Here is a 55,450-nt window from a genome sequence, read left to right on the forward strand (position 1 = left end):
GTTCGATCGAGCAGACCCCCCGACCCCGCGGCGCGTCCCCTACACCTCGGGTAGGGACAACCCCCACCCCCGCAGCACGATCAAGGAGTCACTGCACGCCTCAAGGAGATCCGCTCGACGCACGGCGGCTCCCTCGGCCGCGAGACCCGCCGGCCCCCGGCCCGGCCCCGACTCACCCGGCCACCCCGGCGCACCCCAGCCGCCCGCAGCACGATCACGGAGTCACTACACGCCGGGAGAAGATCCGCTCGACGCGCAGCGACTCCCTCGGCCACGCGGAAACCAAGTCAGCCCCCGCGCAGCTCCCGCGAGAACCACCGCATCGACGCACGGGCCGGCGCCAGGTGCTGGCTCGCCCGGAAGCCGCTGCGCTCGGCCACCCGTAACGACGCCGGGTTGTCCCGCTCGATGCGCAGCACGGCGTACGACACCCCCGTCTCCGCCGCGAGGAACCCGCACACCAGCTCGACCGCGCGGGCCGCGAACCCCCGCCCCCGCCACGACGGGAAGACGCCGTAGGACACGTTCGCCGCCCCGGGCTCCAGCTCGGGGACGCGCAGCCCCACCTCGACGGTCCCCGCGAGCGCACCCCCGGCGGCGTCCCGGATCGCCCACGACAGCGTCGGCCCGCGCCGGCGCCAGTCCGCCGCGCAGGCCTCGATGTATCGCTCCGACGTCGCGACCGTCGAGTGGCCACCGACGAGCCGGCGGGCCAGCTCGTCGTCCTCCCCCGCCACCAGCGCCGGGGCGTCCTCGAGGGCCAGCGCCGACAGCACGATCACGCCGTCGGTCAGCTCGGGGGCCACCGCACGAGTCTGCCGTCCCCGCCTGGTTCGCGGTCGGGCCCTCCGGCGCCGCCCGGCTGCCAAGCTCCGGGCATGACCGAGGGCCCGAACGCAGGGCAGTGGCAGGTGTGGGACGGCGCGGCCGGCGCGTTCTGGACCGAGCACGCCGACCGGTTCGACCGCGCGGTCGCCGGCTACGACCCGCACCTGGAGGCGGCCGCGGCCGTCGTCGCCGGGGAGCGCGTGCTCGACGTCGGGTGCGGGACCGGAGCCACGACACGGGCGGCCGCCCGCCGCGCCGGGCCGGACGGTCACGCCCTCGGCCTCGACCTGTCGGCCCGGATGCTCGAGCTCGCCCGGGCCCGCGCGGCCGCCGAGCGCCTGGACACCGTCACGTTCACGCGCGCCGACGCGCAGGTCCACCCGTTCCCGCCCGGTGGGGTCGACGTCGTGCTCAGCCGGCACGGGGTGATGTTCTTCGACGACCCACCGGCAGCCTTCGCCAACCTCGCGCGGGCGCTGCGTCCCGGCGGCCGCCTCGCCGTGCTGGTGTGGCAGGGCCTCGAGGGCAACCACTTCATCCACCGGGTGCTGAACGCGATGACCCCCGACCGCGACACCCCGTACCCACCCGCCGACGGCCGGCCGAGCCCGCTCTCGCTCGCCGACCCCGCCCGCGTGCACGCCCTCCTCGACGCCGCCGGCTTCGTCGACGTCCACCTCGAGGGCGTCGAGGAGCCCATGGTGTTCGGTGACGATCCCGAGGAGGCGTTCGCCTACCAGATCGGGCACCAGGCCTGGCTGCTCGCGGAGCTCGACCCCGCCACCCGCGAGCGCGCCCACGCGCGGCTCCGGGACGACCTCGCCGCCCACCACGAGCCGGGCGCCGGCGTCCGCTACCCCTCGGCCGCCTGGCTCGTCACCGCCCGAACGCCGGAGTGATCCCCTCGTCCCGGGCCCTTCCCGGCAGGGACCGCCGCACTACTGTGGACGGCGAAGGGGGTCGCCGTGCGGGACGAGGAGCTGATCGTCGAGTTCGCCCTGACCCGGCTCGACCACCCCGGGCTCGACCTCGAGGAGGTCGCGGCGCTGCTGGTCCGGCGGGTCGGCCCGGAGCGGATGCTCGAGTTCGCCGCGCAGAACCTGGCCGACCGGGGTGAGCTGCGCGGCGCGCTGTTCGAGGCGGCCGTCGAACGGGTCATGCGGGTCGTGCTGGCCCTGCGCGACGCGCCGGACTGACCCTCACGGAGCGGACCCGCCCAGGAACCGCACGACGGTCGTGGCGACCTGGTCGGCGACGACGTCGGGCGGGTGCAGCGGCAGCACGAGGTGGCTGATCGTCAGGCGCGCGGCGACCTCGGCCGCCGACGCCGCGGCCGCGGGGTCGAGCCCCGGGCGGCGCCGGAGCAGGAACGAGGCGCCCCGGTCGCGGGCCGCGGCCACCAGCGGCTCCGCCCCGCTGGTCAGCAGGGGCAGCTCCTCGGCGCCCTGGCCGGTCAGCAGCGCGCGCAGGATCGGGTCCCGCGCGACGGTGTCCACCGTGGTGCGCACCGCCGAGGTCCACGCCCGGTACACGTCGTCCTCGCCGTCGAGCGCCGCCTCGAGCCCGGTGAGGAACTCGTCGGTGCGCCGCAGGACGAGCGCCGCGGCCAGGCCCTGCTTGCTGGCGAACTCGTTGTAGAGCGTCTGGCGGCTCACCCCGACGCCGTCGGCGACGTCCTGGAGGCGCAGCCCGCGCCAGCCCCGGGCGACGAGCAGGTCCGCGGCGAGGTCGAGCGCCTCGTCGCGGACGAGGCCCCGGGTGCGTTCGGCGAACGACCGGGGCGCAGAGGCGGGCACATCGTGAGCTTAGCTGGACGCATCGACGATCCGCGTCCAGGTCGTGGACGCAGCGACGATTTGTGTCTAACGTCCCCGACACCGAGATGTCCGTGGAGGTGGCCGTGTCCGTGGTCCGCACCGCGACGGGTGAGCGCCTGTCGTCCGTCGTGCTCACGCCGATGGCGCGGGAGGTCGACCGGCGGCTCTTCGCGCGGGTCCGGCCGCCGCGGGTCGAGCCCCTGGTCGCACCGCCCGCCGGGTCCGGCCTCGCCGCGGTCCCGGGCAACGCGGGGCCGCCCGTCCTGGGGCACACGCTGTCCTACATCCGCTACGGGAGCGCCTTCACCCGCGCCCGGCACGCGGCGCTCGGACCGGTGTCGTGGTGCGGCTTCGTCGGCGAGCACGTCGTCATCGCCGCCGGCCCCGACGCCACCCACGCGGTGCTGACGAACCCGGACAAGGCCTACTCGCAGGACGGGTGGCGCTTCCTGGTCGACGACTTCTTCCACCGCGGTCTCATGCTGCTCGACGGCGAGGACCACCGCGTCCACCGCCGCGTCATGCAGGAGGCCTTCACCGCCCCGCGGGTCCGCGGCTACGTCGACCGGACGGTCCCGGTGCTCCGCGAGCAGATCCCGACGTGGCCCCGCGGCCGGGAGCTGCGCCTCTACCCGATGCTCAAGGCGCTCACCCTCGACGTCGCCACCCACGTGTTCATGGACGGCCGCTCCGGGCCGGAGGCCGAGCAGGTCAACCGGGCCTTCATGGCCTGCGTGCAGGCGGCGAGCTCGATCGTGCGCCGCGACCTGCCGGGCACCCGCTACCGCGCCGGGCTGCGGGGCCGGGCGCTGCTCGAGCGGTACTTCACCGCCGCGCTGCCCGCCAAGCGCGCCGGTGACGGCGACGACCTCTTCTCCGCGCTCTGCCGGGCGCGCACGCCGGAGGGCGAGGCGTTCTCCGACGCCGACGTCGTCAACCACATGATCTTCCTGATGATGGCCGCCCACGACACCTCGACCATCACCAGCGCCGCGGCCGCCTACTACCTGGCCGCCAACCCCGAGTGGCAGGAGCGGGCCCGCGCCGAGTCGCTGGCGCTCGGCGACGCACCGCCCGACGCCGAGGCGCTGCAGTCCCTGCGCGCGCTCGAGCTGGTGATGAAGGAGTCGCTGCGCCTCGCGGCACCCGTGCCGGTGGTGATGCGCCGGACGGTGCGGGACACCGCGCTGCTCGGGCACCACCTGCCCGCCGGCCAGCTCGTGATGGTGGCCGGCGCCGTCAACCACTTCGACCCGGCGATCTGGACCGACCCCGACACGTTCGACCCCGACCGCTTCGCCGCACCGCGCGCCGAGGACCGTGCCCACCGCGACGCGTGGATCCCGTTCGGCGGGGGCGTGCACAAGTGCCTGGGCATGCTGTTCGGGTCGCTCGAGGTGACCGCGATCCTCCACGAGCTCCTGCGCCACCACCGGATCACCGTCCGGCCCGGCTACGAGCCCCGCTGGGACAACACCTCGCTACCGGTGCCCGCCGACGGCCTGCCGCTGCGCCTCGAGCCGCTCGAGCGACACTGACCCGGCCGGACGGGGCAGCGTCCCCGCCGGGCGGTCGCCACGTCGGTCGACCGTTCGGCGGAGGCGCCCCGGAAGAAGAGGCCATCGGCGCGACCGACCGCGTCGAATGGCGGATGTCCCCGGGGCCGGGTGCGGCCACCGTGGCTTCCATGACCACCGCATTGACCGTCGACCAGCTCGACCACCGGGGCACGACCTCCCACGAGGTCTACACCGCGGGCTTCTACGAGGGCAGCTGGGACTTCGTCGTCCGCACCCTGCTCGGCAAGGCCACCCGGGGCGGCGCCGACATCGGCGAGGTGCTCGCCGCGATCGCCCCGATCCGTCCGAAGGACGACGAGGGCTGGTTCGCCGCGTGGGTGGCGCTGGGCCGGCGGATCGCCGCCGTCGCGGACGACTGCGCCCGCCGCGGCCACCGGTCCAGCGCGTCCCGCGCCTACCTGCGCGCCGCGAACTACTACGCGGTCGCCGTGAACGCGGTGAACGGGCTGGACGGCGACGACCAGCTGCTGCCGACCTTCCGGGCCCATCGCGCCGCCTGGGAGGGCTTCCTCGCGACGACCCGCTGGCCGGTGGAGGCCTTCGACATCCCCTACGAGGGCTCGACGCTGCCCGGCTGGATCTTCCGGCCCGACACCGGCGGCGCGGTGCGCCCGACGCTGGTGATGAACCTCGGCAGCGACGAGGCCGTCACCGGGATCTGGAGCGAGGGCGCCGAGGGAGCGCTCGAGCGCGGCTACGACGTCGTCGTCTTCGAGGGCCCCGGGCAGCAGTCGCTGCTCTTCGAGCGCGGCGTCCCGTTCCGGCCCGACTGGGAGGCGGTGCTCACCCCGGTCGTGGACGCCGTGCTGGCCTTCCCCGACGTCGACGCCGGCAGGCTCGCGGTCTACGGGGTGAGCCAGGCCGGCTACTGGGTGCCCCGCGCGCTCGCCTTCGAGCACCGGTTCGCCGCCGCGATCGCCGACGGCGGCGTCGTCGACGTCTCCCGCTCCTGGACCGCTCACCTCCCCCACCACCTGATCGACCTGTACGACAAGGGCGAGAAGGAGGCGTTCGACAAGGAGCTCGCGCTGGGGATGCACCTGCCGGGCTCGAAGGCTGTCCGCACGGAGTGGCGGTTCCGGTCGCGGCCGTACGGGGTGTCCGGCTACTCGGCCGTGCTCGACGAGGTGCGCCGCTACGACCTCACCGACGTCGCCGGCCGGATCACCACCCCGCTGTACGTGATCGACGCCGACGGCGACCAGTTCTTCGGCGGCCAGCCCGCCGAGCTCGCCGGCCTCGTACCCACCGCGACCCGGCAGCGCTTCACCCAGGCCGAGGGCGCGAGCTCCCACTGCCAGCCGCTGGCCCGCGAGCTCACCGAGCAGCGCATGCTCGACTGGCTCGACGAACAGCTCGGCCACGTCGAGGCCTGACCACCACGCCGCGGGTCGCCCGGGCGGCCTCGGTAGCCTCACCCGCGCCCGCCGTCGGCGCGGGCCGCGGCCCCGCGCCGCGCCGGCTCCGACGGAGAGGGTGACCCCCGGTCGACGCGCTGCTCGCGGGCCTGTCCGGCTGGCCGTTCTACGTCCTCATCGGCCTGCTGGCCTTCGGGGAGTCCGCCGCGTTCATCGGGCTGATCGTGCCCGGGGAGACCGCGATGGCCCTGGGCGGCGCCCTGGCCGGGACGGGACGGGTCGACCTCGGGGTGATGCTCGCGGTCGCCGTCGGGGGCTCGATCGTCGGCGACGCCGCCGGCTACGCCATGGGCCGCGCCGGGGGATCCCGGCTGCGGGCCAGCCGTGCCGGGCGCTGGCTCGGCGAGGGCCGCTGGCAGCGCAGCGAGCAGCTGGTGGTCGACCGGGGGCCGCTCGCGGTGTTCTGCGGCCGCTGGGTCGGCATCCTGCGGGCCGTGGTGCCGCTGGTCGCCGGGATGAGCCGCATGCCGGTCGGCCGCTTCCTGGTGTGGAACGTCGCCGGGGCCGGCACCTGGGCGACCGCCGTGGTGCTCGTCGGCTACTTCGCCGGCAACTCCTTCCAGCGCGCCGAGTCCTGGATCGGCAGCTGCGCGGGCGCGCTCGTCGTCATCGCGCTCGTCGTCCTCGCAGCGGTGGCCTGCCACCGGCTGTACGAGCGCCGCCGCGCCGGGCAGACCAAGCGCGCGGTGCTCGTCGGCCGGCGCTGAGTGCCGGGCGCGACCGCTCAGACCGGCGCCGCGAGCTGCCAGGGCACCCCGCACCGGTCCTCGACCCACCCGGAAGGTCAGGAAGGGCATCGCCCGTGCCGTCGTGGGCGTTCTCTGCCTCACCTCGTGCGCGCGGCGATCCGCGCGATGGTGCGGTCGTGGTCCGCTGCCACGGCAGCCGCGCGGTCTCCGTCGGGTCGGCACCGGCGCCAGAGAGGTAGCAGAAGGTGTAGTCCCCGACCCGGGCCGCCGTCGCCGCGGCGAAGGCGAGGGTGAAGTCGTGGGTGATCCGCGTGTAGAGGGCGGGGTCGGCGACGTCGGAGTCCTTCCCGCCGAGGGTCCAGATGCAGCCGGCGTGGCCGGCGAGGCGCGCGAGGAGCTCGTCGGGGTAGGCGGTGAGGTCGTCGAGGACGATCGACTCGGTCTCTGGGGAGCCCGTCGCGGCGTGCCGTCGCCCCAGGGCGCTCACGTGCGTGACGGCGGGGTCGGCCTCGAGTCGCGCGAGCACCGCGGACCCGACGAAGCCGGTGGCGCCGGTCAGGACGATCTCCATCCGGAGACGGTAGATCAGCCGAGCCCGACCGCGGCCAGCACGACGAGCCAGGCAGCGCCGCCGAGCAGCCACAGCGCCCACGCGGCGATGGGCCAGAGGTGCGCGCGACCCGCTCCCCCGACGACGACACCGACCAGTGCGGCGACGAGGGCGAGCCCGGTGGCCAGGGCCGGTTCGAGCATCAGGGTCCACGCGGCGAGCGGCGAGGTGCAGATCGGTGGCGAGTCGGCGAACCCGCAGCCGTCGCCGGCGAACGCCACGAGGAAGAACGCGATGACGCTGCCGACCGATCCGAACGCGGCGATGACGCCGAGCGCGACGGCGGCGTGCACCCGCACCGCGGACGACGGCCGGGGACGTCCGGGGGCGGGCAGGACGGGGACGGTCATGATGGGCTCCTCGGCAGCGTCCGACGTGACCCGCCCACGATCGCGGCGACCGGCGGCCGGGACCGCCCCGTGGCGCACGCCCGCTGTGTCACCGCGGCGACACAGGCGTCAGCGGGGCTCGGAGAGCTGCGGGAGCTCGGAGTCGACCACCTGCGCAGCGCGTCCAGCGCTGCTCGCCCACCCGAGTCGCTCGGGACCGACGACGCCGAGGAGGTCGCCGACGAGGTGACGCGAGGGGAATGCGGCCCGACGGGGCCCGGTTGCTGCTGCCATGAGGATCGGCATCATCGGTGCGGGCATGATCGGCGGGACCCTGACGCGGCGGCTCACCGCCCTCGGGCACGAGGTGCGCGTGGCCAACTCGCGGGACCCGGAGACGTTGGCGGATCTCGCGGCGGAGACCGGCGCGACGGCGGTGTGGGCCAAGGACGCGGCCCAGGACGCGGACGTCGTCATCGTGAGCATCCCGCAGAAGAACACCCCGGACCTGGCGCCGGGCATCGTCTCCTCGGCCCGGCCGGGCGCGCCCGTCGTCGAGACGAACAACTACTACCCGCAGCAGCGCGACGGCCGGATCGAGGCGCTGGAGGACGGGACCCCGGAGAGCGTCTGGGTGTCGGAGTACCTCGGCACCCGGGTCTACAAGGTCTTCAACGGCATCTGGTGGAAGCACCTGCTGGAGAAGGGCGCGCCGAGCGGGACGGACGGGCGGATCGCGCTCCCCGTCGCGGGTGCGGACGGCCCGGCCAAGGAGACCGTGTTCGCGCTGGTCGACGAGCTCGGGTTCGACCCGGTCGACACCGGTGACCTCGAGGAGTCGTGGCGCCAGCAGCCCGGCACCCCGGTCTACGGCAAGGACTACGACGCCGAGCACGCCCGCACGGCGCTGGCCGAGGCCTCCCCCGAGCGACCGGCGGAGTTCCGGGCGGCCTGACGCGTGCGGGACGCCGCGGGGCCGCCCCGCGGCGTCCCGGCGGCCCCGGGCTCACGTGGTGCCGTCGACGGGCTCGCCGCCGAGCCGCAGCGGCGGCAGCGACCGCTCGATCTGCTCGCGGGTCGGCTCCAGCCAGGGCGGCAGCTTCAGGTGGCGGCCGAGCTCGAGCAGCGGCTCGTCGACGTCGAACCCCGGCTGGTCGGTGGCGATCTCGAAGAGCACCCCGCCGGGCTCGCGGAAGTAGATCGAGGTGAAGTACTGCCGGTCGAGGATCGGGGTGACCTCCAGCCCGGCCTCGACCAGCTGGTCCCGCCACCGCTCCTGGGTCGCCCCGTCGGGGGCGCGGAAGGCGACGTGGTGGACCGTGCCGCCGGCCTGCAGACCCTCGGGCGCGTCGGTGGCCGCCGCGACGTCGAGGACCGCCCCGGACTCGCGCGCCATGGCGAAGCGGGAGCGGTCCGCGCCGCCCTCGGCGTCCATCCCGAGCAGACCGGTGAGCATCGACGCGGTCGGATCGAGGTCCCGCTCGGTCAGCGTGACCGAGTGCAGGCCCCGCACCGCGTGCTCGGTGGGCACGTCGGCGACGCCGTCCCAGCCCGAGCGGGTGTCGCCGGGCGAGGCGACGAGGTCGATCACCAGCCCGTCGGGGTCGCGGAAGGTCAGCACCTCCTCGTCGTCGCCGCCTGCGGCGCGGTCCCGGGGCGGGTCGACGACCTCGACGTCGAGCCCGGAGAGGCGGCTCTGCCACCAGCCGAGCGACTCCGGCGGGATGCTGAAGGCGGTCGCGGTGGTCAGGCCGGTGCCCTGCCGTCCGCGAGGCACGTCGCGCCACGGGAAGAAGGTCAGGATCGTCGACGGTCGCCCGGCCTCGTCGCCGTAGTAGAGGTGGTAGGTCGTCGGGTCGTCGAAGTTGACCGTGGTCTTGACCAGGCGGAGCCCGAGCACGGTCGTGTAGAAGTCCACGTTGCGCTGCGGGTCGGTCGCGATGGCGGTGACGTGGTGCAGGCCGTGGGGGGCCGTGCGGGTCTCGTCGGTCATGGTCGGTGGCTACCCGCTCCGCCGTCGGGGGACGTTCAGCCCTGGTCCGGCCCGCTCGACGGCCCTGTGATGAGGGCCGATCAGAGGAGGCCCCGTGACGATCCCGACCACCTACGACGACCTCACCGCGCTGTTCGTCAACACCACCCTGAAACGCTCGCCGGAGCTCAGCCACACCCAGGGCCTGGTGGACCGGGCCGCAGGCCTCATGGAGAAGCAGGGCGTGCAGGTCGACCACCTGCGGGCCGTCGACCACGACATCGCGACCGGGGTCTGGCCGGACATGACCAAGCGCGGCGCGGCGACCGACGAGTGGCCGGCGCTCTACCCGCGGGTGCTCGCCGCGGACATCCTCGTCATCGCGGGCCCGATCTGGCTCGGTGACAACAGCTCGGTGACCAAGCGCGTCATCGAGCGGCTGTACTCCTGCTCGCACCTGCTCAACGACGAGGGGCAGTACGCCTACTACGGGCGCGTCGGCGGCTGCCTCGTCACCGGCAACGAGGACGGCGTCAAGCACTGCGCCATGAACATCCTCTACAGCCTCCAGCACCTCGGGTACACCATCCCGCCCCAGGCGGACGCCGGCTGGATCGGCGAGGCGGGCCCCGGGCCGTCCTACCTCGACCCCGGATCGGGCGGCCCGCAGAACGACTTCACGAACCGGAACACGACCTTCATGGCGTGGAACCTGCTGCACCTCGCCCGGCTCCTCAAGGACGCGGGTGGCGTCCCGGCGCACGGCAACCAGCGCTCGGAGTGGGACGCGGGCTGCCGGTTCGACTACCCCAACCCCGAGTACCGCTGAGCCGGGGTCGTCTCGGGGTCGACCACGGAGTCGTCCCGCACCCGCGCGCCCGAGCATGGTCCGATGACGACGGACGCCCCGATCGGGGACCTCCTCATCGCCCTCGCCGCGGCGTGGGACGCCGGTGACGCCGACGCCTACGGCGCGCTGTTCACCGAGGACGCCACCTACGTGACCTTCTTCGGCCACGTCTCCCACGGCCGGACGGAGATCGTCGACGGCCACCGGTGGCTGTTCGAGCGCACGCCCGGCTCGGTGATGACGCCGTTCGCCGAGACCGACTGCGGGATCCGGTTCCTCGCACCCGACGTCGCCCTCGTCGTCGCCCGGGGCCCGGGGACGACGGCGCCCGACCAGGACGCGGCCGACCGCGCCTCGACGGTCAGCCTCGTCGTGGTCCGGACCGACGCGGGCTGGCGGTTCGCGCACTTCCAGAACACCCGGGTCCGGTCCCCCGGTGGTTGACGCCGGAGCTCAGGTCCGGGCGCATCGCGGCCGGCAACGGCAGCCGCAGTCCCGGCGGGACGTGCCCGTGCCCGGCCCGCATGCGCGCGACGAACAGGACCGCCGTCACCGCGCCCAGGGCCGCGAGCACGAGCGCGGCGGCGAGCACGACGAGCCCGATCGTCGTCGCCGCGCCCGGGGGCACGGGCAGCACGACGACGACGGGGCCGGCCACCGCGGCGAGGGCCAGCACCGCGGAGAGCAGGGCGTCGGTCCAGATGACCACGCGCAGGCTCGTGTCGTAGCGGACGGGGGGCACGCGGGCGCCGGTCATGGGGCCAGCACACCGCGGCGAGGTCATCGCGTCGATGACCTCGCAGGTCATGCCCGGGACCGGGCGACGGCGGCGCCCACCGCGACGAGCAGGCACAGTCCGCCGACGAGGAGAAGGTAGGCCGCGAGCCACACGTGCTTGAACACCTCGAACCAGCCGTCGCCCAGCACCGCGACGACGACGAGGCCCACGGCGGCGACCGCGGTGAGGCCCGCGGCCACGCACCAGCGCGCCGCCGCGGGCGCCCGCCGTCGCCAGACCGGGCAGCTCGCCGTGGCGAGGACGGCGACCAGCACGAGCACGGTCGGGAGCCACGGCGGACGCGGCGTGGCCGCGAGGGTCCGGCGCAGATCGGGGCCCCGGGCACCGGACCACCCGGGGTCGCCGCCGGCCGGGGAGAGCCGCGCGGGGTCGCCCGGGCCGGACGCGAGATAGGGCAGGTCGGCGCGGGTCGTGGCCTGCAGGCCGACGCCGACCGCGCGGAGCAGCGCGCCGGGGTGGTCGACGAGTGCCGTGAGGGCGGCCGCGCGGGTGGCGTCGGGTCGGTCGACGACGGCCTCGGACCACCAGCGCGCGGTGGGGTGCGGCGGCCCGTTGAAGTAGCCGTTGCCGGCGTACGCCGCCGCCTCCGGCGGCAGGCCGAGCTCGCCGGTGGCGCCGGGCCCGAGCTCCGGCAGCGCCAGCGTGAACACGACGTCGTGGACGTTCGCGCCCTCGTAGGCCAGGTCCTGGAACCCGACGGCGGCCCCGAGCGGCACGACCGCGCCGAGCAGGGTCACGACGGCGACCGCCGGCCCGACCAGCCGCCGGGGGCGGCGTCGTCCAACGGTCACCACCGCGCACACGGCGACCGCGACGACGAGGACCGGGACGAAGGCCGGCTTCGCGGTGGCGGTGACGGCACCGCCGAGGCCGGTGAGCACCAGCGCGACGGTGCGGGCGGCGCGGTGCTCGGCACCGGTGACCAGCAGCGCGCCGACCCCGCACCCGACCGCGAGGGTCCCGACCAGTCCGGCCGGCTCGCCGTAGGTCGAGAGGAAGAACCGGCTGAAGGCCGGCAGGGCGAGCGGGGCGACGGGCACGACCAGGACCGCCGCCCGACGCAGGTCCGACGCCGAGGCCGCCCAGGCCGCGACGGCCACCACCAGACCGACGAGCGCGGCGTACCACCAGGCCACCGTGACCAGCGACAGCGTCCGGCCGCCCAGCACGGCGGCCCGGAGCACCAGCCCCGCCGACGACGGGGCCGACGCGGCGCACGTCGGGGCGGGGGCGAGGACGAAGTCGGTGACGACCCCGCCCTTCCAGGCCGCGATCCGATCGACGGTGCGCGGGACCAGCCCGAGCCCGCAGAAGAGCCGGAACCCGTCGCCGTTGTCCTCCACGCCGAGGATCCGGCCCGCCGGGAGCCCGAGCACCGCGACGACCAGGGTGGTCGCTCCGGCGCCTGCCGCGAGCGCGACCGCGGTCCGACCCCGACCCGTCGGGGCACCATGCCGCGGGCCCCGCGCGCCGGTCGTCACCGCCGTACCCTGCCCGTTCCGTCCCGCGACGATGCCCGCGGGGGTGCCGCGGGGCACCGGGCTTCGCGGGATGTGACGTGATCGGGAGCGTCGCGGCGGCCCGGCCGGGCACCCCGGGGGTGCGGATGACCTCTCGAGACTCCGCGAACCGGTGCCGTGGCTTCGCGACCGACGCCGTTCCACCCGGGACCCCCGGGGCGCGGTCGAGGCCCGGCACGCGCCTGCCGGCCGACCGCGACGGTCCTCCCGTCACGAGGGAGGACCGTCGCGGGCGATCAGCCGAGGACGAGCTGCTGCCCCGGGGTGATCACGTCCGGGTCGGCCACGCCGTTGCGCTGCGCGATCGACGCGACGTCACCACCGTGGGCCGCGGCGATGGACGACAGCGTGTCGCCCGACACCACGGTGTAGGTCCCGCCGGCGGCCGCCGGCCGCGCGCTCCCGCTGCCCTGGTGCGCGCTCGAGCCGGACGACCCGGACCCCGAGGACGACGACGAGGACGACGCCGACTCCGCCGTCGCGGAGGACGACGAGGAGCCGGAGTCGTCCGCGGCGTTCGAGGTCTGCCCGGCCTTCTTCGAACAGACGGGCCAGGCGCCCATGCCCTGCCCGGCCTTGACCTTCTCGGCCACCTGGATCTGCTGCTCGCGGCTCGCGTTCTCGGGGCTGCCCTTGCCTCCGAAGGCGTGCCACGTCGAGTCGGTGAACTGCAGCCCACCGCCGAACCCGTTGCCGGTGTTCGTGTGCCAGTTGCCGCTGCTCTCGCACTGGGCGATCGCGTCCCAGTCGGTCGCCGACGCGGTGCCGGCGGCCAGCGCCAGCGGGGTCGCCGCGAGCGCGCCGACCAGCGTGAACTGCGCCGCTCGCCGGGTGAGGGCGCGCGTCAACGACACATCAGTACTTCGAGCCATGACCTCTCACTCGCACCGCGCCCCGTCAGGTGCGGACCAGGGGCCTTCTCGCCCCCAGCGGGTCCTCGACCGGTTCCACGCGGTCTCTCCGCCGGGCACACCCGTGGGTGTGCCGGGTTCCGTCCTGCTCGCGCCCGTCCGGTCCGCACCTCTCGTGTGGAGTCTCCGGGGCCGCTGGACGGGCGTCGGGCGCGGCGACCCGGAGTGTCCGAGACCTGGTTGTGTCAGGCCGACGTCGAACGGTACGGAGGCCACGCGAGGTTTCAAGTGCGTCTCGAGGTCGTGACGACCTGGACGGCCGGTGCGACGACGACGTCACCAACCGTGTTCGTGCACCTCAAACAGGGGGCCAAACACCCCGGATTAGGTGAGACGCGTTGTCACGGTCTGCGGTTGCGTGTGATACGCCTCACACAGATCAAACCTCAGGAGGCGGCTCACGTCACACGCTTCCACACCAGGTGAGAGGGCCCGCAGCGTCGACGGTGCCGCTGGATCCGGCCCCGCTCAGCGGCAGTGCCGACCGACCGTGGGACGGGTGCGGCGGTGGCCCGGCGTGGCACGGGGACGGGGCCGGTGGCGATGCCGCGGTCCCGGTCGCGCCGGCGACGGCACCGGAGGGCCCGTCGCGATGTCGCCGGCGAGCGCGACCTGCTGGGCGCGTCGTCGGGCGTGGACGAGCCGCAGGTCGATCACGGCGGTGTCGGCGTCGGCCGGCTCGGGGGCGCCGTGGTGGTGGCTGTGGCGTCCCATGGTCACCTCCTGGGGTGCGGGGCGCTGCCGTGTCCGCTGCGGACGCGGCCGGTCAGGGGTGGACCGTGATCGACCCGTCGGACACGGGCAGCGCGGCCGCCCCGGCGGCGACCGCCTGCGGGGTGTCGAAGCCGCGGCCGCGGTGCGCGCAGACGGTGAACCGGAACGAGTTCAGCACGGTGGCACCCTGACCGTCGGCCCGCTGGTCACAGCCACCGTCGCCCCAGGTCGTCACCCCTCGGGGGCCGACGGCGGAGGGCTCGGCGGACGCGCCGGTCGCGGTCACCGCCAGCAGGACCAGCACCAGCCCGGCCGGCGTCGTCGCTGCCGCACGCACCCGCGGTGTCATGTCGACCCAACGACGAACCCGGGCGTTGGTCACGAACCGACTGTCCGCGGAGCGAATGCACCGGCTCACCGGCAGGTGTCGTGGTCGATGTTCCGGCCGAAGCACACCACCGGCGGCGACACCGCCGCCCCGCGAGTTGGGCGAGAGCGCACCAGGCGGGGTGCCCGTCGAGGGCGAGTGTCCTGTGAGCCGTGCGGGCGGCACACGCTCACCGGACCCGAGTCGAGCACGCCCCCCCCCCGGCGGGTGAGCACGGCGTCGGCCACGTGTTCACCCTCAGCGCGCGAACTCGTCTGCGCAGCTCTGACCCGCGGAGTCGATGTCATGCCGCTGACCTGCCTGCATGGTGTCGCGTCAATGGCGGGGCAGTCGAGAGCGATGGAGTGGCGCGATGACGGACGCGCAGGGCGCGACGATGACGTCGAGAGCGGCGCGCCAGCCGGGTCGCCGAGCCGCCGACGCGCATCGCTGCCGGTCAGCAACGTCAGCAGCCTGGACACCGACCGCGACATGACCGATGCGGAGGCCCCACGATGGACACCAGTGATGACCGGGCAGACCCTCGTCACACCGGGAACGGCTTCGATCCCGAGGTCGACCAACCGAGGTCGTCGATCATCGATTCGCGGACCGGCACCCGAGTGATCACGGCTGGTCCCGTTCTCCACGCCACGGCGGTGGCGCAGCTGCGCCGGGTGGCCAAGGCTCTCCTGGCCCACTCCGACGACCCGCTCCTGATCGACCTCACCGCCGTTCGCTACGCCGAGTCCGCCGCCTCGGTCGTGCTCCGCGACCTGGCCTACGAGGCAGGCGACGCGAACATCGACCTTCGCGTCGTCCTCGACCCCGCAGCACATGAGGTGACCCGGGCAGTCCTCGACGACGAGACGCTGTTCGAGATCTATCCCGATCTCGACGCCGCTCTGCCGCACCCCGCCACCCCCGCCGACCCCGACGCCGGCCGCCCTCTCACTCGGACACCGCGCGGAACGCCGCCCGGCGGCGGTACACCTGGAACCGTCGCTCCACTCTTGTGCACGTTCGCCGTCACAGCCTGGCTGATGGCCGTGACGTCGAGAGCGCCCCGCAGTGCGAGGGCGGGCGCGCTGCCATCACAGCGCTCCGCCGATCCCGGACGACGTCCGCGGTCGACGCCATGGGGCGAGCAGGTGTCATGATCGAACGCGACCAACTCATGGTCGGTTCCCCACTGGTCCACACGAGCGACCTGGACGAGCTGGTGGCGAAGGTCAACCAACTCATGTCGAACCACACCGTGGCTCCGTCGCGCCGGGGGGCTTTCACCGCTCACGTCGACGGGTTCCAGGGCCCGGGGCTGTCGATGCTCCGTCTGGATTACGGGGTGCCGTTGCGGGTGCGCGCTGACCCGCTCGAAGACTACCTCGCCCTGTGTCTGCCGTTGACGGGGTCGATGGCCGTGGCCCACAAGGGGGTGTCGTTCCAGGCTGCGGCGGAAGCCCATGGATTCCTGGGCACGCCGGACGGGGAACTGGTCATGGACTGGGACGAGCAGCTGACGCTGCTGGTGCTACGGGTCGAGGTCAGCGATCTGCGACGTCTGGCCGCCCGGATGATCACTGGATCGCCGGGTGAGGTCGACGGGCTGACGTTCGACCCGGTCATGGACTCCGCCACGGTGACCCCGGCGGCACTGACCCAGGCCCGGCTGCTGGGGACACTGGTCGGCACCGCCAAGGACAGGGAGGTCAACCCGCTGGCCGTCGCCCAGCTGCGGGAGCAGGTGCTGGGCACCCTGCTGCTCGGCCAGCCGAACTCGTGGTCGCGGGTGCTGCGCTCGGGCGCCCAGTGGCATTCGGCGCGCTCCGCGATCCGCGACGCCGCCGAGTACATCGGCCTGCACGCCCACGAGCCGCTGAGCGTCGAGGGGATCGCCCAGGCGGTGGCGCTCTCCGTCCGGGCGTTGCAGGCCGGGTTTCGTCGCGAGTTCGGCCTGAGCCCGAAGCAGTACCTCCTGCAGACCCGCCTCGATCGCGCCCACGACGAGCTGGCTGCCGCCGGCCCTGGCGTGCGGGTCATCGACGTCGCTCATCGGTGGGGATTCACCAACGCTGGGCGGTTCGCCGCCGCCTACCGGCGTCGCTTCTCCGCCACCCCCTCGGCCGCCTTGTCCCGGCCGACTCCGCCCTGAGCCCACCTCGACCCACCGGGAACAGCGGGTGGCGGCGTCGGGCGGCTGGTGCGGGTTCCGGCCCGCCGCTGCGCGGTTTCCGTCTCGGGATCGCTCGCGCCGGCCCCCTACTGTCATGTCCGCAGGGCCAGTGCTCGCTGACGCCGCCGCCCACCGCACCCGGAATCGTCGTCACGGCCGGGACGAGTGGGGCAGCACCGACGCGAGGACAGCGCTGCTCGGTCGAGGGGTGACGGCCGAGGGCTGCCCCATGCTCCGTCCCTTCTGGCATCCGGCCGGTCCCGGCCTGCACCAGGACCGGTGGAGACGAAGGGGTGACGGAGGATGGCAGACGGACTCCGAGAGCGCTCGGTCGCGATCCTGACCACCGACGGCGTCGAGCGGGTGGAGCTCGAAGCCCCGCGGTGCGCCCTACGGCGCGGGCGCCCGCATCGAGCTCCTGTCTCTCCCGGAGAAAGGACACGACCATGGACTTCGTCGAGCGGCCCGAAGACCTGCCCCGCTCGTTCCGCGAGGCGATGCAGGCCCTCACGGTCCGCATGCGCCGGTCCGACCCTCAGGGCCTGATCACGTTCGAGGCCCTCGATCTCCACCGGCTCCTCGCCACGCCCGAGTGGCGCCGCGAGGCCCGCGCGTTCGTCGAGGACTGGATCGGCAGCCTGCTCGCCCACGACGCCGAACGGCAGTCCGATCTCGTGCACACCCTGGGGGTCTACCTCGACCAGGGCGGCGACTACGACGCCACCGCTGCCGCACTGCACATCCCCCGCTCGACGCTGCGCTACCGCCTCCGGCGCATCCGGGAGCTGTCGGGGCACGACCTCGGCCGTACCGACACCCGGCTCAACCTGCACGTCGCGGTGCGCGCCGCCGTCGTCGCGGAGACGGCCGTCCTGCCCGCCTCGGAGTGAGCGACGCGGGCGGGACGGCGGGGCTCCGGGCCACGACCGGCTGCTGGACGTCGATCGCCCGAGTCACGCTGTGCCACACGCACCGGAGCCTCAGCTGACGGTCTTTCCACTGGTGTCAGCCCTGCTACGGCTCGGCTGGACCCGCTTCGGCTCGCCGGGCATCTTGGGGTACTCCGGCGGGTAGGGCATGTCGCCCAGACCGTGGTCGCGCTCGTCGCGCTCGACCCACTCCAGGGCGGTCTCCAGGCCGGCCGGGTCGTCGTGCAGGCCCGCGTGGGCGTCGCCGCGCTCGGCGTAGAGGCCCGCGACGGTGAGCACGTCGAAGTCGTCGGGCTCGGCGTCGGGCAGGTCCTCCCAGCGCAGCGGGAAGGACACCGTCGCGCGCGGGGTGCCGCGCACCGACCACGCCGAGGCGATCGTCCGGTCGCGCGCGGCCTGGTTGAAGTCGAGGAAGACGCGCTCGCCGCGCTGCTCCTTCCACCAGTCGACGGTGGCCCGCTCGGGCATCCGGCGGTGCACCTCGCGGCCGATCGCGATCACGCAGCGGCGGACCGCGACGAAGTCCCACTCGGGCCGGATCGGGACCATCACGTGGATGCCCCGCCCGCCGGAGGTCTTCGGCCACCCGACGAGGTCGGCGTCGGCGAGCACCTCCCGCAGCGTCGCGGCCACGCGGGCCGCGTCGGCGAAGTCGGTGCCGGGCTGCGGGTCGAGGTCGATGCGCAGCTCGTCGGGCGCGTCGACGTCGGGCCGGCGGACCGGCCAGGGGTGGAAGTCGAAGGTGCCGAGGTTCGCGGCCCAGGCGAGCACGGCGGGTTCCGTCGGGCAGAGCACGTCCGCCGGGCGGCCGGAGGGGAACCGCACCTGCACGGTCTCGGCGTACTCGGGAGCGCCCTTGGGCAGGCGCTTCTGGTAGAACCACTCGCCGGTCACGCCGTCGACGAAGCGCTTGAGGTGGGTCGGCCGGTCGCGGAGCACTCCGAGGAGCGGGTCGGCCACCGCGAGGTAGTGCTCGACCACCTGCCGCTTGGTGATCCCCCGCTCCGGAAAGTAGATCTTGTCGGGATTGGAGACGCGCACCGTGCGCGCGCCCACCTCGAGCTCCACCGCCGGCGACCGGGCCACAGGATCGGAGGCTACCGTGAGCGACATGACCTGGGGCGCCGCAGCGGGAGCCGGCCGGCCCGACCCGGCGCGCCGCTTCCACGACGACCTCGTCGGGCTCGACCCGGACGATCCGGAGGCCCGCGCGTTCGCCGAGCACCTCGACCGCATGGAGCGGGTGCGGCCGATGTACACCGTCGAGGGCGAGCTCTCCGGGGTGCGGGACTTCGCCGAGTCGGCCAACCGCGCCGGCGGGGCGACGCGGTGGACGGCGTGGCTGCTCGTCGTGCTCGTCCTGATCGGCACCGGCTACGTGATCTTCGGGGTGCTGGAGCTCGTCGTCGGCTCCTGGCTGTCCTGACGCGTCCTCTCCGGGCGGAACCGGTTGCGCGCGATCCGTATTAGCCTGGACGCATGAGCAGTGCGATCGGCAAGCCGAAGGTCGAGAAGTCCGACGCCGAGTGGCGCGAGCAGCTCTCGCCGGAGGAGTACCACGTCCTGCGGGAAGCGGGCACCGAGCGCCCGTTCACCGGGGAGTACGACGAGACGTTCACCGAGGGCGTCTACCACTGCCGCGCGTGCGGCGCGGAGCTGTTCCGTTCGGAGACCAAGTTCGCCTCCCACTGCGGGTGGCCGTCGTTCTACGCGCCCTCGGCCGACGACAACGTCATCCTGCGCGAGGACTCCTCGATGGGGATGCGCCGCGTCGAGGTGCTGTGCGGGACGTGCCACTCGCACCTGGGCCACGTCTTCCACGGCGAGGGCTACGGCACGCCCACCGACGACCGGTACTGCATGAACAGCGTCTCGCTCACGTTGGAGCCCAAGGCCTGAGGCCTACTGCCCGCCGGAGACCCGCAGCGTCTGGCCGGTGATCCAGGCGCTGTCGGGCGAGGCGAGGAAGAGCACCGTCGGGGTGATGTCCTCGGGCTCGCCGTAGCGGCCCATCGGCCAGGAGATGGCCGTCAGGTCGTTGGCGTAGTGCGGGCCGTTCTCGGCCGACATGTCGCTGGTGGTGCCGCCGGGGGCGATCGCGTTCACCGTGATCCCCCGGCGGACCAGGTCCAGCGCGAGGCAGCGCACCATCGCCTCCACCGCGGCCTTCGAGCCGGCGTAGAGCGCGTGCCCGGGCACGCCCATCGTCGCCGAGATCGACGAGGTCAGCACGATCCGCCCGCCCTCGCCCATGTGGGCCTGGGCCGCCTGCGCCGCGAGGAACTGCCCGCGGGTGTTGACGCCGAAGACCGCGTCGAACTCGGCAGCGGTGACGGTCCCGAGCTCGCCGAAGTGCTCGATCCCCGCGTTGCTGACGAGGACGTCGATCCCGCCGAGCAGTCCGGCCGCGCGGTCCATCAGGGTCACGACGGCGTCCGGGTCGGCCAGGTCGGCCTGCACGGCGTGGGCCTCGCCGCCCTTGGCGGCGATCTCGGCGACGACGGCGTCGGCGGCCTCGGCGCTGCTGCCGTACCCGACGACGAGGCGCGCGCCGGCCTCCGCCAGCGCGAGCGCCTCCGCCCGGCCGATGCCGCGGCTGCCGCCGGTGACGACGGCGCGGGTGCCCGGGACCAGGCCCGTCACGCCGAGAACGCGAGCAGCGCGCCCGGCTCGACCCGCGGGCCCGTGAAGAAGGGGATCTCCTCGCGGACGTGCCGGCGGGCCTCGGTGGCCCGCAGGTCGCGCATGAGGTCGACGATGCGGTCGAGCTGGTCGGACTCGAAGGCCAGGATCCACTCGTAGTCGCCGAGGGCGAACGCGGGCACGGTGTTGGCGCGGACGTCGGCGTAGCCGCGGGCGGCCTTGCCGTGGTCGGCGAGCATCTGGCGCCGCTCCTCGTCGGGCAGCAGGTACCAGTCCAGCGACCGGACGAACGGGTAGAGGCAGAGGTAGCCCTTGGGCTCCTCGCCGGCGATGAACGCCGGCACGTGGCTCTTGTTGAACTCCGCCGGGCGGTGCAGCGCCGTGGTGGACCAGACCGGCTCCGAGGCCCGGCCGAGCGCGGTGCGCCGCAGCGCGGTGTACGTCGCCTGCAGCGACTCGACGTCGGGGGCGTGGGTCCAGACGAGCCAGTCGGCGTCGGCGCGCATGCCCGCGAGGTCGTACACCCCGCGCACGACGACGCCCTTGGCCTCCTGCTCGTCGACCGCGGCGGCGAACTCCTCGGCGGCCGCGCGGCGGTCGTCGGGCAGGCGCGCCTGGTCGGTGCGGAAGACCGACCACATGGCGTAGCGGATCGTCGAGTTCAGCTCGTCGTAGTTCAGCCTGGCCACGTCGACCATGGTGCCACGGGAGCCCGACGGCGGGCCGTGGCCACCACGGCGTCGTGACCGCCGCACCCACCACCCACCCACCCACCGGCGCGAGGGGACCCCTCGGTCGCTCTAGCGGTCCGGATCCTCCCCTCGCGGCGGACGTCCCTGCTCGCGAGGGGAGGATTCGGTCGCTCTAGTGGTACGAGGGCTCCCCTCGCGCTCGAGGACGGGCGGGGACGGGGGACGGGGGCGGGCCGAGGTTCCGACGATGGGCGCCCCTCACCGATCTATCCGACCGAAGGTGCCCCTCGCTCAGCACCGGACCGGGTCGCCGCGAGGTGGGCCAGCACCCGCTCCGCGGCCGTGTCCGCCGTCGCGAGGCAGGCCGGGACGCCGACGCCGTGCAGCGCCGCCCCGGCGACCGCGAGCCCCGGGACGGCGGCGACCGCGTCCTCGAGCGCCGCGATCCGCTCGCCGTGCCCGACGCCGTACTGCGGCAGCCCCCCGCCCCAGCGCGCCACCACCGTCTCGAGCGGCTCGACCGTCAGCCCCAGGAGCGCGGCGAGGTCGTCGCGCACCGCCGTCACGAGCTCGTCGTCGTCGCGGTCCAGCGCGGCCGTGTCGCCGAAGCGCCCGACCGAGGCCCGCAGCACCAGGGCCTCGTCGCCCACCAGGTGCGGCCACTTGACCGACGACACGGTCACCGCCTTGATCGTCCAGGGCGTGCCGTCGGGGCGCCGCTCCCCCGAGCCGAGGAGCACGCCGGAGCGCCCCCCGAGATCGGTGCCCAGCGGGACGGCGAGCGCGACGACGGCGCTGGAGGCCAGCTCGATCCCGGCGGCCGCCTGCGCCGCCGCCGGGGCGACCCCGCCGAGCAGGCGCCGCAGGGCCGGGGCCGGGACGGCGAGCACCACCGCGTCGGCCTCGTGGGCCTCCTCCCCCGCCGGTCCCGCGGCCGTCACCCGCCAGCCGCCGGCGGTCCGGGCGAGGCCGGTCACCGTGCGGGCCAGCCGGACGTCGGCCCGGGCGGCGACGGCGAGGGCGGGCGGCAGGTCGGCGAGCCCGGTCCGCAGGGTCCCGAAGACGGGGGCCGGGGCGGTGCCCTCCGGCGGGGCGGCGGGGAGCGCGTCGGCGGCGGCGGCGCGCAGCGAGACCGCGCCGCGGTCGAGCGCGGCGGCCAGCGCGGGCACCGTCGCCCGGACGCCGAGGGAGTCCGCCCGCCCGCTGTAGACCCCGCCGAGGAGCGGGTCGACGAGCCGGTCGGCCACCTCGTCGCCGAGCCGGGCCCGCACCAGGCCGCCTACCGAGTCGTCGCCGGTCCAGCGCAGCGGGCCGCGCGTGTCCTCGGCGGCGAGGGCGTCGCGCCCGGCCGGGGAGAGCAGGCCGGCGACGGCGGCCGCGTCGGCGGGGACGCCCATCACCGTGCGGCGCGGCATGGCGTGGGTGGCCCCGCCGGCGCGGACGGCCGAGGACGCGGCCGAGGGGTGCACGATCTCGTCGGCGAGCCCCAGCTCGGTCAGCCGCGCGGCGGCCTCCGGGCGGCGGGCGAGGAAGGCCTCGGCCCCGACGTCCACGCGCACCCCCGCCAGGTCGACCGCGGCGAGCTTGCCGCCGAGCACGCGGGCCGACTCGAGCACGGTGATCGCCGCGTCGTCGCCGAGGCGGGTGCGGAGCCGGTGCGCGGCGGCGAGCCCGCTGACCCCGCCGCCCACGACGACGACACGGGCGGCCGTCACGAGACGGGGAGGGCGTGCACCAGGTCGACGACGCGGGCGAGCGCGTCGGGATCGGTCTCGGGCAGCACGCCGTGCCCGAGGTTCACCACGTGGCCGGGGGCCGCCCGGCCCTCGTCGACGATCCGCCGGACCTCCCGCTCGACGACCTCGGGACCCGCGAACAGCACGGCCGGGTCGAGGTTGCCCTGCACGGCGCGGGCGGGCCCGATCCGGCGCGTCGCCTCGTCGAGCGGGACGCGCCAGTCGACCCCGACGACGTCGGCGCCCGCCTCGCCCATGGCGCCGAGCAGCTCCCCGGTGCCGACGCCGAAGTGCACGCGGGGCACGCCGGCGTCGGCCAGGCCCGCGAGGACCTTCGCCGAGTGCGGCAGCACCAGTGCGCGGTAGTCCCGCTCGGAGAGCGCGCCGGCCCAGGAGTCGAACAGCTGCACCGCGTCGACCCCGGCGTCGACCTGGGCCCGCAGGAACGTCAGCGTCAGGTCGGCGAGGTGGTCGAGCAGCGCGTGCCAGGTCGCCGGCTCGGCGTGCATGAGCGCCTTCGTGCGCTCGTGGTTGCGGCTCGGCCCGCCCTCGACCAGGTAGGAGGCGAGGGTGAACGGCGCCCCGGCGAACCCGATCAGCGGTGTGTCACCCAGCTCGCCGACGAGCAGCCGGACGGCGTCGGCCACCGGCGCGACGGCGTCGGGGTCCAGGCGCGGCAGCGCAGTCACGTCGGCGGCGGTGCGCACCGGCGCGTCGACGACGGGGCCGGTGCCGGCCACGATGTCCACCCCGACGCCGGCCACCTTGAGCGGCACGACGATGTCGGAGAAGAGGATCGCGGCGTCCACCCCGTAGCGGCGCACCGGCTGCAGCGTGATCTCGCAGGCCAGCTCGGGCGTCAGGCAGGACTCGAGCATCCCGGTGCCCTGCCGCACCGTGCGGTACTCGGGCAGCGAGCGTCCGGCCTGGCGCATGAACCAGACGGGCAGGTGGGTGGGGCGCTCCCCGCGGGCGGCGGCGAGGAAGGCGGAACCCGGGAGGGCCCGTCGCGGGGACGGAGCCACCGGGCTGCCCGACCCGGCGACCGTGCTCGAGGTCGGCGCACTCATGGTGGCCCTAGTGTGCCAGGTCCGGCCCGCGGTCCCGTGCGTGCGTTCCCGTCCCGGCGCACCACCGGGACGCGCCACGCCGACGGGGCACGCCGACGGGGGTGGAGCCCCCGCACGGCGCGTCGGTACTCCCGCCGGTGGCGCGGGCCACCTACTCTCCGCGACGTGACCGCTGCCGCGACCGCTCCCGAGACGTTCGTTCGGGCCGTGGAGTCGCTGGCCGCTCTGCGTCCCCGTCCCGAGATCGAGCTGCGCGACATGCGCCCGCCCCAGCGCCTCGCGCCGTGGTCCGCCGCGTGGAGCGCCGAGGTGGTCTCCCCGGCCGTGGACCCGGCCGACGGCGAGCCCGACGTGCTCGTCACCGGCCGCCTGGTGCTCCTGCACGACCCCGACGGCCAGGAGGCCTGGGACGGCACGCTGCGCCTGGTGACCTTCGTGCGCGCCGAGCTCGACCCCGAGCACGCGAACGACCCGCTGCTCCCCGAGGTCGCCTGGTCCTGGCTCACGGGCGCCCTCGAGGAGAGCGGGGCCGACGCGACCGCGGTCGGTGGCACGGTCACGCAGACCTCCTCGGTCCGCTTCGGCGACATCTCGGGGCCTTCGCACGTCACCGACCTCGAGCTCCGGGCGTCGTGGACGCCGGTGGTCGGCGACACGCCGGTCGACCTCACCGAGCACGGCACGGCGTTCACGACGGTGCTGGCGACCGCGGCCGGCCTCCCGCCGGTGGGCGTCGCGAGCCTCACGGCGCGCCGCCCCGGCTGACCCCGGTCCGGGGTGATCAACGGGAGACACCGACCGCCGCGACGTCTCTGCGCGATGCGGTTCACGGCAGTTCTACACCCCCATTTCCCGGTACCACTGGTGCCGATGTCACCATTTGCGCAGGCCACGGCGCCGACATGTGTGCATCTGCCGGATGCATCCGCCCTTCGCCAACGCGGGTGAACGACTGGCCGCGAGCGGGCCACGGAGCCGCCGCCGAACGTCGCTGAGGCGCTACGGCTGATGTTGAGCCGAGATTGCGTCGATGGTTGCAACCGCCCTGCGGCATCTGGAGTCTTTGAGCACTCACCGTCACGGCAACTACACTCAGTGTCACGAGGAGACGACGGAGCGTCGACCGATGACACCGAGGAGTGACGGAACCGCCGTTCCGAGCGAAACTCCACCGAGCGAAGTTGGCCCTAATGCTCTCGTTAACTCGCCAGGGGGGATATGTTCTCCCGCGACGCACTTCCTCGGCCGTTCGGCGGCGCGGTCGGCGGCCGGGGGTTCCGGGTGCGTCATGTCGGGGGGCAAGACCGACTCCAGGGAGGTAGTTGACGTGGCTACCGTGGGCCCAGGGATGGCTCTACGAGGCGTCGCGAGCGGGCTGTTGCCACCGGCGATGGTTCCGCATCCGCGGGAAGAGATGTTCTCCGTGCTGGTGGTCGACGACCACCCGCTGCTGCGCGAAGCGATCGCGCAGCGTCTGTCCTCGATGGGCGCGGGCACCGTCCACGAGGCGGCCTCGATCTCCGAGGCAAGGACGAGGGCCCTGGCCTCCGGGCCGTGCGACCTCGCGATCCTCGACCTCGGTCTGCCGGACGGCAGCGGGCTCGACCTGATCGCGGAGCTGCGGGCCCAGGGCTGGAACCGCGTGGTGGTGCTGGCGGCCTCGGACGACCCGTCCGCGGTACGGGCGGCCTTCCAGGCGGGCGCCCAGGCGTACCTGCTCAAGTCCGCCTCGCCCGGCATCGTCACCGACGGCGTCCGGCGGGTGCTCGAGGGCGGCCTCTACGCCGACCCCTCGGTCGCTCCGCTGCTCGCGGCGGGGACCCGGGTGCCGGCCACCGACAACACCCCGCGGGAGCTCTCCGCCCGCGAGGTCGAGGTGCTCCAGCTGGTGGCCGACGGCCGCTCGAACAAGGAGATCGGTGACGCGCTGAGCCTCTCGGCCCTGACGGTCAAGAGCCACCTCTCGCGCATCGGTCGCAAGCTCGGCACGGGCGACCGCGCCCAGATGGTCGCGCTGGCCATGCGGGCCGGCGTCATCCGCTGAGCACGCCCGACGAGTCCGGCGCCCCCGGCACGGCAGGTGGGGGTCGGGAGGTCGACGAGACGGAGTCCGGCGCGGACGTCGTCGACCTCCTGGCCCCCGCCGAGGGCGTGCCCGACCTGGTCACCGACCGCGCGGGCCTGACCTCGCTGGCCGAGGCGATGGCCGCCGGGAGCGGGCCGGTCGCCCTGGACGCCGAACGGGCGTCCGGGTTCCGGTACTCGGCCCGGGCCTACCTGGTGCAGCTGCGCCGGGAGGGCGCCGGGTCGGCCCTCGTCGACCCCATCGCCCTCGACGGCGACCTCTCGGTCCTCGGCGAGGCGCTGCGCGGCGTGGAGTGGGTGCTGCACGCCGCCTCCCAGGACCTGCCCTGCCTCGCCGAGGTGGGGATGCACCCGGACTCGCTCTTCGACACCGAGCTGGCCGGCCGCCTCGCGGGGTATCCGCGCGTGGGCCTCGGCCCGCTCGCCGAGCGGCTGCTCGGCATCCGGCTGCGCAAGGGCTACGGCGCCGCCGACTGGTCGACCCGGCCGCTGCCGGCCGACTGGCTCGTCTACGCCGCCCTCGACGTCGAACTGCTCGTGCCGATGCGCGACCTGCTCGCCGCCGACCTCGAGCGCCAGGGCAAGAGCCGGTGGGCGGCCGAGGAGTTCGAGGCGGTCCGCCTGGCCGGTCCCCCGCCGCGGCGCGCCGAGCCGTGGCGCCGCACCTCCGGGCTGCACAAGGTGCGCCGGCCCCGCCAGCTCGCCGTCGTCCGGTCCCTCTGGGAGTCCCGCGACCAGCTCGCGGCCTCCCGGGACGTCGCGCCCGGGCGTCTGCTGCCCGACGCGGCCATCGTCGACGCCGCCCTCCGCGAGCCCGCCGACAAGGACGCGCTGGCCGCCCTGCCGGTCTTCCGCGGGCGCGCGCAGCGGCGCCTCGCCGACCGCTGGTGGCGGGCGATCCGGGCGGGCGCGACGCTGCCCGCCGCGGAGCTCCCCGAGTCCTCTCCCGCCGGCGACGGACCACCCCCGGTCAACCGCTGGGCCGACAAGGACCCCGACGCCGCGGCCCGCCTGACGGCCGCGCGGGCGCACCTCGCGGCGCTGGCCGAGCAGTGGGACACCCCGGTCGAGAACCTGCTGCAGCCCGACCTCGTGCGGCGGCTGTGCTGGACCCCGCCCGAGCACCTCGACGCGGGCTCGGTCGACGCCGTGCTCGCCGCCGGCGGCGCCCGCCCGTGGCAGCGGGAGCTGACCGGGCCGGGACTGCTCGAGGCGCTGCACGCCACGGGACCGTCGGCCGGGGAGGGCCCCGACACGGACGCGGGGGCGGACGAGGACCGCGGTTCGTCGAGCCCCTCCGGGAGCCGGCCCCGCCGGCGTCGTCGCCGGGGTTCGGGGCACGACCAGGCCCGGGACCAGGTGGCGGCCCGGGATCAGGTGGGAACGGTCGCCCCGTTGTTCAGCGACCCCGACGCCTGAGACTCCGGCGCCGCCGGCAGCACCACCCGCACCGAGAGCCCGCCGCCCGGCACCGGCTCGGCGTCCACCGTGCCGCCGTGGGAGCGGACCACCGCCCGCACGATCGAGAGCCCGAGGCCGGAACCGGAGCCGACCCGGTCGGCGCCCCGCCGGAACGGCTCGAACAGGTCGGGCACCCGCTCCGGGTCGAGCTCCGGTCCCGAGGAGGCGACGACCAGCTCCACCCGGGGCACGTCGTCGTCGGCCAGGCGCCGCGCGGTCACCGCGAGCCAGCCGCCCTCGACGTTGTGCCGCACCGCGTTCTCGACGAGGTTGCCCACCACCCGCTCGAGCAGCGCCGCGTCCCCGACGACGACCGCCGCCTCCCCCGCCGGGCCGGGGCTCACCTCGATCCGCAGCCGCCGGGCCTCCACCTCGGCGCGCACCGCGTCGAGGGCGCCGTGCGCGGCCAGGTCGAGGTCCACCGGCTCGTCGCCGCCGACCGCCCGGTGCTCCGCGGCCTCGGTCCGCGCGAGCAGCAGCAGCCCCTCGACCAGGCCCTCGGCCCGGCGGGTGGCGTCGCGCAGGACGCCGGCCATGCGGCGCAGCTCGGCGACGTCGGCGTCCGGGTCCGCGAGGGTCACGTCGATCTCGGTGCGCAGCACGGCCAGCGGGGTGCGCAGCTCGTGGCTGGCGTTGGCGACGAAGCGGCGCTGCGCGTCGAAGGCCGCCTGGAGCCGGTCGAGCATCGCGTCGAAGGTGTCGGCGAGCTCGGCGACCTCGTCGCGCGGGCCCTCGAGGTCGATGCGCTCGTCCAGCGACTCCGCCGAGAGGTGGCGGGCGGTCGCGGTGACCTCGTGCACCGGGCGCAGCACGTGCCCCGTCAGGACCCACGACACCATCGCCGCGGCCACCACGACCAGGGCGAACGCGACGGTGCCGACCTGGAGCACCTCGGTCCGCGCGCTGTGCCCCAGCGCCGCGGCGATCTCGCCGGCGGGCACCGACACGCCGTCGACGAGGACGGGGGTCTGCGGCGCCAGGGTCGGCAGCGACGCGGCCACCTCGCCGACGAGCATCCACCCCAGCCACAGCAGCAGCGCGCTGACGGCGGCGACGAGGCCCGTCGCGAGCAGCGTGAGCCGGATCCGCAGCCCGGGACCGCGACGCCGGCGCGCGAAGGGCGGCCCGGCGGGGCGGCCCTCCTCGGGCGCGCGGTCGGCACGGCGCAGCACGGTTGCCGAGCCTACGTCCGTCCGCGGTGACCCCGCGTGAGCCGTGCGTCCGGTCCCGCGACCCGTGCGGGACGGGCCCAGGCGGCGACGCGGGCCGCCAGCGGCGGCCCGTCGGTCCAGGCGCGGTAGACCGGGTCGCGCTCCAGCTCCGCGAGCGCCGCGGCGGCCAGCGCATGGGCGGCGCGCTCCGCGTTCGAGTCGCCGTCGTCGAGCCAGCGGCGCCCGAGCTCGAGCTCGGCGTGCTCGTCGCCGTCGAGCGCCTGCGCGAAGAGCGCCGTGACCTCGTCGCGCATCGTCGTCATCGTCCCTCCCCCTCCCGCGCCGCGCCCACCGTCGATCAGTCCAACGACCGAGACCCGCAGACGCCACGGGCCCGGCCCCACGCGCCGAGGCGCGGGACCGGGCCCGGGGCGAGCGCGGTGGTGCGTCAGTTGACCGCGTGGATCGGGTTGGAGCACTTCTTGGCGATGCCCGCGTCGTTGCCGTGGCCCGCCTTCGAGGCGACCGGCACACCCGCCGCGTTGTCCTGCACCGGGACCTGCACGCCGAGCACGTTGACCGGGACGTCGTTCGAACAGGCGTCGCCGGTGGTGTTCGGGGCGAAGTCGCTGGAGTTGACGACGCCCTTCTGGACCGTCGCCCCGTCGGTGTGGTCGCTGGCGAACGCCATGCCGGTGGTCGACACCAGGCCGGAGCTGATCAGGGCGGCGGCGAGGACGGTCTTGCGCATCATGGCCATGGGAGAGTTCCTCTCGTGGGGGGAGCGTCGGGGGTCGCTACTCGCAGCGATCGTCCGAATACGTGACGTCAACGCGGTCGGAAAAGCCGCGGTCACGGTTTCCGCACACCGATCCGCCGATCGGGTGAGGATCTTGTCCATAGGGCATCCTCGGGCCGTGGCGGACGCGGATCCGGTGGTCATCGAGGTGGCGCTCAACGGCGCCACCGCGCGCGAGCAGAACCCGCACGTGCCCCGCAGCCCCGCCGAGATCACCCGCGAGGCCCTGGCCTGTCTGGACGCCGGCGCGGCCATCGTCCACAACCACCACGACGACCCGATGTTCACCGTCTCCGGGGTGCACGCGGTCGAGCCGTACCTCGAGGCCTGGGAGCCCGTCGTCGCCGCCCGGCCCGACGCCCTGCTCTACCCGACGATGGGGGCGGGCGCCCGGGGCATCGCGATCGAGGACCGCTGGGCCCACGTCGAGGAGCTCGCCCGGCGCGGGCTCGGCGGGATGACCCTCGTCGACCCGGGGTCGGTCAACGTGGGGCTCACCAGCGACGGCACGGTGCCCGCCGCCGCGGCGCCCGGGCCGTACCAGAACAGCTTCGCCGACACCGAGTACATGTTCGCCCGCAGCGCCGCGCTCCGGGCCGCGCCCAGCATCTCGGTCTTCGAGCCGGGGTTCCTGCGCACCGCGCTGACGCTGCACCGGCACGGCCGGGTGCCGCCGGGCGCGATCGTCAAGCTGTACTTCGGGGGATCGCTGGAGTTCGGGCTGCCGCCCACCGAGCGGGCCCTCGACGCCTACCTGGAGATGCTCGCGCCCAGCGGGCTGCCGTGGTCGGTGGCGGTGCTGGGCGGCGACGTCGTCGGGTGCGGGCTGGCCCGGCTCGCCCTCGAGCGCGGCGGGCACGTGCGGGTCGGGCTCGAGGACCACGGGGGCGGGCGCCGGCCCTCGAACGCGGAGCTGCTCGACGAGGCGGTGGCCCTGCTCGCGACGCTCGGGCGGCGGCCGGCGACGAGCGCCGAGGCCCGGGAGATGCTCGGGGTGCCCGGTTCCCCGGGCGGTCGCCCCTAGACCGTCGCGGGGGTGTCGGTGCGGACCCGGTAGCCCGAACCCACCACCGTGTCGATGATCCCCGGCTCGCCGAGCTTCTTGCGCAGGGTCATGACGGTGACCCGCACCGTCGTCGTGAACGGGTCGGCGTTCTCGTCCCAGACCCGCTCGAGCAGCTCCTCCGAGGACACGACCGCCCCGCCCGCGGCGAGCAGCACCTCGAGGACGCCGAACTCCTTGCGGGTGAGGTCGACCGGCCCGCCGTCACGCAGGACGGTGCGCTTCGCCGGGTCGAGCACCACGCCCGCGGCCTCGAGCACCGGCGGCACCGCGGGGGTGGCGCGGCGGCCGAGGGCGCGGATGCGCGCGACGAGCTCGGGGAAGTCGAAGGGCTTGGCGAGGTAGTCGTCGGCGCCGAGGGCCAGGCCCGCGACCTTGTCGCGCAGCGTGCCGCTCGCCGTCAGCATGATCACGCGGGTGACGCCGCCCGCCATCTCGGCGCACAGCTCGTCCCCGGAACGGCCCGGGAGGTCGCGGTCGAGGACCACGACGTCGTAGCGGGTCACCGAGGCCTTCTCGGAGCCGGAGTCGCCGTCGTACGCGACGTCGACGGCCATGCCCTCGCGACGCAGGCCGCGCGCCAGCGCATCGGCCAGCGCCTGCTCGTCCTCCACGATCAGAATCCGCACACCCTCACGATGCCACTGACAGGCTGAGCGGGGGCTGAGGATTCGCTGGGTGGATCTGGTCGATCGGCCGGCCGGGCCCGGGCCCCGTGGGTGAACGGCGCGGTCCTGGCGTCAGATGCCAGGAACGTGCCATTGCTGGCACCGGGACGTGGGGCCCGCCTCAGCGAGTCCCGTCCCCCGCCGCCCGCGGCAGCGTCGACACCACCGGCACCGTGTCCGCCGCGCGGCCGGAGACCCACTCGGTGACCCGCCGGGCCACGTCCTGGTCGGTCAGGCCGGCCGCGGTGAGGATCGCGCCGCGGCTGTCGTGCGCGAGGAACTCCTGCTCCAGGGCGATCCGGCGCACCGGGACGTCGATCCCGGCCTCGGCGAGCCGGTCGGCCACCGCCGAGCCGAAGCCGCCGTGGCGCCCGCCGTCCTCGACGGTGACGACGAGCCGGTGGGCGGCCGCGAGCTCGCAGAGCGCCTCCGGGACCGGCTGGCACCACCGCGGGTCGACCACGGTCACCCCGATCCCCTGGGCGGTGAGCCGGTCCGCGGCCTCGATGCCGAGCTGGCCGAACGCGCCGACCGCGATGAGCAGGACGTCGGGCACGCCCGGGGTCTCGTCGTCGTCGAGCCGCTCCACGGCGGTCGGGCGCGGCGCGGCGCGGGAGAGCCGGCCGGGCTCGGCGAGCACGTCCACGGCGCCGGGACCGCCGGACGCGGCGACCCCGCCGGGCCCGACACGCCGCAGCGCCGGCACCTCGCCCGGGACCGCGCCCTTCGACCAGCGCAGCGCGGTCGGCCCGTCGCCGATCCCGACGGCCTCGCGCAGCTCCTCCCGCAGGGTCACCGCGTCGCGCGGCGCGGCCACCCGCAGACCGGGCACGATCCCCATGATCGAGAGGTCCCACATGCCGTTGTGCGAGGCGCCGTCGGACCCGGTCACGCCGGCGCGGTCCAGCACCACGGTCACCGGCTCGCGGTGCAGCGCCACGTCCATGAGCAGCTGGTCGAACGCGCGGTTGAGGAACGTCGAGTACACCGCGACCACCGGGTGCAGGCCGCCGTGGGCGAGCCCCGCCGCGGAGGTCATGGCGTGCGCCTCAGCGATCCCGACGTCGAAGAGCCGCTCGGGGTACGCCTCACCGAACGCGGAGAGCCCCGTCGGGCCGGGCATGGCCGCGGTGATCGCGACGACGTCGGAGCGCTCCCGGCCGAGCTCGAGCATCGCGTCGGTGAACACCGAGGTCCACTCGCGGGGCTTCGGGCCGACCGGCAGTCCGGTGTCGGGGTCGAGCACGCCCACCGAGTGCATCTGCTCGGCCTGGTCCTGCTCGGCCGAGGGGAAGCCGCGGCCCTTGTAGGTGACGGCGTGGACGATCACCGGGGCGCCGAAGTCGCGCGCCGCCGCGAGGGCGGTCTCGAGGGCCTCGACGTCGTGGCCGTCGACCGGTCCGACGTACTTGATCCCGAGGTCGGAGAACAGCGCCTGCGGGGTGATCGCGTCCTTGACGCCGGCCTTGGCCGCGTGCACCGCCGAGTAGATCCCCTTGCCGACCACCGGGATCTTCTGCAGCGCGCGCTTGCCGTGCTCGAGGGCCTCCTCGTAGCGCGGCGCGAGGCGCAGCGTCGAGAGCCGCTCGGAGAGCCCGCCGATGGTCGGCGCGTACGAGCGGCCGTTGTCGTTGACGACGATGACGACGGGGCGGTCCGACCCGGCGATGTTGTTGAGCGCCTCCCAGCACATGCCGCCGGTCAGGGCGCCGTCGCCGACCACCGCCACCACCGAGCGCTCCCGGCCGAGCAGCGCGTCGGCCTTCGCCAGCCCGTCGGCCCAGGAGAGCGCGGTGGAGGCGTGGGAGTTCTCGACGTGGTCGTGCTCGCTCTCGGTCCGGCTCGGGTAGCCGGACAGGCCCCCGCCCTGGCGCAGGCCGTCGAACTCACCGGAGCGCCCCGTGACGATCTTGTGGACGTAGCTCTGGTGGCCGGTGTCGAACACCAGCGCGTCGCGCGGGGACTCGAACACCCGGTGCAGCGCCAGCGTCAGCTCCACGACGCCCAGGTTCGGACCGAGGTGCCCCCCGGTGCGGCACACCGTGTCCACGAGGAACCCGCGGATCTCGGCGGCGAGGGAGTCGACCTGGTCGGCGGCCAGCGCCTTCAGGTCGGCCGGGGTGCGGACGCGCTGCAGCAGGCTCACTGCTCCTCGCCTCATCTCTCACGGGTCCCGGGGTCGGGGCCCGGCGCGCGGGCCGGGGATCAGTCTACGGAGAACACCGGCCCGTGCAGGTGCCGCGCGCGACGGGGTGACGAGTCAGACGGGCCGTCCCCTTCGCTACGCGGTGCGCGGACGCCGCGCCACGTAGACCACCGCGGGCGGCACGTTGGCCCACACCGTGCGGCTGACCACCACCTCCTCGAAGGTGGCCTCGAGGTTGCGCTGCACCTGCCTCGCCGTCGGGAAGAACCGGATCCAGGCGTGCGCGAGCTGTGTCACGGCGCCGCCGGGAGCGGCCAGGCGGGCCAGCAGGGGGAAGATCGAGCGGCCCTTCGGGGCGGTCGCGAGCCACGGCAGCCCGGACACCGACAGGTCCGCCCGCACGCCCTCGGCGAGCAGCTTCTCGACGGCGGCGTGGGCGTCGTCGCAGATGACCTCGACCTCGGGGTGCCGCTCGCGCAGCACCTCCGCCATGGCCTCGTCGAACTCGATCGCGATGTGGCGGCCCCGCCCGCCGAGCCGCTTCTGGATCTCGTCGGTCACCGAACCGGTGCCGGCGCCGAGGTCGAGCACGACGGGGTCGCCGGTCGCGGGCAGCGGCGCGATCGCCTGGCGGCACAGCGGCGGGAAGCTCGGGAAGAGGGCCGCGACGTGCAGCGGGTCGCGGAGGAAGGCCTGGCTGAAGTGACGGATCTCGGTCACCGGGACTCCTGGGGTGGTGCGGGTGGGGTGGTGATCTCGTGCCCCGCCGCGACCACGGCGGCGAGCAGGGCACGGGCGACCTCGCCGACCATGGCGTCGTCGGGAGAGAACGCCGGGTGGTGCAGGCCGGGGGCGCTGCCGAGCGCGGCGTCGGGGTCGGCCGTGCCCACGAAGAGCATCATCGCCGGGAGACGCAGCGGAGCGGAGCTCGACCCGTTAGGACCGTCCGGCGGGGCGTCCTCGCCCGCCGCGTAGTGGGAGAAGTCGTCCGCGCCGCACGAGCGGAAGCCGGTGTCGAGCACCAGCCCGGCCGGTGCCCGTTCGCCCCGGCGCCGCCCGCCCAGGCTCGCGGCGACGGCCGAGGCCAGGCGGTCGTCGTTGACGACGGCGGGCTCGTTCGGCACCACCCGCACCTCGCCGGTGCAGCCGTGCGCGGCGGCGGTGTGCTCGACGACGTCGCGGACCGCGGCGAGGATCTCGTCGCGGTCGGCGTCGAGGGCGCGGACGGTGCCGCGGGCGGTGGCCTCGGCGGGGACGACGTTCGGGGCGCTGCCCGCCGTCATCTGGCCGATGGTCACCACGCCCGCCTCCAGCGGGTTCACCCGCCGGGACACCACGTGCTGGAGCGACACGACGACCTGCGCGAGCGCCAGCACGGGGTCGCGGGTGCGGTGCGGGTAGCCGCCGTGCCCGGCGCGGCCGTGCACGGTGATCTCGATCTCGTCGGCCGAGGCGTTGACCGGCCCGGGGCGGGCGGAGACCACCCCGCGGGGCAGCTCGGGCTGGACGTGGACCCCGAGGACGGCGGCCGGGGTGTGCGCCCGGAACGCGGCGGAGGCGACGACGTCGGCCGCCCCGCTCGGCGCCTTCTCCTCCCGCGGCTGGAACACCGCGAGCAGCGGCGCCGGGAGCACCTCCGGGCCGGTCACCGCGACGGCGCGGGCGAGCGCCACGAGGGCGGCGACGTGCACGTCGTGGCCGCAGACGTGGGCGGCGGGGCCGGTGGCGGAGAACGGGAGGCCGGTCTGCTCGACCACCGGCAGCGCGTCGAGCTCGGCGCGCACCGCGACGGCGGGCCCCGGGCCGCCGAGGCGGAGCAGGCCGCCGGTGTCCGCGACCGGCTCGAGCGGGGCGCCGAGCGCGGCCGCGACCGCGTCGCGGGAGTCGGCCTCGTCGCCGGAGACCCGCGGGTCGGCGTGCAGGGCGTGCCGCAGCCCGACCGCGGCGCCGAGCTCGGCCTCGAGCGCGGCGGCCAGGGCCGGGGGCACGGGCGGGGCGGGGGTCCGGGCGGGCGGGGGCACCGTCCCGAGGGCCGGGCCCGTCGGTGAGGCCCCGTCCCCGCTGGGGCCGGTCACGCCGGCATCCGCCGGTAGACCCGGCGGGCGTTGTCGCGAGCGATCATGGTGGCCACCCGTTCGGCGTCGGCGGGAGCGATCTCGTCGGTCGCGCAGGCCTGCTCGAGCAGCCCGCCGAGCGCGGCGCGGAAGCGCAGCGCGCCCAGCAGGTGCAGCTCGGGCAGGCCGTAGGCGTCCGAGGCGTAGAGCACCTTGGCAAAGGGAGCGAGCTCGAGCATCTCGGCGATCACCGACCGGGAGCGGGCCCCCACGTAGGGCACGGCCAGGCTCACGTCGACGTGGACGCAGGAGAACACCTGCGCGAGCCACGCCGCCTGGCGGTGGTACGGGTAGGTGTGCAGCAGGCACAGCGGTACGCCGAGCGGCTCGACCAGCCGCGCGAAGCCCGCGAGCAGGGCGGGGTCGGACCGGTGGAGGTCCTCGTCGGCGTCCCCGAACCCGGTGTGCAGCTGCAGCGGCAGCCCGGTGTCGAGGCCGGCCCAGATGCCGTGGCGCAGCAGCACCGGGTCGCGTAGCGGGGTGTGGTCGACGGCACGTCGCGGCAGCCACGTGTCGGCCGCCTTGGCGACCTCCACCGGCTCCGGGCGGCGCGGATCGACGTCCAGGCCCGCGCGGTAGGCGAGCACGGTCTTGCAGGCCACGGCGAGCGGGCGGGTCCCCGCGGCGGTGCGCCGGGCGACCTCGGCGGCCACCGCGTCGCCGTAGCCGGTCGCGTCCACCCCGGCGTCGGCGACGTCCTCGGCGACCGCCTCGAGGCGCACCACCTCGCCGACCGGCGCCGACGCGGCCACGGCCAGCTCGTCCAGCCCCAGCAGCCCGTCGGCGGCGAACCCGTGGTCGACCAGCAGCGCCTCGGTCCCCGCCGCGCGCAGCAGCGCCCGGGAGGCGGGGCCGGCGCCGATCTCGGCGCGGCGGGCGAGGTAGTCCTCGGGTGGGGCGTGCGGCGGCAGGCCGAGCACCGGCGCGCACCAGCGGCGCACCGAGAAGCCGAGCGCGGAGTCGAACGCCGAGGTGCCGGGGGCGGGGCCGTCCCCCTCGGTGAGCAACGACTCGAACGCCGGGCGGTCGAGGTCACCCGCCACCACCGAGTGGCAGTGGTGGTCGACCAGCCCCACGCCGTCGAGGAAGCTGACGGGGCCGGCCGGGACCAGGCCGAGCGCGACGAGGCCCTCGGGCGGCGTCGGGCAGCTCACTGCCCCGACCTGGGGTCGAGCTCCCCTACCGGCGTGCTCCCCTCACTGCTGCGTCTCCCGTCCCGCACCAGCGTCGCGACGCACTCCACGTGGTGGGTCATCGGGAACGCGTCGAACACCCGCAGGCCCTCGAGCCGGTAGCCCGCCTCGCCCAGGGCCGCGACGTCGCGGGCGAGCGCCGCGGGGTCGCAGGCGACGTGGACGAGGCGCCGCGCCCCGACGGCGCCGAGCCGCGCGGCCAGCGCCCGGCCGAGGCCCTTGCGGGGCGGGTCGGCCACGACGACGTCGGGCGCCCCGTCGGCCCGCACGAGCGAGTCCAGCACCTTCTCCACCCGGCCCCGCACCACCCGGCACGACGGCAGGTCGGCGAGGTTGGTGCCCGCCGCCGCGGTCGCGTCGGGGTCGGACTCGACGAGGACGACGAGCCCGTCGGCCCCCACCCGCTCCGCGAGCGCCGCCGCGATGAGCCCGGCCCCGCCGTAGAGGTCCCAGACCGTCTCGCCGGCCGCGAGGTCGCCGGCGCCCTCGAGGGCCGCGGCCACCACCGCGTCGGCCGCGCCCGGGTGCACCTGCCAGAACGCGGGCGCCGGGAGCTCCCAGTCGCGCCCGGCGGCATGCTCGTGGGCCACCCCGGAGCCGGTCTCGGCGTGCCGCTCGCCCTCGAACAGCTCGGCGGTGTGGGTCTCCCCCGCGGCGTCGCGCACGATCTCGATCTCCGCAGTGGGCGTCCAGCCGCGCTCGAGCACCGGCTCCAGCGCGCCCGGCGCCGCGATCGGGCACATCCCGACGGGGAGCACCTCGTGGCTGCGGTGGGCCCGCAGCCCGGGCCGGCCGTCGTCGGTGACCGCCATCCGCAGCCGGGTGCGCCAGCCCAGCGGGCCGCCGGGCAGGGCCTCGCAGACGACCTCGCGCTCGATGCCGGCGAGCCGGGCGAGCTGCTCGGCGACGACGGCGGCCTTGAGCGCGCGCTGGGTGTCGTGGTCGGCGTGCTGCCAGTCGCAGCCGCCGCACCCCCCGGGGCCGGCCCAGGGGCACACCGGCTCGACGCGGCCGGGGGCCTCCCGCAGCACGGTGACCGCGTCGGCGCGGCAGAAGGACCCGCCGCCGTCCTCGGTGACCACCGCGTGGACCCGCTCGCCGGGCAGGGCGTGGCGGACGAAGACCACCCGGCCCTCGTGGCGGGCCACGCAGTGCCCGCCGTGGGCGACCGCGCCGACCTCGACGTCGAGCAGGCGGTCCACCCACGACCCGGCCTGCTCCCCCGCCGCGGTCGCGGGGTCAGCGGACATCGGCGCCCGGGCGCGGCGGCGCCCCGTCGGGGCCCGCGGGGTCCTTGGGCGACGTGGTGGTGCCCGACGTCGGGCCGAGCGGGGGCAGGGTGCCCGGGGCCTCGGCGGCCCGGTGCGGCGCGGCGCCCCCGTTGCCGGGCGGCGGCGCCTCGTAGCCGCGGCGCGCCACCCCGGGCGCCATCGGGGGCCGCCGGGCCGCGGCCCGCGCCGACGACTCGAGCTGCCACGGCACGCTGACCACCATCACGCCCTTCTGGAACAGCAGCCGGCCCTTGAGGCGCAGCGCGCTCTGGTTGTGCAGCAGCTGCTCCCACCAGCGCCCGAGCACGTACTCGGGGATGAACACCGTGACGACGTCGCGGGGGTTGTCGGTCCGGATCCGCTTGACGTACTGCAGGATCGGCCGGGTGATCTCCCGGTAGGGCGACTCCAGCACCTTGAGCGGCACCGGGAGCTGGCGGTGCTCCCAGTCGGCGACCACCTTGCGGGTGTCGGCGTCGTCGACGTTGACCGTGATCGCCTCGAGGACGTCGGGCCGCGTCGCGCGGGCGTAGGCGACCGCCCGCAGCGTCGGGAGGTGCACCGTCGAGACCAGCACCACCGCGTGATTGCGGCTGGGCAGGACCGCGTCGATGACCTCGGGCGCGGCGATCTCCTCGGCCACCCGGTCGTAGTGCTTGCGGATGGAGAGCATCAGCGCGAAGGCCAGGGCGCCGGCCACGATCGCGATCCACGCCCCGACGGCGAACTTGGTGACGAGCACGACGACGAGGACGACCCCGGTCATGGTCGCGCCGAACGCGGAGACGATGCGGACCCGGTGGAGCCGGCGCCGCTCGCCGCCGTCGGTCTCGGTGCGCAGCAGCCGGTTCCAGTGCCGGACCATCCCGGTCTGCGACAGCGTGAACGAGACGAACACGCCGACGGTGTACAGCGGGATCAGCGCCGTGACCTGGGCACCGAACCCCACGACGAGCACCACCGCGAAGAACGCCAGGAACAGGATCCCGTTCGAGAACGCGAGCCGGTCGCCGCGGGTGTGCAGCTGGCGGGGCAGGTAGCGGTCCTGGGCGAGGATCGAGCCGAGCACCGGGAAGCCGTTGAACGCGGTGTTCGCGGCCAGCACCAGGATCAGCGCCGTGAAGATCGTCACCGCCCAGAACCCGGGCGCGAAGCCCTGGAAGATCGTCTGGGCGAGCTGGGCGATCAGCGTCTCCTGCTTGTAGCCCGGGGGGGCGCCGGCGATCTGGGTGTCCGGGTCCTCCGCGAGGTGCACCCCGGTGGCGCGCGCGAGGGCGAGCATGCCGGCGAACAGACCGACCGCGATGAGCCCGAGCATCGCGAGGGTGGTCGCGGCGTTGCGCGACTTGGGCTTGCGGAAGGCCGGGACGCCGTTGGAGATCGCCTCGACGCCGGTCAGCGCGGCGCAGCCCTGGGTGAACGAGCGCAGCACGAGGAACATCAGGGCGAACTGCGAGAGCTGCTGGTCCTCGGCGACGACGTCGATCGCGGCGCTCGGCGCGGTCAGCGGCTCCCCGACCACGACGATCCGGATCACCCCGACGACGATCATCGCGACGAGGCTCGCGATGAAGCAGTAGACCGGGATCGCGAACGCCGCCCCGGACTCGCGCACGCCGCGCAGGTTGACCGCGGTGAGCACGAGGATCGCCGCCACGCAGAAGAGGACCTTGTGCGTGCCGACGAACGGGATGAGCGCGCCGAGGTTGTCCGCGGCCGAGGACATCGACACCGCGACCGTCAGCGTGTAGTCGACGAGCAGCGCGGACGCCACCGTCAGCCCCGCCGGCCGGCCCAGGTTGACCGTGGCGATCTCGTAGTCGCCGCCGCCGGAGGGGTAGGCGTGCACGTTCTGCCGGTAGCTGATCACCACGGTCGCGAGGACCAGGACCACCGCGAGGCCGATCCACGGCGAGAACACGTAGGCGCCGAGCCCGGCCAGCGACAGGGTGACCAGGACCTCCTGCGGCGCGTACGCCACGGAGGACAGGGCGTCGGAGGCGAACACGGGGAGCGCGATGCGTTTGCGCAGCAACGTGTCCGAGAGCTCGTCGCTGCGGAACGGGAGTCCGAGCACGAGGCGTTTCGCGGCGGTCGCGAGCCTGGGCACGGCGCAGAGCGTAGGCCGAACGCGTGGGCCACGGGCAGGGCGACCGGACGGGCCCTCCCGTCACCCCCGTCGGGTCGATCCGGTCTGCGCCCGAACGTCCGGACCTCGCCCCCGATCACCCGTTGCCGCACGGATGGTCGCGGGCACCCGATAGCGTGCGCGCGGCGATCCGACGCCGTGCCCACGCGTGGTCGGGTCGGGGTCGGGGCGACCGGGGGCCGGAGGGCCCGCGGGCGACGGGAGGACGCGTGCACATCGTCGTCATGGGCTGCGGCCGCGTGGGGTCGGCGCTGGCCCTGTCGCTGGAGCGCCTCGGCCACCAGGTCGCGGTCGTCGACCGCGACCCCCAGGCGTTCCGGCGCCTGGGCAACGACTTCCACGGCCAAGAGGTCATCGGCGTCGGCTTCGACCGGGAGGTGCTCACCTCCGCCGGCATCCACCGCGCGGAGGCGTTCGCGGCCGTCTCGTCGGGCGACAACTCCAACATCATCTCCGCGCGTGTCGCGCGGGAGACGTTCGGCGTCGAGACGGTCGTGGCCCGGATCTACGACGCCAAGCGCGCCGCGGTCTACGAGCGCCTCGGGATCCCGACGGTGGCCACGGTGCCGTGGACCACGGACCGCTTCCTGCGGATGCTGCTGCCCGACGGCGTCGCCACCGCGTGGCGCGACCCCTCCGGCACCGTCGCGATCATGCAGCTGCCGTTCCACGAGGACTGGTCGGGGCACCCGGTCACCGAGCTCGAGGAGGCGACCGGCAGCCGCGTCGCCTTCATCGTCCGGTTCGGCACCGGGGTGCTGACCCGGCCCGACACCGTGATCCAGGCCGACGACGTGGTCTACGCGGCCGCCGTCAGCGGGACGGTCGCGACGGTCACCCAGGCGGCGCTGACGGCGCCCGTGGAGCGGGGGTAGCCGGCCATGCGCGTGACGATCGCCGGAGCGGGCGCCGTGGGGCGCTCGATCGCCTCCGAGCTCATCGAGAACGGCCACGAGGTGATGCTCATCGAGCGCGACCTCGCCGAGGTCGAGCCCGAGGCGGTGCCCCAGGCCGAGTGGGTGCACGCCGACGCCTGCGAGGTGGCCTCGCTCGAGGACGCGCAGGTGCAGGACTGCGACGTCGTCATCGCGGCCACCGGCGACGACAAGGTCAACCTCGTCGTCTCGCTGCTCGCGAAGACCGAGTTCGCGGTGCGCCGCGTGGTCGCGCGGGTGAACGACCCCCGCAACGAGTGGCTGTTCACCGAGGCGTGGGGCGTCGACGTCGCGGTGTCGACGCCGCGCATGCTCGCGGCGATGGTCGAGGAGGCCGTCTCGGTCGGCGACCTCGTGCGGCTGCTGACCCTCCGCCAGGGCAAGGCCAACCTCGTCGAGGTGACGCTGCCCTCGGACACCCCGCTCGCCGGCCGCCCGGTGCGCGACGTCCCGCTGCCCGCCGACGCCGCGCTGGTCGCGATCCTGCGCGGCGGTCGCGTGATCGTCCCGCAGTCCGACGACCCGCTCGAGGGCGGCGACGAGATGCTCTTCGTCGCGGGCGAGGGTGTCGAGCAGGAGATCCACACGGTGCTGACGACGCGGGACCCGGGTGGGCAGGATCTGATCTAGGGGCCGGCGTCAGCGGTGTCGCATCGCAGACGTTGGACTCGGGAAACCCACACTCACGGACGGGGCGCGCCGTGCTCGACGGAGCGATCACCCTTCCCGGCGGCGGCCTCGTCCGCGGCCGGGGACTGCGCCACGGGCTGCCCCCCGGCCCGACGCCCGCCTTCGGCCTCTACCTGGGCTCCCGCCGGGCCGCCGCCCGCCACGACGAGGCCCTGACCTGGCCGCGCCGCTGGCTCGTCTGGCCGGACTTCCGGCTCCCCCGCCATCCCACCGAGGCCGCCGACGCGGTCGTCGGGACCCACCACCGCATCGTCGACCTCGGCGAGGACGTCGAGGTGGCGTGCGGCGGCGGGGTCGGGCGCACCGGCACGGTGCTGGCCTGCCTCGCGGTCCTCGACGGGCTGGGTCCCGACGAGGCCGTGGCCTGGGTCCGCGCGCACCACCACCGTCGGGCGGTCGAGACCCCGGGTCAGCGCCGGTGGGTCCACCGGTTCGCGGCCGGGCATCCGGCCTAGCCGTCCGAGGCCCGCGCGTGGTGGCGGGCCGCCTTGGCGCGGTTGCCGCAGGTCGCCATCGAGCACCAGCGCCGGCGCCGCGACGGCGAGGGGTCGAGGAAGAGCCACGAGCAGCGCCCGCACCGCCCGATCCGGCGGCGCTCCTCCCCCGCCAGCAGCGCCCCCGTCGCCAGCGCGAGGCGCCGGCCCGGCAGCGCGAGCCCGGCGTCGTCGACCGTGACCGGCCAGGCCGGGCCGCGCGTCGGGTCGGGGGCCGGGCGGGCGGCGCGGTGGGCGGCGACGACGTCGTCCGTGACCCGCGCCCGGTCGGCCTCCTCCTCGGCCGCCTCCCCACGCACCGCCGCGGCCAGCCACCGGTACAGCGCCTCGCGCTGGGCGTGCACGTCCGCGAGCGCCCGGTCCGCGGCCTCCGGGTCGGCCGCGGCGAGGTCGGACAGCGCGGCGGCCTCGGCGTCGTCGACCACGTCCGCCGCCGCCGCCCAGGCCACCAGGTCGGCGTAGGTCACCAACCGCTCGACACGCTCGCGCCGGAAGCCGCCGACGGTGTTGGTGAAGTCCAGCGCCACGTGTCCCGCGACGAACGCCTCCGGTCCCCAGTCCACGGTTGACACCTCGCTCCGTCCTCGTCTAACCCTGATAGTAGCGAAAGGGGTTAGACGATGGAACTCACCGAGACCTTCACCTTCCGGGGCGACCGCGTTCGCTGGGGCGCGGTCGGCGACGGCGACCCGCTGGTGCTGCTGCACGGCACCCCGTTCTCCTCCGTGGTGTGGCGGCGCATCGCGCCGCACCTCGCCCGCCGTCGTCGGGTCGTCGCGTTCGACCTGCTCGGCTACGGGCGCTCCGAGCAGCGCGCCGGCCAGGACGTGTCCCTCGGCGTGCAGAACGAGCTGTTCGCCGCGCTGCTCGACCACTGGGGCCTGCGGCGGCCCGACGTCGTCGCCCACGACTTCGGCGGCGCCACCGCGCTGCGCACCCACCTGCTCGACGGCCGCGACTACCGCACGCTGACGCTGATCGACCCGGTGGCGCTGAGCCCGACCGGCTCCGAGCTCGTGCGGGCCGCCCGCGGCCACGCCGACGCCTACGCCGCGCTGCCGCCGTACGTGCACGAGGCGGTCCTGCGGGCTTATGTCGACTCCGGGGTGCACCGCACGCTCGACGAGACCGAGATGCGCCGCTACCTCGACCCGTGGACCGGGGAGGTCGGGCAGGCGGCGTTCTACCGCCAGATCGCGCAGATGCACGACCGCTACACCGACGACATCGCGGACCGGCTCGGCGACGTCCGCTGCCCGACGACGATCCTCTGGGGCGCGCGGGACGGCTGGATCCCGGTCGCCCGCGGGCACGACCTCGCCGCGCGCATCCCGGGCGCCGACCTGCGGGTCGTCGACGACGCCGGGCACCTCCTGCAGGAGGACAGCCCCGAGACGGTGGTGGCGACGGTGCTCGAGGTCCTCGACGGTGCGCCCGTGTGATCGCTGCGAGACTGCCGCCGTGCCCGAACCGCCGGTGCCGCGCCCGACGCTGACCGACCCCACGGTGCCGTCCGCGCCGCGCCGCGCCCGCCGCCGGCCACTCCTGCACCCCGGCGGGCTGCTGCTGGGCACGGCCCTCGGGGCGCTCGCGATGACGCCCTCGCTGATCCCGCGCACCGGGTTCTCCGCGGGCCTGGTGTGCGGGGTGATGGTGGCCGCGGGCTACCTCGTCGGGGTGCTCCTCGGGCTGCTGGTCCGTCCGCTGACCCGGCGGACCGGACGCCGGCTCAGCGCCGCCGCGTGGGTGCTGATCACGGTCGTGGTGCTGGCCGGGTGGGCGGTCGCCGGTGTCCTCGGGTTCCGGTGGCAGACCGACCAGGCCGCGCTGCTCGGTACGGCACCGCCGACGCCGGCCGACTGGCTGCCCGCCGTCCCGGTGGCGCTCGGGGTCCTCGTCGTGCTGCTGGTCGTCGTCCGCGGGGTCCGGGCGCTGCCCCGGTGGCCGCGGCGGGTGGTGGGCGTGGTCGTGCTCGTCGTCGTGGTCCTCGCCGGGATCTCGCTGGCCGGCATCCCAGGGGTCAACCCGGCCCGCAGCCTGCTCGACCGCGCGTTCGCCGGGCAGGACGCGGGCGTGTTCGGCGGAGCGACGCAGCCGGCCGACCCGCTGCGCTCCGGGTCGCCCGCCTCGCTGGTGAGCTGGCAGAGCCTCGGCCGCGGCGGGCGCACCTTCGTCACCGCCACGCCCCCGCCCGCCGACCTCGCCCGGGCGAGCGGGCATCCCGCCGTCGACCCGATCCGCGTCTACGTCGGGCTGGGCGCGTCGCCGGACGCCCGGGAACGGGCGCGGCTCGCCGTCCGCGAGCTCGCCCGCACCGGGGCCTTCGCCCGTCCGGTGATCGGTGTCGTCACCACCACCGGCACCGGGTTCGCCGACGCCGAGGCGATGAACGCCCTCGAGCTCGCCTGGGGCGGGGACACCGCGCTGGTCAGCAGCCAGTACTCGCTGCTGCCCAGTGGCCTGTCGTTCCTGCTCGACGGCGACCGGGTGCGCGACGCGGGCACGACGATGTTCGACGCGGTCCGCGCCGCCGTCGACGCGCTGCCGCCCGGCGCGGCCCGCCCGAAGGTGGTCGTCTTCGGGGAGTCGCTCGGATCCCTCGGCTCCCAGGCGGCCTTCCCGACGGTGGACGCGGTCCGGTCACGCGCCGACGGCGCCCTCTGGAACGGCCCGCCGCACTCGTCCGCCCTCTGGCAGGGCCTGGTCACCCGGCGGGACCCGGGGAGCCCGGAGATCCGGCCGGTCGTCGAGGACGGGCGCACCGTCCGGTTCGGGGGCGGGTCGGTCACCCCGCACCTGACGACGGCGCCGCCCGCCCCCTGGCCCGATCCGCGCGTGGTCTACCTGCAGCACCCCAGCGACCCGGTCGTGTGGTGGAGCCCGGAGCTGCTGTGGTCCCGCCCGGACTGGCTGGCCGAGCCGCGCGGCGAGGACGTCCTGCCGAGCGTCCGGTGGTACCCGCTGGTGACGTTCTGGCAGGTCACCATGGACATGATCCGCGCGCAGACCGTCCCGTTCGGCCACGGGCACAACTACGGGCCGGAGTCGCTCGACGCGTGGATGGACGTCGTCCCGCCACCGGGCTGGACCCCGGCCGACACCGCACGGGTGCACGCCGTCCAGCAGGTCCCCGACCCGACCCGCTGACGCTCCGGCGACGACGGCCCCGCGCACCCGTCGCGCCCGTCGTCCCCGGGGTGCGCGCGGACCATGATCGTCGAACCGACGAGGTTCCGGACGCGGGGCGTCCACGGGCTCGTCGCCGTGGTGATCATGGCCGCCGGGCGGCCCGCTCGGGCCGTCGAGGAGTGCCCGGACGGTGCTCCTCACGCGGCTGCGGCGTCCGTGCCCTCCGCGTCGGCCGCCTCGCGCTCGGCCTTGGCCTCCTCGGTGGCCCGCCGGATGGCCCACACCGTCACCGCGGCGGCCAGCACCGCGAGCGGCACCCCCATGGCCAGGCGCACCCAGCCGAGCCAGGTGTCGGCGTAGGCCGAGTCGTAGAGCCAGTGCTGGACGACGAACCGCGCGCCGAAGACGACGACCCAGGCGAGCGTCGCGAGGTCGTAGCCCCGCCGCAGCCGGGGCGAGCGCCGCCAGCCCTGTCCGTCGCCGTTCACCAGGTGCCACAGGGTGCCGACCAGCGGCCACCGGGCGAGCACCGAGATGAGGAAGACCCCGCCGTAGAGCAGGCTCGTCCAGATGCCGAGCAGGAAGAAGCCCTTGGCCTGCCCGGTGCGCCAGGCGATGAACGCGCACACCGCGACGCCGAACAGCCCGGAGAACGCCGGCTGCAGCTTCTCCCCGCGGACGAGCCGCCACCCGGCCACCGCGACCGCCGCGACCACCGCCGCGACGATCGACGCGACGAGGGCGTGCGCGATCGCCTGCACGATGACGAACACGATCACCGGCACCGCCGAGGAGACCACCCCGGTGACGCCGCCCATCTGCTCGAGCAGCGTCGGCGCGCGTTCCTCGGCCTCCTGCGGGGCGGCCTCGTCGTCGGGCTCGTGCCCGTCCTCGTCGGCGGCCGCCGACCGGCCCACCCGGCCGTCGCGGACGGGCCTGCTGCCCGCCCGGCCGACCACCGGCGCCGTCGGGGCGTCGGGACGGGGCGGACGCGGGGCGACCGGCCGGCCCACGGTCCGGGAACCGGCCGGGTCCGTCCGGTCGGCCGGATCGCGCACCGTGAAGGCGTCCGTCGCCGGTTCGTCGGGGCGGGCGTGGCGCCCCCCGGCGTGGTGGCGGGGCTGGCCGGTCTCGGGGTGACGGATGGTCGTGCTCCCTCAGGGCGCTCGCTGCAGCTCGTAGTACGGGTTGTAGATGACCTTCCGGCCGTCACGGACGGCGACCCGCCCGCTGGCCCGCAGCGTGCGCCCCGGCTCGATGCCGGGGATGCGCCGCCGGCCCATCCACACCAGGGTGACACCGTCGGTGCCGTCGAAGAGCTCCGCCTCCAACGTGGCGACGGAGTCCCGCGGGCAGATCTCCACCGACCGCAACCGGCCCTTGACGGTGATCGCCTCGCCGGAGCCGGTGCAGTCGCCCGCCCGGTCACACCCGGAGCGCACCGCCTCGGCCGAGAGGTCCTCGGCGTCCAGGTCGGACATGTCGGAGGTGAACTTGCGGACCATCCGCGACACGAACCCCGAGCTCTTGCCCATCGTCCGCTCCTCGTGAAGGACACCGCGGCCACCGCGGTGCCGTCCGGACCCCCCATCGGGTCCGACGCCAGAGTAGCTCCGTTCAGCTGCGCCCGGGCGACGTGCCGGGGTCGCTGCGCTGCGGCAGCATCATGGGGATGACGGGCCCGTCCGGCGAGGTGATCTGCCGGGGGCGGGTCGGCAACGACTGGAAGAGCGACTCGCGGAAGACCTCGGGCACGTCCTCGGGCACCTCGAGGGGCAGCAGCGACCGGGCGGGCAGCGGGTCGGACGAGCGCACCACGACGGTGCCGCCCATCGTCTCCCGGAGCATCCGGTGCAGGGCGAGCGCGTGCACGGCCGGGCCGGTGCCGACGCCGCGCAGCAGCCAGCGCGGTCCCTCGACCGCGATGACGCGCGCCACGACGTCGCCGTTGCGGGCGACCAGCTCGCGGCCCCACTCGCCGCGGTCGCGCCGGATGGTGGCGCCCTCGGCGTGCAGCTGGGAGGCCAGCTCGTCGATGAGCTCCGCCCACAGCCCGCCGGTGCGGGGCGCGGCGAAGGCGCTCACCGTGAGGCGGCCCTCCGGGACCATGGCGTGCACCGCACGGAGGGGGCCGCTCGGGTCCGGCTCGCAGACCAGCTTCGCGTTCGGCGGCACCGGCAGCTGCACCGAGCCCAGGTCGAGGCGCAGCCGCCCGTCGCGGGGCGCGTCCTCGGAGTCCCACGGACCCCGGTGGTGGTGGACGTGGCGGCCCGCCGGCTCCGACGACGGGGGGACCTGGGAGATGCGGCCCTTGCGGTGCCGCCCGCGTGACGGCTCGGTCACGACCACTCCACCTCAGAGCTCCTCTGCCGGCGGCCGGGCGCGGCCGTCCTCGATGTGGGCACCAGCCTGGAGGTCATCGGCTGTGCGTGCAGCGTCCTCAATACCCTCTTCGTGACCAATCCGTGACCTCGGGGGGTCGAGATCACCCGTCCGGCGCCATCCGCCGGTCGACCCGAACCCGCCGGCGCCTCGTCCGGACCCCGGGAGCTCGTCGACCACCCGCACCGTCGGCAGCTCGACCCGCTGGATCACGAGCTGGGCGATCCGGTCCCCGCGGCGCAGCGCCACGGGGCGCGCCGGGTCGTGGTTGACCAGGCACACCCGGATCTCGCCGCGGTAGCCCGCGTCGACGGTCCCGGGCGCGTTGAGCAGGCCCAGCCCCTCCCGCGCCGCGAGCCCGGAGCGCGGGCACACGAACGCCGCGTAGCCGCTGGGGAGCGCCACCGAGACCCCGGTCCCGACGAGGCTCCGCTCGCCCGGCGCGATCTCGACGTCCTCGCGGCAGTAGAGGTCCAGGCCGGCGTCGTCGGGATGGGCCCGCCGCGGCACGGGCAGCCCCGGGTCCAGGCGGACCACGTCGACCTCCAGCACGATCGGCCAGATTACCCTGGGCTGCGTGACGTCCTCCCGCCCGTCCGCGGCGCCCGCCCGGCCGGCACCCCCGCCCGGCCTCGAGCGCCTCGGCCTGCCCTGGTGGGCGTGGCCGCCGGGGCTGCTCGCGGGCGCGCTCGTGGGGATCGAGGTCAACATGGGCCTGCCGCAGATCCCGTTCTGGGTGCCCTACGTCGTGGTGATGCCGCTGGCGGTCCTCGTGCTGTGGCGGCTGGGGCGCATGCACGTCGGCGTCGGGCCGGGTCCCGGCGGGGAGCGCGAGGTCTGGGCCGGCGCCGCCCACATCCCGACGCGGTTCGTGGGCCGCGCCGACGTCGTGCGCGGCGAGGCCAAGCGGATGGCCCTCGGCCCCCAGCTCGACCCGGCGGCGTACGTGCTGCACCGGCCGTGGGCGCCGGCCGCGGTGCGCCTCGAGATCACCGACCCCGAGGACCCGACGCCGTACTGGGTCGTCTCGACCCGCCGCCCCGAGCGCCTGCTCTCGGCCGTCCGCGGCGAGTAGCCCCCGCAGACGACGACGGCCCGGGCCGGGTGGGGTGGCCACCCGGCCCGGGCCGTGGATCGTCGGGCTCGTGGTTCGTCAGGGGCGCTCGGCGGGGTCGCCGGCCCGGACGGTGGAGGTCAGGCCGCGCAGTCGCGGCAGATGAACGCGTTGCCGCGCGTCTCGGCCAGCCGGCTGCGGTGGTGGACCAGGAAGCAGCTGCCGCAGGTGAACTCGTCGGCCTGCTTGGGCAGCACCCGGACCGTCAGCTCCTCACCGGACAGGTCGGCGCCCGGGAGCTCGAAGCTCTCCGCGGTGTCGGTCTCGTCGACGTCGACGGCCGCGGACTGCGCCTCGTTGCGCCGTGCCTTGAGCTCCTCGAGCGAGTCCTCGCCCATCTCGTCGGACTCGTTGCGGCGCGGGGCGTCGTAGTCGGTCGCCATTGGTGTGTCCCACCCTCGAATTGCTGTGTTGTCGTGCGGCTGCACAACGCGGGACGGCACCGGTTTGTGCCGGTGCCGTCGAGTGACGCGGGTCTCATCGACGACGGGTCCTGAGGCTGCCGCGCCGCGAGGCGGCAGGAGGGTAAACCACCGATCCCGCCGGTGCCCACGGATCCGCTGCGCCGTTGGTGTGATGTCGCGCTCGGCGTCCCGGACACCCTCGTTCCGTGGCCCGCGGGAACGGTGCGGCGCCGCCGGGCCGCGGCGGGGTCGCCACTAGGGTGGGGCCCCGTGGCCGCCTCCCTCCCTCGGGCCGGCGGCGGGTACCGGCGCCGGCACCTGCTCCCCATGGGGCTGCTGGTGCTCGTCCTCGCCGTCGCCAGCATCCTGACCTGGATCGTCGTCTTCGCGAACTCCACCGCCACGTCGGTGACCTCGTGCAACGCGGCGGCGACGGGTGGCGGCACCGTGCAGTCGCGGACCGCCCTGGACTCCACCGCCGCCGCCCCGCCCGCCGACACCGCCGTGCGCGTCCTCAACGGCGCGGGCCAGCGCGGGTCCGCCCAGCTCGCCGCGGTGGAGCTCGGCGAGCTCGGGATCCCCGAGGCCGGCCAGCCCGACAACGACCCGCTCTACCCGGCGCAGGACCTCTCGTGCGTCGGGCAGATCCGGTACGGCCCGGACGGCGCGTCGGCCGCCCGCACCCTCTCCCTCGTCGTCCCGTGCGCCGAGCTGGTGGAGGACAACCGACAGGGCGCGGCCGTCGACCTGGCGCTCGGCAGCGACTTCCGCGACATCACCCCGAGCCAGGGCGTGACCCAGGCACTCAAGGCGCTCGGCCAGGGCAGCACGTCGGGCACCGACCCGTCGTCGTTGTCGGGCCTGCGGGACGTGGACTGCTCCGCATAGGTGCGCTTCGCGCTCGTGAGCACTAACTGTCGGTATAGCGACAGTTAGTGCTCACGAGGCCGGAGGCCACCTAGATCTCGTGGACCCCGTGCGCGCGGAGCAGGTCGGCCAGGCCGTCGGCGATCCCCGGCCCGGCGGCCAGGACGGCGTCCGCGCCGAGGCCGTCCGCGTCCGCCGGGCCCGGCCGGCGCACCACCGCGCCCGCCTCCTCGGCGATCAGCGCCCCGGCCGCCCAGTCCCAGTGGTGCAGGCCGTGCTCGTAGTAGCCGTCGACCCACCCGGCCGCGACCGAGCAGAGGTCCAGGGAGGCGCACCCCTGGCGGCGGACGTCGCCGATGCCGTCCGCGACCCGCGCGAGCAGCGCGGCCTGGCGACGGCGTCGCTCCGGGTCGTAGTTGAGCCCGGTCGCGACGACGGCGAGGGCGGGCCGCGTCAAGGCGGAGGCGCGCAGCGCCCGCCCGTCGAGCTGGGCCCCGTGTCCCGCGGCGGCGCTCCACACCCGCCCGGACACCGGTTCGACCACGGCGCCCGCCAACGGCCGCCCGTCGGCCTCGGCCCCGATCGAGACGGCGAACCAGGGCAGCCCGTGGGCGTAGTTCACGGTGCCGTCGATGGGGTCGACGATCCAGCGGACCTGCCCGGGCGAAGGCTCGGCGTCCGCGCCGCCCTCCTCCCCGAGCACCACGTCGTCGGGGCGCAGCGCGCCGAGCCGCTCGCGGACGAGGGCCTCGCACTCGCGGTCGGCGGCGGTGACGACGTCCGTCGCCGAGCTCTTCGTCTCCAGGTCGGCCACCGAACCGGCGCCGACGACCCGGTCGCGCACCGCGAGCGCGAGCTCCGCCGCCTCCCGCGCCACCTCGACGGCCAGTTTCTCGAGTGCGGTGGCGTCCTCGGGCGGGCGGACGTCCTGATCGTTCACGGGTTCCATCGGACCACAGGTGACTAGGATCCTCAGGGCAGCGAGAGGGGACACACGTGAACGACGCATGGCGACTCGGGATCGACGTCGGGGGCACCGGGGTCAAGGGCAACGTCGTCGACACCACCTCGGGTGAGCTGGTGGCCGAGCGCGTGCGGATCGAGACGCCCCATCCCGCGACGCCCGAGGCGGTGGCCGACACGGTCGCCGCGGTCGTCGAGGCGCACGCCTGGGAGGGGCCGGTCGGGATCACGCTGCCGTCGGTGGTCAAGGACGGCATCGCGCACACCGCCGCCAACATCGACCCGACCTGGCCCGGCACGGACGCCGTGACGCTGTTCGGGGAGCGCCTCGGGCGGCGGGGTGTCCACGTGCTCAACGACGCCGACGCGGCCGGGCTCGCCGAGGTGCGCTTCGGCGCGGGGCAGGGCGTGGCCGGGGTGGTGTGCCTGCTCACGATCGGCACCGGGATCGGCAGCGCGGTCTTCCACGACGGGGAACTGCTGCCCTCCACCGAGTTCGGCCACCTCCAGGTCGACGGCCACGACGCCGAGACGCGCATCTCGGCCGCGGCCCGTGAGCGGGAGGAGCTCAGCTGGGGCAAGTGGGCGAAGCGGTTCTCGCGCTACCTGCAGGTCCTCGAGGACCTGATCTGGCCGGACCTGTTCATCCTGGGCGGCGGCGTCAGCAAGAAACCGGACAAGTGGCTGCCGCTGCTCGAGGCGCGGACGCGGATCGTCACCGCGAAGCTCCAGAACCAGGCGGGGATCGTCGGCGCGGCGATGGCCGCCGTGGAGGGGACCAGCCCCTGAGCAGGGGTTTTGCACTCCCCGGCGGATCTCTGCCCGCGTTGGGCCGACCGGACGCGAGGACTGGTCGACGTGAGGTACCGGCGCCGGTCACCCGGCGTCGTTACAATGGTCCCCAGCCCAGGACGGCGCGCCGCCGGAACCGGGTCCCGAGCCGATCCCGACGCGTTCGTCGTGACCGTCCCGCGCCCCTGGAGTCGCTCCGGTGTCCGTCCCGCAGTTCGTTCGTCGCGAAAGGTCGTACGTGGCAGCCGCAGATTCCGCTTCCCGCCGTCGCGCCACCACCGCCACGGCTGAGCAGCCCTCCTCGCTCGCGGTGGTGCCCACCGAGGACGCGGACGCCGCCACCGCGCCGGCCCAGGCCAAGACCGCGACCAAGTCGCGCGCCACGAAGACCGCCGGCCGCACGGCGAAGTCCGGCGCCGCGGCCAAGGGCGGGACCAAGAAGGCGCCCGCCAAGAAGGCCGGCTCCGCCGACGCCCCGGCCGACGGCGAGGGCGGCGAGGTCGAGCTCGACGGCCCCGAGGGCGAGCTGGAGGAGGGCGCTCCCGCGGCCGAGGACCTCACCGACGAGGTCGAGGCGCTCGGCGCCGAGGTCGTCGAGGTGGTCGAGGCCACCGACGTCGAGACCGAGGAGCCTTCCGAGGAGGACAAGAAGTCCGGCGACTTCGTCTGGGACGAGGAGGAGTCCGAGGCGCTGCGCCAGGCGCGCAAGGACGCCGAGCTCACCGCCTCGGCCGACTCGGTGCGCGCCTACCTGAAGCAGATCGGCAAGGTGGCGCTGCTCAACGCCGAGGAGGAGGTCGAGCTCGCCAAGCGGATCGAGGCCGGCCTCTACGCGGCGGAGCGCCTCCGCAAGGTCGCCGAGGCCGGGCAGGAGCTCGCGACGCAGATGCGCCGCGACCTGCGCTGGATCGTCCGCGACGGCGAGCGCGCCAAGTCCCATCTGCTCGAGGCGAACCTCCGCCTCGTCGTCTCGCTGGCCAAGCGCTACACCGGTCGCGGCATGGCGTTCCTGGACCTGATCCAGGAGGGGAACCTCGGTCTGATCCGTGCGGTCGAGAAGTTCGACTACACCAAGGGCTACAAGTTCTCCACCTACGCGACGTGGTGGATCCGCCAGGCCATCACCCGCGCCATGGCCGACCAGGCCCGCACCATCCGCATTCCGGTGCACATGGTCGAGGTCATCAACAAGCTCGGCCGCATCCAGCGCGAGCTGCTCCAGGACCTGGGCCGCGAGCCCACCCCGGAGGAGCTCGCCAAGGAGATGGACATCACCCCGGACAAGGTGCTGGAGATCCAGCAGTACGCCCGGGAGCCCATCAGCCTCGACCAGACCATCGGCGACGAGGGCGACTCGCAGCTCGGTGACTTCATCGAGGACTCCGAGGCGGTCGTGGCCGTCGACGCGGTCTCCTTCACGCTGCTGCAGGACCAGCTGCAGTCCGTCCTCGCGACGCTCTCCGAGCGCGAGGCCGGCGTCGTCCGGCTGCGCTTCGGCCTCACCGACGGCCAGCCGCGCACCCTCGACGAGATCGGCCAGGTCTACGGCGTGACGCGCGAGCGCATCCGCCAGATCGAGTCGAAGACGATGTCGAAGCTGCGCCACCCGTCGCGCTCGCAGGTCCTGCGCGACTACCTGGACTGAGCACCTCCCGCTCCACGACGACGGCCCCCGAGCTGCGGCTCGGGGGCCGTCGTCGCCCCCCGGGTCAGCGGCGCCGGCGCAGCGCTCCCCCGACCGCGCCGAGCACCGCGCCGAGCCCGACGAGGCCCGCCGTGGCCCCGGCCGAGGGGCCGCGGACGACGGTGACGGCGGGCCGGACCACCACCGGCGCCGGCTCCGGGGCCGCGACCGGCTCGGTCTCGGGCGCCGTCGCCGCCCATGCCGTGACGAGGAGCAGGAACCGCGAGACGACGTTGGCGAAGAGCAGGAGCCCGAGGATCGGGCCGAAGGCCGCCCAGGTCGGCGAGGACGTCACGGCGCCCAGGTAGACGGTCATCACCTGCTGCAGGACCACCAGCCCGCCCGCGCCGAGCACGGCCGCCCGCGCCGCGCCGCGCACCGGCACGGGCTGGCGGGGCAGCCGGGCGAGGACCCAGACGAGCACGAGCCAGTTCGCGACGAGCGTCAGCGCCAGCCCCACGACGACGACCAGGGCGTCGCCCACCGGCTCCCCCGCCAGGCCGAGGAGCTCGAGGACCCGGTCCGACAGCAGGGTGCCACCGGCCGCGATCGCGAACGAGACGGCGAGCGCGAGGCCCAGTCCGAGCATGGCGAGCAGGTCGAGCCCGTAGCGGCGGACCAGTGGTGGCGGCTCCCCGTGCTGGTCCCACTGGGCGGAGAGGGCCTCCCGCAGGTTGGTCATCCAGCCCAGGCCCGCGTAGAGGGCGATGACCAGCCCGATGATCCCGATCGCGTTGCCCTGCTCGATCGCCGTGTCCACGATCGAGTTGACCAGCGGCACGAGTGTGGACGGCACCGTCTGCGCGATCCCGGCCCGCAGTTGGGCGAGCAACTGCTCGTCGGCGAACAGCACGTGCCCGGCGACGGCGAATGCGATCATCAGCAGCGGCACGACGGCGAGCACGCTGAAGTAGGTGATGGCCGCGGCGTAGTGGTCGCCGTGCCGCTCGGTGTAGCGGACACCGGCGCGCACGAGGTGGTCCAGCCACGGGTGCCGACCCCGCCAGACCTCCAGCCGGGTCGGCGCGTGCTCGTCCGGACCGCCCATGCCGCCCTCCTCGCCGTCGGACAGGGATCCGAGCCGCGAGGGCCGGGAGCCGCCAGGGGTCGGAGGTCCGGGACGGCGCGTCGACCGGCCCGACCGAGAGGGGTGACGACGGCGTCAGGGACCGTCGGCGTCGTCCCGGGGCCGGTCCGGCCGCGGCCATCGGGCCGCCGTCCCGAGGAGCGCCCGGCGCCACGGTGGGATGCCGTCGATCTCGATCTCCAGCGAGAAGCTGAGGAAGGTCCGGATGACCACGACGAGGCCGAGGACCGCGACGTTCTCGAGCGTCGGGGCCACGGCGATCGTCCGGACGAGGTCGGCCGCGACGAGGACCTCCACCCCGAGCAGCAGCGTGCCGCCGAACGAGGCGCGCAGCGTGCGGTAGGCCCGGTGGCCCGACCGGGCGCGGACCCACACCGTCCCGGCGACGACGAGGGAGGCCACGAGGCCGACGACCAGCAGGACGACCGCGAGGACCTCGAAGCCCTGGGCGACCCGCTCCATCGCCTCGACGAAGGTCGTCCCCGCGTGCACCTCCCGCCTCCGCTCAGGCTTCCTCGAGCGCCGCCCCGAGTTCCCCGATCACCCGGTGATCGCGGTCGCGGGCCAGCACGTGACCCAGACCGAGGAGACCGGCCACGGGCCAGGGGACGAGCCCGGTCGCGGCCAGACCGCCCACGGCGACGAGGAAGACGAGGCTGCCGGTGGGCGGCCAGCCCACGGGTCCGATCAGCGGGACGTCGACGATCCAGCCCCCCTCGGGCCGGTCGGGAGTGGTCGGCTCGGGTGCGGCGGACGCGTCCATGGCCTCACAGCCAACCCGTCGGCGGCCCCCGTCGGGATCGGCCACCCGGTACCTCCGACGCGGGCCGGTGGTCCCTGGCGCCGGCCCGGGCAGGCTCCCGACCTGCTCAGCGACGGGGCACGGCCGGCTTCGACGAGCTCTCCCAGAGCTCCCCGCCGGTGAGGACGTAGACGAACGGCACGATCGGCACCAGCGCGAGGACCGCCCAGACGATCTTCGCGGTGCCGCTGAGCTCCGGCCGGACGATGAGGTTGAGCCAGACGAGCACGACCGCGATCGGGTGCAGGAAGCACACCAGGAGCTCGGCGATCTTCTTCATCGACGCTGCCTCCGGGGAGGGACGACCCGGGCGACCGCCCGGGCCGTCGAGATTAGCGACGGGAGCGTGCCCGGCGCCAT

General features: G+C 75.2%; 61 protein-coding genes and 1 pseudogene. 26 read left to right on the plus strand and 36 right to left on the minus strand.

Annotation, left to right across the window (positions count from 1 at the left end):
• Positions 1–287: 287 nt before the first annotated feature.
• Positions 288–806 (minus strand): GNAT family N-acetyltransferase, encoded by a 519-nt coding sequence (locus tag HH311_RS08090; protein WP_169183138.1) that lies wholly within the window; start codon positions 804–806, stop codon positions 288–290.
• 72 nt (positions 807–878) lie between these two features.
• Here HH311_RS08090 and HH311_RS08095 point away from each other — a divergent pair, with 72 nt between their 5' ends.
• Complete coding sequence (locus HH311_RS08095) at positions 879–1,727, plus strand: methyltransferase domain-containing protein (protein ID WP_169183139.1); 849 nt, start codon at positions 879–881, stop codon at positions 1,725–1,727.
• Between the two features lie 66 nt (positions 1,728–1,793).
• Entirely contained in the window at positions 1,794–2,024 is a 231-nt protein-coding gene (locus HH311_RS08100) for a hypothetical protein (RefSeq protein WP_169183140.1), read from the plus strand.
• A 3-nt stretch (positions 2,025–2,027) separates the two neighbouring features.
• Here HH311_RS08100 and HH311_RS08105 read toward each other — a convergent pair whose 3' ends face one another.
• Positions 2,028–2,624, minus strand: coding sequence for a TetR family transcriptional regulator (locus tag HH311_RS08105; RefSeq protein WP_169183141.1), 597 nt, complete (start codon positions 2,622–2,624; stop codon positions 2,028–2,030).
• 86 nt (positions 2,625–2,710) lie between these two features.
• On the opposite strand from HH311_RS08105, the gene HH311_RS08110 reads away from it, so the two are divergent.
• The 3 genes from HH311_RS08110 to HH311_RS08120 all read left to right on the plus strand — a co-directional run bounded on the left by HH311_RS08110 (position 2,711) and on the right by HH311_RS08120 (position 6,350).
• On the plus strand, positions 2,711–4,183 hold the full coding sequence (locus tag HH311_RS08110) for a cytochrome P450 (RefSeq protein ID WP_169183142.1): 1,473 nt from the start codon (positions 2,711–2,713) through the stop codon (positions 4,181–4,183).
• A 149-nt stretch (positions 4,184–4,332) separates the two neighbouring features.
• The gene (locus tag HH311_RS08115) at positions 4,333–5,601 is read left to right on the plus strand and encodes a S9 family peptidase (protein ID WP_169183143.1); all 1,269 of its coding nucleotides are present in this window, start codon (positions 4,333–4,335) and stop codon (positions 5,599–5,601) included.
• A gap of 206 nt (positions 5,602–5,807) precedes the next feature.
• Entirely contained in the window at positions 5,808–6,350 is a 543-nt protein-coding gene (locus tag HH311_RS08120; RefSeq protein WP_169183144.1) for a DedA family protein, read from the plus strand.
• Here the strand turns inward: HH311_RS08120 and HH311_RS33685 are convergent.
• Both HH311_RS33685 and HH311_RS08125 read right to left on the minus strand, forming a co-directional pair.
• Positions 6,250–6,903 (minus strand): NAD-dependent epimerase/dehydratase family protein, encoded by a 654-nt coding sequence (locus HH311_RS33685; protein ID WP_396027428.1) that lies wholly within the window; start codon positions 6,901–6,903, stop codon positions 6,250–6,252. The genes HH311_RS08120 and HH311_RS33685 overlap by 101 nt on opposite strands.
• Positions 6,904–6,917: 14 nt before the next feature.
• Positions 6,918–7,292: a hypothetical protein gene (locus tag HH311_RS08125; protein ID WP_169183145.1), complete on the minus strand. Its 375-nt coding sequence runs from the start codon at positions 7,290–7,292 to the stop codon at positions 6,918–6,920.
• 268 nt (positions 7,293–7,560) lie between these two features.
• Between HH311_RS08125 and HH311_RS08130 the strand changes: the two are divergent.
• A pseudogene (locus tag HH311_RS08130) lies at positions 7,561–8,226 on the plus strand (NADPH-dependent F420 reductase); the annotation flags it as partial.
• A 51-nt stretch (positions 8,227–8,277) separates the two neighbouring features.
• On the opposite strand, the gene HH311_RS08135 reads toward HH311_RS08130, so the two are convergent.
• The gene (locus HH311_RS08135; RefSeq protein WP_169183147.1) at positions 8,278–9,264 is read right to left on the minus strand and encodes a ring-cleaving dioxygenase; all 987 of its coding nucleotides are present in this window, start codon (positions 9,262–9,264) and stop codon (positions 8,278–8,280) included.
• 94 nt (positions 9,265–9,358) lie between these two features.
• On the opposite strand from HH311_RS08135, the gene HH311_RS08140 reads away from it, so the two are divergent.
• A complete protein-coding gene (locus HH311_RS08140; protein WP_396027429.1) occupies positions 9,359–10,072 on the plus strand; it encodes a flavodoxin family protein in 714 nt (237 codons plus the stop codon).
• Positions 10,073–10,135: 63 nt separating this feature from the next.
• Positions 10,136–10,537, plus strand: a complete 402-nt coding sequence (locus HH311_RS08145) for an SgcJ/EcaC family oxidoreductase (protein WP_169183148.1) — start codon at positions 10,136–10,138, stop codon at positions 10,535–10,537.
• Here HH311_RS08145 and HH311_RS08150 read toward each other — a convergent pair.
• The 5 genes from HH311_RS08150 to HH311_RS08170 form a co-directional block, all read right to left on the minus strand.
• Positions 10,455–10,850 carry a hypothetical protein gene (locus HH311_RS08150; RefSeq protein ID WP_169183149.1) on the minus strand — a complete coding sequence of 132 codons (396 nt, stop codon included), beginning with the start codon at positions 10,848–10,850 and terminating at the stop codon, positions 10,455–10,457. The genes HH311_RS08145 and HH311_RS08150 overlap by 83 nt on opposite strands.
• A gap of 47 nt (positions 10,851–10,897) precedes the next feature.
• The gene (locus tag HH311_RS08155) at positions 10,898–12,373 is read right to left on the minus strand and encodes a hypothetical protein (protein WP_169183150.1); all 1,476 of its coding nucleotides are present in this window, start codon (positions 12,371–12,373) and stop codon (positions 10,898–10,900) included.
• A gap of 275 nt (positions 12,374–12,648) precedes the next feature.
• Positions 12,649–13,260: a transglycosylase family protein gene (locus tag HH311_RS32565; RefSeq protein ID WP_282439546.1), complete on the minus strand. Its 612-nt coding sequence runs from the start codon at positions 13,258–13,260 to the stop codon at positions 12,649–12,651.
• Between the two features lie 531 nt (positions 13,261–13,791).
• Positions 13,792–14,037 carry a hypothetical protein gene (locus tag HH311_RS08165; RefSeq protein ID WP_169183152.1) on the minus strand — a complete coding sequence of 82 codons (246 nt, stop codon included), beginning with the start codon at positions 14,035–14,037 and terminating at the stop codon, positions 13,792–13,794.
• A 52-nt stretch (positions 14,038–14,089) separates the two neighbouring features.
• The gene (locus HH311_RS08170) at positions 14,090–14,374 is read right to left on the minus strand and encodes a hypothetical protein (protein WP_169183153.1); all 285 of its coding nucleotides are present in this window, start codon (positions 14,372–14,374) and stop codon (positions 14,090–14,092) included.
• 545 nt (positions 14,375–14,919) lie between these two features.
• Between HH311_RS08170 and HH311_RS08175 the strand changes: the two genes are divergently transcribed.
• The 3 genes from HH311_RS08175 to HH311_RS08185 all read left to right on the plus strand — a co-directional run bounded on the left by HH311_RS08175 (position 14,920) and on the right by HH311_RS08185 (position 17,467).
• Positions 14,920–15,564, plus strand: a complete 645-nt coding sequence (locus HH311_RS08175) for a hypothetical protein (RefSeq protein ID WP_169183154.1) — start codon at positions 14,920–14,922, stop codon at positions 15,562–15,564.
• Positions 15,561–16,556, plus strand: a complete 996-nt coding sequence (locus tag HH311_RS08180) for an AraC family transcriptional regulator (RefSeq protein ID WP_169183155.1) — start codon at positions 15,561–15,563, stop codon at positions 16,554–16,556. Before HH311_RS08175 ends, HH311_RS08180 begins: the two co-directional genes overlap by 4 nt.
• Before the next feature lie 467 nt (positions 16,557–17,023).
• Positions 17,024–17,467, plus strand: coding sequence for a CdaR family transcriptional regulator (locus HH311_RS08185; protein ID WP_169183156.1), 444 nt, complete (start codon positions 17,024–17,026; stop codon positions 17,465–17,467).
• Between the two features lie 90 nt (positions 17,468–17,557).
• On the opposite strand, the gene ligD is transcribed toward HH311_RS08185, so the two are convergent.
• On the minus strand, positions 17,558–18,619 hold the full coding sequence (gene ligD / locus HH311_RS08190) for a non-homologous end-joining DNA ligase (protein WP_169183157.1): 1,062 nt from the start codon (positions 18,617–18,619) through the stop codon (positions 17,558–17,560).
• Here ligD and HH311_RS08195 point away from each other — a divergent pair.
• Together HH311_RS08195 and msrB are read left to right on the plus strand one after the other, a co-directional pair.
• Positions 18,618–18,932, plus strand: a complete 315-nt coding sequence (locus tag HH311_RS08195; protein WP_169183158.1) for a hypothetical protein — start codon at positions 18,618–18,620, stop codon at positions 18,930–18,932. The genes ligD and HH311_RS08195 overlap by 2 nt on opposite strands.
• A gap of 53 nt (positions 18,933–18,985) precedes the next feature.
• Positions 18,986–19,405 carry a peptide-methionine (R)-S-oxide reductase MsrB gene (msrB, locus tag HH311_RS08200; RefSeq protein ID WP_169183159.1) on the plus strand — a complete coding sequence of 140 codons (420 nt, stop codon included), beginning with the start codon at positions 18,986–18,988 and terminating at the stop codon, positions 19,403–19,405.
• 3 nt (positions 19,406–19,408) lie between these two features.
• Here msrB and HH311_RS08205 read toward each other — a convergent pair whose 3' ends face one another.
• The 4 genes from HH311_RS08205 to hemE form a co-directional block, all read right to left on the minus strand.
• Positions 19,409–20,149, minus strand: coding sequence for an SDR family oxidoreductase (locus HH311_RS08205; protein WP_211189871.1), 741 nt, complete (start codon positions 20,147–20,149; stop codon positions 19,409–19,411).
• Positions 20,146–20,838 carry a hydrogen peroxide-dependent heme synthase gene (hemQ, locus tag HH311_RS08210; RefSeq protein ID WP_169183160.1) on the minus strand — a complete coding sequence of 231 codons (693 nt, stop codon included), beginning with the start codon at positions 20,836–20,838 and terminating at the stop codon, positions 20,146–20,148. Before hemQ ends, HH311_RS08205 begins: the two co-directional genes overlap by 4 nt.
• A gap of 269 nt (positions 20,839–21,107) precedes the next feature.
• Positions 21,108–22,556 carry a protoporphyrinogen oxidase gene (hemG, locus tag HH311_RS08215; protein ID WP_169183161.1) on the minus strand — a complete coding sequence of 483 codons (1,449 nt, stop codon included), beginning with the start codon at positions 22,554–22,556 and terminating at the stop codon, positions 21,108–21,110.
• Positions 22,553–23,647 (minus strand): uroporphyrinogen decarboxylase, encoded by a 1,095-nt coding sequence (hemE, locus tag HH311_RS08220; RefSeq protein ID WP_169183162.1) that lies wholly within the window; start codon positions 23,645–23,647, stop codon positions 22,553–22,555. The genes hemG and hemE overlap by 4 nt, the downstream gene beginning before the upstream one ends.
• A 165-nt stretch (positions 23,648–23,812) precedes the next feature.
• On the opposite strand from hemE, the gene HH311_RS08225 reads away from it, so the two are divergent.
• The 3 genes from HH311_RS08225 to HH311_RS08235 all read left to right on the plus strand — a co-directional run bounded on the left by HH311_RS08225 (position 23,813) and on the right by HH311_RS08235 (position 27,151).
• A complete protein-coding gene (locus tag HH311_RS08225) occupies positions 23,813–24,412 on the plus strand; it encodes a DUF3000 domain-containing protein (protein ID WP_169183163.1) in 600 nt (199 codons plus the stop codon).
• A gap of 562 nt (positions 24,413–24,974) precedes the next feature.
• Positions 24,975–25,691, plus strand: coding sequence for a response regulator (locus tag HH311_RS08230; protein WP_372460751.1), 717 nt, complete (start codon positions 24,975–24,977; stop codon positions 25,689–25,691).
• Positions 25,688–27,151: an HRDC domain-containing protein gene (locus tag HH311_RS08235; RefSeq protein WP_211189898.1), complete on the plus strand. Its 1,464-nt coding sequence runs from the start codon at positions 25,688–25,690 to the stop codon at positions 27,149–27,151. The genes HH311_RS08230 and HH311_RS08235 overlap by 4 nt, the downstream gene beginning before the upstream one ends.
• Here HH311_RS08235 and HH311_RS08240 read toward each other — a convergent pair.
• The 3 genes from HH311_RS08240 to HH311_RS08250 form a co-directional block, all read right to left on the minus strand.
• Positions 27,106–28,284, minus strand: coding sequence for a HAMP domain-containing sensor histidine kinase (locus HH311_RS08240; protein ID WP_312030042.1), 1,179 nt, complete (start codon positions 28,282–28,284; stop codon positions 27,106–27,108). The two genes, HH311_RS08235 and HH311_RS08240, sit on opposite strands and share 46 nt — an antisense overlap.
• 92 nt (positions 28,285–28,376) lie before the next feature.
• Positions 28,377–28,667 carry a hypothetical protein gene (locus HH311_RS08245; RefSeq protein ID WP_169183165.1) on the minus strand — a complete coding sequence of 97 codons (291 nt, stop codon included), beginning with the start codon at positions 28,665–28,667 and terminating at the stop codon, positions 28,377–28,379.
• Positions 28,668–28,792: 125 nt separating this feature from the next.
• A complete protein-coding gene (locus HH311_RS08250; protein WP_169183166.1) occupies positions 28,793–29,104 on the minus strand; it encodes a hypothetical protein in 312 nt (103 codons plus the stop codon).
• Positions 29,105–29,261: 157 nt separating this feature from the next.
• Here HH311_RS08250 and HH311_RS08255 point away from each other — a divergent pair, with 157 nt between their 5' ends.
• Positions 29,262–30,167, plus strand: coding sequence for a 3-keto-5-aminohexanoate cleavage protein (locus HH311_RS08255; protein ID WP_312030005.1), 906 nt, complete (start codon positions 29,262–29,264; stop codon positions 30,165–30,167).
• Here the strand turns inward: HH311_RS08255 and HH311_RS08260 are convergent.
• From HH311_RS08260 to HH311_RS08290, 7 genes are all read right to left on the minus strand, one after another.
• Positions 30,164–30,835 carry a response regulator transcription factor gene (locus HH311_RS08260; RefSeq protein ID WP_169183167.1) on the minus strand — a complete coding sequence of 224 codons (672 nt, stop codon included), beginning with the start codon at positions 30,833–30,835 and terminating at the stop codon, positions 30,164–30,166. The genes HH311_RS08255 and HH311_RS08260 overlap by 4 nt on opposite strands.
• A gap of 160 nt (positions 30,836–30,995) precedes the next feature.
• Positions 30,996–33,020: a 1-deoxy-D-xylulose-5-phosphate synthase gene (gene dxs, locus HH311_RS08265; RefSeq protein ID WP_169183168.1), complete on the minus strand. Its 2,025-nt coding sequence runs from the start codon at positions 33,018–33,020 to the stop codon at positions 30,996–30,998.
• A 135-nt stretch (positions 33,021–33,155) separates the two neighbouring features.
• A complete protein-coding gene (locus HH311_RS08270; RefSeq protein WP_169183169.1) occupies positions 33,156–33,740 on the minus strand; it encodes a methyltransferase domain-containing protein in 585 nt (194 codons plus the stop codon).
• A complete protein-coding gene (locus HH311_RS08275; protein ID WP_312030006.1) occupies positions 33,737–35,095 on the minus strand; it encodes an amidohydrolase in 1,359 nt (452 codons plus the stop codon). The genes HH311_RS08270 and HH311_RS08275 overlap by 4 nt, the downstream gene beginning before the upstream one ends.
• Positions 35,092–36,288, minus strand: coding sequence for an amidohydrolase family protein (locus HH311_RS08280; RefSeq protein ID WP_312030007.1), 1,197 nt, complete (start codon positions 36,286–36,288; stop codon positions 35,092–35,094). Before HH311_RS08280 ends, HH311_RS08275 begins: the two co-directional genes overlap by 4 nt.
• Positions 36,285–37,577 (minus strand): class I SAM-dependent RNA methyltransferase, encoded by a 1,293-nt coding sequence (locus HH311_RS08285; protein WP_169183170.1) that lies wholly within the window; start codon positions 37,575–37,577, stop codon positions 36,285–36,287. The genes HH311_RS08280 and HH311_RS08285 overlap by 4 nt, the downstream gene beginning before the upstream one ends.
• Positions 37,567–39,708: an amino acid permease gene (locus HH311_RS08290; RefSeq protein WP_169183171.1), complete on the minus strand. Its 2,142-nt coding sequence runs from the start codon at positions 39,706–39,708 to the stop codon at positions 37,567–37,569. Before HH311_RS08290 ends, HH311_RS08285 begins: the two co-directional genes overlap by 11 nt.
• Before the next feature lie 248 nt (positions 39,709–39,956).
• On the opposite strand from HH311_RS08290, the gene HH311_RS08295 reads away from it, so the two are divergent.
• The 3 genes from HH311_RS08295 (at position 39,957) to HH311_RS08305 (ending at position 41,827) form a co-directional block, all read left to right on the plus strand.
• Complete coding sequence (locus HH311_RS08295) at positions 39,957–40,622, plus strand: TrkA family potassium uptake protein (RefSeq protein WP_169183172.1); 666 nt, start codon at positions 39,957–39,959, stop codon at positions 40,620–40,622.
• Between the two features lie 6 nt (positions 40,623–40,628).
• Positions 40,629–41,312 carry a TrkA family potassium uptake protein gene (locus HH311_RS08300; protein WP_169183173.1) on the plus strand — a complete coding sequence of 228 codons (684 nt, stop codon included), beginning with the start codon at positions 40,629–40,631 and terminating at the stop codon, positions 41,310–41,312.
• A gap of 71 nt (positions 41,313–41,383) precedes the next feature.
• Positions 41,384–41,827, plus strand: coding sequence for a protein-tyrosine phosphatase family protein (locus HH311_RS08305; protein WP_312030008.1), 444 nt, complete (start codon positions 41,384–41,386; stop codon positions 41,825–41,827).
• On the opposite strand, the gene HH311_RS08310 is transcribed toward HH311_RS08305, so the two are convergent.
• Positions 41,824–42,429 carry a CGNR zinc finger domain-containing protein gene (locus HH311_RS08310; protein ID WP_169183175.1) on the minus strand — a complete coding sequence of 202 codons (606 nt, stop codon included), beginning with the start codon at positions 42,427–42,429 and terminating at the stop codon, positions 41,824–41,826. The genes HH311_RS08305 and HH311_RS08310 overlap by 4 nt on opposite strands.
• 57 nt (positions 42,430–42,486) lie before the next feature.
• Between HH311_RS08310 and HH311_RS08315 the strand changes: the two genes are divergently transcribed.
• Entirely contained in the window at positions 42,487–43,308 is an 822-nt protein-coding gene (locus HH311_RS08315) for an alpha/beta fold hydrolase (RefSeq protein WP_169183176.1), read from the plus strand.
• 19 nt (positions 43,309–43,327) lie between these two features.
• Complete coding sequence (locus HH311_RS08320) at positions 43,328–45,013, plus strand: alpha/beta-hydrolase family protein (RefSeq protein WP_169183177.1); 1,686 nt, start codon at positions 43,328–43,330, stop codon at positions 45,011–45,013.
• Between the two features lie 179 nt (positions 45,014–45,192).
• Here HH311_RS08320 and HH311_RS08325 read toward each other — a convergent pair whose 3' ends face one another.
• The 4 genes from HH311_RS08325 to dut form a co-directional block, all read right to left on the minus strand.
• Positions 45,193–46,053 carry a DUF3159 domain-containing protein gene (locus HH311_RS08325; protein ID WP_312030009.1) on the minus strand — a complete coding sequence of 287 codons (861 nt, stop codon included), beginning with the start codon at positions 46,051–46,053 and terminating at the stop codon, positions 45,193–45,195.
• A 99-nt stretch (positions 46,054–46,152) separates the two neighbouring features.
• A complete protein-coding gene (locus HH311_RS08330) occupies positions 46,153–46,530 on the minus strand; it encodes an OB-fold nucleic acid binding domain-containing protein (RefSeq protein WP_169183178.1) in 378 nt (125 codons plus the stop codon).
• A gap of 82 nt (positions 46,531–46,612) precedes the next feature.
• A complete protein-coding gene (locus HH311_RS08335; protein WP_169183179.1) occupies positions 46,613–47,338 on the minus strand; it encodes a DUF3710 domain-containing protein in 726 nt (241 codons plus the stop codon).
• Positions 47,339–47,350: 12 nt separating this feature from the next.
• Positions 47,351–47,929 carry a dUTP diphosphatase gene (dut, locus tag HH311_RS08340; protein ID WP_169183137.1) on the minus strand — a complete coding sequence of 193 codons (579 nt, stop codon included), beginning with the start codon at positions 47,927–47,929 and terminating at the stop codon, positions 47,351–47,353.
• A gap of 25 nt (positions 47,930–47,954) precedes the next feature.
• Between dut and HH311_RS08345 the strand changes: the two genes are divergently transcribed.
• A complete protein-coding gene (locus HH311_RS08345; protein WP_169183180.1) occupies positions 47,955–48,452 on the plus strand; it encodes a DUF3093 domain-containing protein in 498 nt (165 codons plus the stop codon).
• Between the two features lie 119 nt (positions 48,453–48,571).
• Here the strand turns inward: HH311_RS08345 and HH311_RS08350 are convergent, their stop codons facing one another.
• A complete protein-coding gene (locus HH311_RS08350) occupies positions 48,572–48,874 on the minus strand; it encodes a DUF4193 domain-containing protein (RefSeq protein WP_169183181.1) in 303 nt (100 codons plus the stop codon).
• A 291-nt stretch (positions 48,875–49,165) separates the two neighbouring features.
• On the opposite strand from HH311_RS08350, the gene cei reads away from it, so the two are divergent.
• Positions 49,166–49,783 carry an envelope integrity protein Cei gene (cei, locus tag HH311_RS08355; RefSeq protein WP_169183182.1) on the plus strand — a complete coding sequence of 206 codons (618 nt, stop codon included), beginning with the start codon at positions 49,166–49,168 and terminating at the stop codon, positions 49,781–49,783.
• Positions 49,784–49,853: 70 nt separating this feature from the next.
• On the opposite strand, the gene HH311_RS08360 is transcribed toward cei, so the two are convergent.
• The gene (locus tag HH311_RS08360) at positions 49,854–50,711 is read right to left on the minus strand and encodes an inositol monophosphatase family protein (RefSeq protein WP_169183183.1); all 858 of its coding nucleotides are present in this window, start codon (positions 50,709–50,711) and stop codon (positions 49,854–49,856) included.
• Between the two features lie 47 nt (positions 50,712–50,758).
• Here HH311_RS08360 and ppgK point away from each other — a divergent pair, with 47 nt between their 5' ends.
• Positions 50,759–51,514 carry a polyphosphate--glucose phosphotransferase gene (ppgK, locus tag HH311_RS08365; protein ID WP_169183184.1) on the plus strand — a complete coding sequence of 252 codons (756 nt, stop codon included), beginning with the start codon at positions 50,759–50,761 and terminating at the stop codon, positions 51,512–51,514.
• Positions 51,515–51,755: 241 nt separating this feature from the next.
• Entirely contained in the window at positions 51,756–53,162 is a 1,407-nt protein-coding gene (locus HH311_RS08370) for an RNA polymerase sigma factor (RefSeq protein WP_169183185.1), read from the plus strand.
• Positions 53,163–53,226: 64 nt separating this feature from the next.
• Here the strand turns inward: HH311_RS08370 and HH311_RS08375 are convergent, their stop codons facing one another.
• From HH311_RS08375 to HH311_RS08390, 4 genes are all read right to left on the minus strand, one after another.
• Complete coding sequence (locus tag HH311_RS08375) at positions 53,227–54,249, minus strand: YhjD/YihY/BrkB family envelope integrity protein (RefSeq protein ID WP_169183186.1); 1,023 nt, start codon at positions 54,247–54,249, stop codon at positions 53,227–53,229.
• A gap of 114 nt (positions 54,250–54,363) precedes the next feature.
• A complete protein-coding gene (locus HH311_RS08380; RefSeq protein ID WP_312030011.1) occupies positions 54,364–54,780 on the minus strand; it encodes a DUF1622 domain-containing protein in 417 nt (138 codons plus the stop codon).
• Between the two features lie 13 nt (positions 54,781–54,793).
• Complete coding sequence (locus tag HH311_RS08385) at positions 54,794–55,051, minus strand: hypothetical protein (protein ID WP_169183187.1); 258 nt, start codon at positions 55,049–55,051, stop codon at positions 54,794–54,796.
• A 106-nt stretch (positions 55,052–55,157) separates the two neighbouring features.
• Positions 55,158–55,370: a hypothetical protein gene (locus HH311_RS08390; protein WP_169183188.1), complete on the minus strand. Its 213-nt coding sequence runs from the start codon at positions 55,368–55,370 to the stop codon at positions 55,158–55,160.
• Between the last annotated feature and the right edge of the window lie 80 nt (positions 55,371–55,450).

This window comes from Actinomycetospora sp. TBRC 11914, from assembly GCF_012933465.1.
Taxonomy (GTDB): domain Bacteria; phylum Actinomycetota; class Actinomycetes; order Mycobacteriales; family Pseudonocardiaceae; genus Actinomycetospora.

Coding starts and splice junctions, on each gene's coding strand:
- HH311_RS33685 (WP_396027428.1), bottom strand. CDS start 6,903: ATGGAGATCGTCCTGACCGGCGCCACCGGCTTCGTCGGGTCCGCGGTG.
- HH311_RS08150 (WP_169183149.1), bottom strand. CDS start 10,850: ATGACCGGCGCCCGCGTGCCCCCCGTCCGCTACGACACGAGCCTGCGC.
- msrB (WP_169183159.1), top strand. CDS start 18,986: ATGAGCAGTGCGATCGGCAAGCCGAAGGTCGAGAAGTCCGACGCCGAG.
- HH311_RS08175 (WP_169183154.1), top strand. CDS start 14,920: ATGGACACCAGTGATGACCGGGCAGACCCTCGTCACACCGGGAACGGC.
- HH311_RS08360 (WP_169183183.1), bottom strand. CDS start 50,711: ATGGAACCCGTGAACGATCAGGACGTCCGCCCGCCCGAGGACGCCACC.
- HH311_RS08350 (WP_169183181.1), bottom strand. CDS start 48,874: ATGGCGACCGACTACGACGCCCCGCGCCGCAACGAGTCCGACGAGATG.
- HH311_RS08250 (WP_169183166.1), bottom strand. CDS start 29,104: ATGGCCATGATGCGCAAGACCGTCCTCGCCGCCGCCCTGATCAGCTCC.
- HH311_RS08115 (WP_169183143.1), top strand. CDS start 4,333: ATGACCACCGCATTGACCGTCGACCAGCTCGACCACCGGGGCACGACC.
- HH311_RS08385 (WP_169183187.1), bottom strand. CDS start 55,051: ATGGACGCGTCCGCCGCACCCGAGCCGACCACTCCCGACCGGCCCGAG.
- HH311_RS08245 (WP_169183165.1), bottom strand. CDS start 28,667: ATGACGACGATGCGCGACGAGGTCACGGCGCTCTTCGCGCAGGCGCTC.
- HH311_RS08390 (WP_169183188.1), bottom strand. CDS start 55,370: ATGAAGAAGATCGCCGAGCTCCTGGTGTGCTTCCTGCACCCGATCGCG.
- HH311_RS08095 (WP_169183139.1), top strand. CDS start 879: ATGACCGAGGGCCCGAACGCAGGGCAGTGGCAGGTGTGGGACGGCGCG.
- HH311_RS08315 (WP_169183176.1), top strand. CDS start 42,487: ATGGAACTCACCGAGACCTTCACCTTCCGGGGCGACCGCGTTCGCTGG.
- HH311_RS08165 (WP_169183152.1), bottom strand. CDS start 14,037: ATGGGACGCCACAGCCACCACCACGGCGCCCCCGAGCCGGCCGACGCC.
- HH311_RS08125 (WP_169183145.1), bottom strand. CDS start 7,292: ATGACCGTCCCCGTCCTGCCCGCCCCCGGACGTCCCCGGCCGTCGTCC.
- ligD (WP_169183157.1), bottom strand. CDS start 18,619: ATGTCGCTCACGGTAGCCTCCGATCCTGTGGCCCGGTCGCCGGCGGTG.
- HH311_RS08180 (WP_169183155.1), top strand. CDS start 15,561: ATGATCGAACGCGACCAACTCATGGTCGGTTCCCCACTGGTCCACACG.
- HH311_RS08300 (WP_169183173.1), top strand. CDS start 40,629: ATGCGCGTGACGATCGCCGGAGCGGGCGCCGTGGGGCGCTCGATCGCC.
- HH311_RS08110 (WP_169183142.1), top strand. CDS start 2,711: ATGTCCGTGGAGGTGGCCGTGTCCGTGGTCCGCACCGCGACGGGTGAG.
- HH311_RS08375 (WP_169183186.1), bottom strand. CDS start 54,249: ATGGGCGGTCCGGACGAGCACGCGCCGACCCGGCTGGAGGTCTGGCGG.
- HH311_RS08330 (WP_169183178.1), bottom strand. CDS start 46,530: ATGGGCAAGAGCTCGGGGTTCGTGTCGCGGATGGTCCGCAAGTTCACC.
- HH311_RS08145 (WP_169183148.1), top strand. CDS start 10,136: ATGACGACGGACGCCCCGATCGGGGACCTCCTCATCGCCCTCGCCGCG.
- hemE (WP_169183162.1), bottom strand. CDS start 23,647: ATGAGTGCGCCGACCTCGAGCACGGTCGCCGGGTCGGGCAGCCCGGTG.
- HH311_RS08185 (WP_169183156.1), top strand. CDS start 17,024: ATGGACTTCGTCGAGCGGCCCGAAGACCTGCCCCGCTCGTTCCGCGAG.
- HH311_RS08285 (WP_169183170.1), bottom strand. CDS start 37,577: ATGTCCGCTGACCCCGCGACCGCGGCGGGGGAGCAGGCCGGGTCGTGG.
- HH311_RS08135 (WP_169183147.1), bottom strand. CDS start 9,264: ATGACCGACGAGACCCGCACGGCCCCCCACGGCCTGCACCACGTCACC.
- HH311_RS08195 (WP_169183158.1), top strand. CDS start 18,618: ATGACCTGGGGCGCCGCAGCGGGAGCCGGCCGGCCCGACCCGGCGCGC.